42 protein-coding genes and 2 pseudogenes (1 of these 44 running past the window's edge) are annotated in these 57,671 nt (G+C 47.1%); 24 read left to right on the top strand and 20 right to left on the bottom strand.

All coding sequences use genetic code 11. The annotated features are described in order from the left end of the window. The first annotated feature begins 75 nt into the window (after positions 1-75). Positions 76-1,230, top strand: a pseudogene (locus F458_RS19665) (IS110 family RNA-guided transposase). Between the two features lie 380 nt (positions 1,231-1,610). On the opposite strand, the gene F458_RS19670 reads toward F458_RS19665, so the two are convergent. After that, a complete protein-coding gene (locus F458_RS19670; protein WP_018984129.1) occupies positions 1,611-2,291 on the bottom strand; it encodes a DUF4145 domain-containing protein in 681 nt (226 codons plus the stop codon). Further along, entirely contained in the window at positions 2,285-2,821 is a 537-nt protein-coding gene (locus F458_RS0114380) for a GNAT family N-acetyltransferase (RefSeq protein ID WP_018984130.1), read from the bottom strand. Before F458_RS0114380 ends, F458_RS19670 begins: the two co-directional genes overlap by 7 nt. Before the next feature lie 1,534 nt (positions 2,822-4,355). On the opposite strand from F458_RS0114380, the gene F458_RS0114395 reads away from it, so the two are divergent. The 4 genes from F458_RS0114395 (at position 4,356) to F458_RS20525 (ending at position 6,977) form a co-directional block, all read left to right on the top strand. Then, positions 4,356-4,568 (top strand): hypothetical protein, encoded by a 213-nt coding sequence (locus tag F458_RS0114395; protein WP_018984133.1) that lies wholly within the window; start codon positions 4,356-4,358, stop codon positions 4,566-4,568. A gap of 289 nt (positions 4,569-4,857) precedes the next feature. Then, entirely contained in the window at positions 4,858-5,091 is a 234-nt protein-coding gene (locus F458_RS19675; RefSeq protein ID WP_018984134.1) for a DUF4224 domain-containing protein, read from the top strand. Between the two features lies 1 nt (position 5,092). Beyond that, positions 5,093-6,118, top strand: coding sequence for a tyrosine-type recombinase/integrase (locus F458_RS0114405; protein WP_018984135.1), 1,026 nt, complete (start codon positions 5,093-5,095; stop codon positions 6,116-6,118). A 613-nt stretch (positions 6,119-6,731) separates the two neighbouring features. Continuing rightward, complete coding sequence (locus F458_RS20525) at positions 6,732-6,977, top strand: DUF2059 domain-containing protein (RefSeq protein ID WP_156824262.1); 246 nt, start codon at positions 6,732-6,734, stop codon at positions 6,975-6,977. Between the two features lie 156 nt (positions 6,978-7,133). On the opposite strand, the gene F458_RS0114415 is transcribed toward F458_RS20525, so the two are convergent. The 5 genes from F458_RS0114415 to F458_RS0114435 form a co-directional block, all read right to left on the bottom strand. Further along, positions 7,134-8,048 (bottom strand): sugar kinase, encoded by a 915-nt coding sequence (locus tag F458_RS0114415; protein WP_018984137.1) that lies wholly within the window; start codon positions 8,046-8,048, stop codon positions 7,134-7,136. Positions 8,049-8,093: 45 nt separating this feature from the next. Further along, a complete protein-coding gene (locus F458_RS0114420) occupies positions 8,094-9,554 on the bottom strand; it encodes a mannitol dehydrogenase family protein (protein WP_018984138.1) in 1,461 nt (486 codons plus the stop codon). Positions 9,555-9,556: 2 nt separating this feature from the next. Further along, positions 9,557-10,972, bottom strand: a complete 1,416-nt coding sequence (gene uxaC, locus F458_RS0114425; protein WP_018984139.1) for a glucuronate isomerase — start codon at positions 10,970-10,972, stop codon at positions 9,557-9,559. A gap of 104 nt (positions 10,973-11,076) precedes the next feature. After that, positions 11,077-12,093: a LacI family DNA-binding transcriptional regulator gene (locus F458_RS0114430; protein WP_018984140.1), complete on the bottom strand. Its 1,017-nt coding sequence runs from the start codon at positions 12,091-12,093 to the stop codon at positions 11,077-11,079. Between the two features lie 112 nt (positions 12,094-12,205). Next, positions 12,206-12,928, bottom strand: a complete 723-nt coding sequence (locus tag F458_RS0114435; RefSeq protein WP_211213203.1) for a GntR family transcriptional regulator — start codon at positions 12,926-12,928, stop codon at positions 12,206-12,208. A gap of 436 nt (positions 12,929-13,364) precedes the next feature. Here F458_RS0114435 and F458_RS0114440 point away from each other — a divergent pair, with 436 nt between their 5' ends. From F458_RS0114440 to manD, 6 genes are read left to right on the top strand one after another with little or no spacing between them, the layout of a single operon-like run. Next, on the top strand, positions 13,365-16,280 hold the full coding sequence (locus F458_RS0114440; RefSeq protein WP_026294692.1) for a TonB-dependent receptor: 2,916 nt from the start codon (positions 13,365-13,367) through the stop codon (positions 16,278-16,280). A gap of 56 nt (positions 16,281-16,336) precedes the next feature. Beyond that, positions 16,337-18,496: an alpha-glucuronidase family glycosyl hydrolase gene (locus F458_RS0114445; RefSeq protein ID WP_018984143.1), complete on the top strand. Its 2,160-nt coding sequence runs from the start codon at positions 16,337-16,339 to the stop codon at positions 18,494-18,496. A 12-nt stretch (positions 18,497-18,508) separates the two neighbouring features. Further along, positions 18,509-19,552: a C4-dicarboxylate TRAP transporter substrate-binding protein gene (locus F458_RS0114450; protein WP_018984144.1), complete on the top strand. Its 1,044-nt coding sequence runs from the start codon at positions 18,509-18,511 to the stop codon at positions 19,550-19,552. Beyond that, the gene (locus F458_RS0114455; protein WP_169334843.1) at positions 19,536-20,006 is read left to right on the top strand and encodes a TRAP transporter small permease; all 471 of its coding nucleotides are present in this window, start codon (positions 19,536-19,538) and stop codon (positions 20,004-20,006) included. Before F458_RS0114450 ends, F458_RS0114455 begins: the two co-directional genes overlap by 17 nt. Next, positions 20,003-21,280, top strand: a complete 1,278-nt coding sequence (locus F458_RS0114460; protein WP_018984146.1) for a TRAP transporter large permease — start codon at positions 20,003-20,005, stop codon at positions 21,278-21,280. The genes F458_RS0114455 and F458_RS0114460 overlap by 4 nt, the downstream gene beginning before the upstream one ends. A gap of 21 nt (positions 21,281-21,301) precedes the next feature. Beyond that, a complete protein-coding gene (gene manD / locus F458_RS0114465; protein ID WP_018984147.1) occupies positions 21,302-22,510 on the top strand; it encodes a D-mannonate dehydratase ManD in 1,209 nt (402 codons plus the stop codon). Between the two features lie 88 nt (positions 22,511-22,598). Here the strand turns inward: manD and F458_RS0114470 are convergent, their stop codons facing one another. Next, entirely contained in the window at positions 22,599-23,480 is an 882-nt protein-coding gene (locus tag F458_RS0114470; protein ID WP_018984148.1) for a vWA domain-containing protein, read from the bottom strand. A gap of 341 nt (positions 23,481-23,821) precedes the next feature. After that, entirely contained in the window at positions 23,822-23,992 is a 171-nt protein-coding gene (locus F458_RS0114475; protein WP_211213204.1) for a hypothetical protein, read from the bottom strand. Between the two features lie 908 nt (positions 23,993-24,900). On the opposite strand from F458_RS0114475, the gene F458_RS0114480 reads away from it, so the two are divergent. Continuing rightward, complete coding sequence (locus F458_RS0114480; protein ID WP_018984150.1) at positions 24,901-26,466, top strand: phosphoenolpyruvate carboxykinase; 1,566 nt, start codon at positions 24,901-24,903, stop codon at positions 26,464-26,466. 53 nt (positions 26,467-26,519) lie between these two features. Here F458_RS0114480 and pulA read toward each other — a convergent pair whose 3' ends face one another. Next, positions 26,520-30,908, bottom strand: coding sequence for a pullulanase-type alpha-1,6-glucosidase (gene pulA, locus F458_RS0114485; RefSeq protein WP_018984151.1), 4,389 nt, complete (start codon positions 30,906-30,908; stop codon positions 26,520-26,522). Positions 30,909-30,914: 6 nt separating this feature from the next. Further along, a complete protein-coding gene (locus F458_RS20215; RefSeq protein WP_018984152.1) occupies positions 30,915-31,595 on the bottom strand; it encodes a hypothetical protein in 681 nt (226 codons plus the stop codon). A 425-nt stretch (positions 31,596-32,020) separates the two neighbouring features. Here F458_RS20215 and F458_RS0114495 point away from each other — a divergent pair, with 425 nt between their 5' ends. After that, complete coding sequence (locus F458_RS0114495; protein ID WP_018984153.1) at positions 32,021-33,295, top strand: PQQ-dependent sugar dehydrogenase; 1,275 nt, start codon at positions 32,021-32,023, stop codon at positions 33,293-33,295. A gap of 112 nt (positions 33,296-33,407) precedes the next feature. Beyond that, complete coding sequence (locus F458_RS0114500) at positions 33,408-34,037, top strand: hypothetical protein (protein ID WP_018984154.1); 630 nt, start codon at positions 33,408-33,410, stop codon at positions 34,035-34,037. Here F458_RS0114500 and F458_RS0114505 read toward each other — a convergent pair. Continuing rightward, a complete protein-coding gene (locus F458_RS0114505; protein ID WP_018984155.1) occupies positions 33,999-34,313 on the bottom strand; it encodes a DMT family transporter in 315 nt (104 codons plus the stop codon). The genes F458_RS0114500 and F458_RS0114505 overlap by 39 nt on opposite strands. 220 nt (positions 34,314-34,533) lie before the next feature. Here F458_RS0114505 and F458_RS0114510 point away from each other — a divergent pair, with 220 nt between their 5' ends. Further along, a complete protein-coding gene (locus F458_RS0114510) occupies positions 34,534-35,529 on the top strand; it encodes an aldo/keto reductase (RefSeq protein WP_018984156.1) in 996 nt (331 codons plus the stop codon). Positions 35,530-35,601: 72 nt separating this feature from the next. Here F458_RS0114510 and F458_RS0114515 read toward each other — a convergent pair whose 3' ends face one another. The 3 genes from F458_RS0114515 to F458_RS0114525 form a co-directional block, all read right to left on the bottom strand. Further along, positions 35,602-36,003 (bottom strand): hypothetical protein, encoded by a 402-nt coding sequence (locus F458_RS0114515; RefSeq protein WP_018984157.1) that lies wholly within the window; start codon positions 36,001-36,003, stop codon positions 35,602-35,604. Between the two features lie 11 nt (positions 36,004-36,014). Continuing rightward, positions 36,015-37,136: a porin gene (locus F458_RS19690; protein ID WP_018984158.1), complete on the bottom strand. Its 1,122-nt coding sequence runs from the start codon at positions 37,134-37,136 to the stop codon at positions 36,015-36,017. Positions 37,137-37,346: 210 nt separating this feature from the next. Then, entirely contained in the window at positions 37,347-38,966 is a 1,620-nt protein-coding gene (locus tag F458_RS0114525) for a methyl-accepting chemotaxis protein (protein WP_018984159.1), read from the bottom strand. A 237-nt stretch (positions 38,967-39,203) separates the two neighbouring features. On the opposite strand from F458_RS0114525, the gene F458_RS0114530 reads away from it, so the two are divergent. Next, entirely contained in the window at positions 39,204-40,292 is a 1,089-nt protein-coding gene (locus F458_RS0114530; RefSeq protein WP_156824266.1) for a Gfo/Idh/MocA family protein, read from the top strand. 20 nt (positions 40,293-40,312) lie between these two features. On the opposite strand, the gene F458_RS0114535 is transcribed toward F458_RS0114530, so the two are convergent. Beyond that, positions 40,313-40,999 carry a haloacid dehalogenase type II gene (locus F458_RS0114535; RefSeq protein WP_018984161.1) on the bottom strand — a complete coding sequence of 229 codons (687 nt, stop codon included), beginning with the start codon at positions 40,997-40,999 and terminating at the stop codon, positions 40,313-40,315. A 192-nt stretch (positions 41,000-41,191) separates the two neighbouring features. On the opposite strand from F458_RS0114535, the gene F458_RS0114540 reads away from it, so the two are divergent. Beyond that, positions 41,192-43,465, top strand: coding sequence for a TonB-dependent receptor (locus tag F458_RS0114540; protein ID WP_018984162.1), 2,274 nt, complete (start codon positions 41,192-41,194; stop codon positions 43,463-43,465). Between the two features lie 125 nt (positions 43,466-43,590). Further along, entirely contained in the window at positions 43,591-44,640 is a 1,050-nt protein-coding gene (locus tag F458_RS19695) for an IS4 family transposase (RefSeq protein WP_018984163.1), read from the top strand. Positions 44,641-45,075: 435 nt separating this feature from the next. On the opposite strand, the gene F458_RS0114550 is transcribed toward F458_RS19695, so the two are convergent. After that, a complete protein-coding gene (locus F458_RS0114550) occupies positions 45,076-47,331 on the bottom strand; it encodes a TonB-dependent receptor (protein WP_018984165.1) in 2,256 nt (751 codons plus the stop codon). A 271-nt stretch (positions 47,332-47,602) separates the two neighbouring features. On the opposite strand from F458_RS0114550, the gene F458_RS0114555 reads away from it, so the two are divergent. The 4 genes from F458_RS0114555 to acnA all read left to right on the top strand — a co-directional run bounded on the left by F458_RS0114555 (position 47,603) and on the right by acnA (position 54,903). Next, the gene (locus F458_RS0114555; RefSeq protein WP_018984166.1) at positions 47,603-48,622 is read left to right on the top strand and encodes a LacI family DNA-binding transcriptional regulator; all 1,020 of its coding nucleotides are present in this window, start codon (positions 47,603-47,605) and stop codon (positions 48,620-48,622) included. 77 nt (positions 48,623-48,699) lie between these two features. After that, positions 48,700-49,947 (top strand): MFS transporter, encoded by a 1,248-nt coding sequence (locus tag F458_RS0114560; protein WP_018984167.1) that lies wholly within the window; start codon positions 48,700-48,702, stop codon positions 49,945-49,947. Further along, a complete protein-coding gene (treF, locus tag F458_RS0114565) occupies positions 49,944-51,458 on the top strand; it encodes an alpha,alpha-trehalase TreF (RefSeq protein WP_018984168.1) in 1,515 nt (504 codons plus the stop codon). Before F458_RS0114560 ends, treF begins: the two co-directional genes overlap by 4 nt. A 724-nt stretch (positions 51,459-52,182) precedes the next feature. After that, positions 52,183-54,903, top strand: coding sequence for an aconitate hydratase AcnA (gene acnA, locus F458_RS0114570; protein ID WP_018984169.1), 2,721 nt, complete (start codon positions 52,183-52,185; stop codon positions 54,901-54,903). A 51-nt stretch (positions 54,904-54,954) separates the two neighbouring features. Here acnA and F458_RS0114575 read toward each other — a convergent pair whose 3' ends face one another. The 3 genes and pseudogenes from F458_RS0114575 to F458_RS21180 all read right to left on the bottom strand — a co-directional run. Next, a complete protein-coding gene (locus F458_RS0114575; protein ID WP_018984170.1) occupies positions 54,955-55,278 on the bottom strand; it encodes a DUF3392 family protein in 324 nt (107 codons plus the stop codon). A 98-nt stretch (positions 55,279-55,376) separates the two neighbouring features. Then, positions 55,377-56,231, bottom strand: a complete 855-nt coding sequence (locus F458_RS0114580) for a sugar phosphate isomerase/epimerase family protein (RefSeq protein ID WP_018984171.1) — start codon at positions 56,229-56,231, stop codon at positions 55,377-55,379. After that, positions 56,228-56,462, bottom strand: a pseudogene (locus tag F458_RS21180) (substrate-binding domain-containing protein); the annotation flags it as partial. The pseudogene F458_RS21180 and the gene F458_RS0114580, both read right to left, overlap by 4 nt. A 165-nt stretch (positions 56,463-56,627) precedes the next feature. Here F458_RS21180 and F458_RS0114585 point away from each other — a divergent pair. Next, positions 56,628-57,518: a DMT family transporter gene (locus F458_RS0114585; RefSeq protein WP_018984172.1), complete on the top strand. Its 891-nt coding sequence runs from the start codon at positions 56,628-56,630 to the stop codon at positions 57,516-57,518. A gap of 133 nt (positions 57,519-57,651) precedes the next feature. Further along, positions 57,652-57,671, top strand: the 5' end (the start) of a protein-coding gene (gene rpsF / locus F458_RS0114590) for a 30S ribosomal protein S6 (RefSeq protein WP_018984173.1). It continues 382 nt past the right edge of the window; only the first 20 of its 402 coding nucleotides appear in the window; the start codon lies at positions 57,652-57,654; its stop codon lies off the right edge, out of view.

The following is a 57,671-nucleotide window of genomic DNA, read 5'->3' on the forward strand; positions in this document are numbered from 1 at the left end:
TCCGCATTTTCGTGGGTTAGCTGAAAGCCAGTGCCATAATTAGTTTGCTTAAGACTAAATCATTTGGAGGCTAGCATGAATAAACATAGCATGATTTTTATCGGCTTGGATACGCACAAGGAATTCCATGAAGTCGCGTATTGCGAAGAGCAACGCGGCGTAAGTCCTGTTCATTACGGACGCATCCCCTTTTAAAAAGTCAGCTAGAAAAAGTTGCTTCGTCAGTTTGAATCGAAATACCCAGGCGCCACCCTTCACTTTGTTTATGAAGCTGGCCCCTGTGGCTACTGGATTTATCGGCTCATTACCAGCCTAGGGCATTGTTGTTATGTGGTTGCTCCTTCTCTTATCCCTAAAAAGCCAGGTGAACGTGTAAAGACTGATCGCCGTGATGCGCTAAAGCTTGTGAGGTTATTAAAGTCTGAAGATCTCACTCCTGTCTATGTGCCTGAGCCGGAAGATGAAGCTGTTCGGGATTTGTCCCGTGCTCGCGAAGCGGCAATGAAGGATTTAAAAGAAGCTAAGTACCAGCTTAAGGCCCTGCTGCTTCGTAACAACACTCGTTACGAAGGTACTGCCAACTGGTCGAAGAAACATCTGCGTTGGCTCACTGAGCTGATATTGCCTCATCCTGCACAGCAAATTGTTTTACAGGAACAACTGCAAACCATTGAAGAACGTATTCGGCGATTAGAGCGGTTGGATAATGAGTTAACCCATCATGTTCATCACTGGCGTTACTACCCTGTGGTGAAAGCTATTCAGGCTATGCGTGGTGTCAGGTTGTTGGTGGCTGTCGGCGTTGTCGCGGGATTAGGTGACCTGCACCGCTTCGACCATCCCAGAAAGCTCATGGCCTACTTAGGTTTAGTGCCCATTGAACAATCATCCGGTGGTAAACGTCATTTAGGGGCTATTACCAAAGCTGGAAACGGCCAGGCAAGACGGTTGCTGGTTGAAGGCGCACACAGTTATCGTTATCCGGCGAACGTCTCAACTGAATTGCAATTGCGCCAGGAAGGCTTACCCAAAGATATCGTTGATATTGCCTGGAAAGCACAGCTTCGCCTGTGCAAACGCTACCAGCGGATGAGCAAGAAAGGAAAACACTACAATCTCATTATTACGGCGATTGCCAGAGAAATGGCAGCTTACATCTGGGCTATCGCAAAAGAAGTGGTACTCACGCCCATCAATCCAAAACTCAGATTGAGTAGAGTGCCCGCATGATAAACGAGTTTGAGCTAACGCATTCGGATCAGGCCGCGGAATGTGGCACAACCTACGAGGGCGTTATGATGGCAATCACTTAACCGTGATTGATCCACGAGCATAGACTGATGAGAATGGCTGAGCGGTCACCGGGACACGGCGGATTGATAAGGTCAGCTCTGCTTATTCATCGAATAAGTAACCTACGAATACCAGCATACGAACCGACGACATTACTGCCTCATCCGGTGCGTTAGCTCATTTAATTTGAGTGAAACAAAAGCTAATTATGGACTGAAATAATGTCATGGAGACGCTCGGTTTTAATTGACGAAGGGAGTAATACCAACGCTAAGCTTTGCGTCCCAGTGACCGAAGGGAACGACAACAGCGTATTGTTAGGCATGTTTTAAACACTCCTCTAGTTTTTCAATTAAAGCATTCGAACGCAATAGAATTAGCTCTGCTTCTTCAGAATTTATTTCACGTCCATGAGCTGCAGCGTTTCCCAATTTAACAATTTCGAGAAGGGCCTCTGACAAAGGGCGAGTAATAACCTCATCGTTAGCTAGGGTTTGCAGCCGTAGTGCGAGTGAGTGTTTAGTTTTTCCCATATCGGGTTGATATTTACGGATTGTTTTCTCGATTTCTACTCGCAAGGCTACAAAGGCAAGTGATGTATCGACTCCCTGATATTCGGCGGCACTTTCTTTTACAATTGCTCCAGAAGTAACTTTTTCTACTTTCTGCAAAGCATCTTTAAGTTCAAGTTTTAAGCCGCCGGGTAATTCTAGCGACTTCAAATACGGAAAGACCCAAGGTAACGCGGCAAGTACAACCAAAAGGACAGTGATTGAATCAATTGTTACGGCATCCACAAATTGGTGTGTAAATGCTAATGCTAGAAATACAAGAGAAACAAAAAAACCTAGAACTTTCAAAACTCCTCCTTTGGCACATAACCTTCCAAATATGGGGCGCGGACGCGCAGGCAATAATGGCGAAGCCGCCTGCGTGTATGCTTCCCAGCGAGCGATAGCGAGTGCCATAATTTGTTTGTTATATGCATTTTTTACCATAGCCCAGGATCATTTAAAGCCTCAACACATTGAGTGGGGCCAGCCATAGGATGAATTACTTGCCCATCAAGCGATTGCGCGAGCCAGCCAATTGGCTGACTTAAAGGGCAAGGCGCTTTTACAGTACTTTCATCGATTTGCTCGAAGCCAAGTTTGGAATAATAACTTGGGTCGCCGTAAGTGAAGGCTAAATTAACATTTAAAGACTTTAGATGTTCTAGGCCATATTTAATTAGCTTTTGGCCAATGCCTGTCCTTTGAATGTCTGTTGAAACGGCAACCGGTGATAAAATGAAAGCAACCTGCCCACTAGGCACTGCAAGGCGACTGAAAAATATGCACCCAACAACAATCTCGCTTTCTTCTGCAATGTACCCAATAAGATCTTGTGGCGCAGTAGTGGTAATTATTTTTGCTACAAAATCTGCAATTACTTGACCTTCTGCTTCTCCCTCGGATGCAGAGAACACTCTCTTGAAAAGATCGATTACCTCAGGAGATTTTGATTCATTAAATAGTGAAAACTTCATATTTCTTCAACCTTCGGCACTATCGCCAAGATGCACATAACAATTTAATAGTGCGCAAATTGCGCGTTTTTCTCCCGAGCGTGTGCTCGTTTTTATCCATAGTGCCATCATTACTAATTGACTGAAAGTTACAGGATACACAGGCTGTGCATATTTGTGGATAACTATGTTTAGGATAAGAACGCGCGATTAAGTCGTTTCCCCGAATATAGGGGAAAGGTCGCTACAACTGTATATATAGGCACGCACCTAACTTTTAACAATGAAAACACTTTGGTCAGCTATGGCACTACAGGTGAACCTATATCACTGAATGTGATGTTCGTCCCAATATTTGGGTTGTCTTTAATCATTGGATAATACATCCTGCACTAAGTAATGAGACATATAAGTATCACGGGGGACAATAACATGACACTTGAAGGTTTTATTATCGGAATGGTCTTTGCGGGGTTCGCATTAATAGCAATGTGGGCATTAGCAAATGTGGGTTTACCTAAAGCCCAGAATAAACACGTTCCATTTAAACATCGTAAATGAGCGGACAACTAAAAGGCAACATTGCTGCTGCCTTTCAGTATTGATGAATAGTTATTGGAAAACGATTCCAAAAATTTGAATTATGTTCACAGCCGGCTTCATTTGAAGCTGTTTACTAATCTCATACATCCTAATATACCAGAACAGATGCCTGCGGGATGTATATCGGGCTTTATTGATATAAGCACATGCCGCCACTATTACGCAATATCCCCTTTGTCCATCAAACAATAGCGAATTAGCAATCTCATTTTTTCGTTTCTGAAGCTTGTACATGTACAAGAAGCTACTATTTGCCGAAGGTACAAAAACGTCAACCGAAAACGTCAACAGAATATTGTCTTAGCCCTTTCAAATTGAGCCCTCTAGGTGTGCGCGAGAGCCTCACCTAGAGGGCGTAGGATATAGCGTTTCGCTCATAATAGTGTCATAAGGGTAAAAGCATATGCCTAATTTGCGAGGTTAGAGCGGAGAACAGAGAGATGGAGACCCGGGGCGTTACTGTATTGCAGGCACATTGTAGTGGCAGATTAAATTATTCCCACGTAAGCATGGTTTAACTGTATCTCCTCTGCTCATTTGCCGTAGGTTATAAAACTTATCGCTGTCAGTGTATCTTCAAACGTGACCACGCCCACTTAAGGTCTTGTACATGTACAAGACCTTAAGTGGGGAAACTTACTAAAATACCTATTAGGCTACTTAATTGTGATGAAGCGTAGAAAACATGTTTGACTGCGAACAACGGACGTTATGTTAAATAACTTTACTCGTCAAAAATTCGTCTTTTAGCTCCGGTAAATGGGGAGAAATGTACCTTCCACGGTAAATAAAAGCCCTATGTGTCAAAATAGAATCAGTTTGAAGTTCATAGGGACGAACAGTGCAACAGCCCGACTTACCATCACAACTTTTATAGCTTCGCTGTGACAAGCGAGTCAAGCTATCGTAGATGAGGTATAGATAGCGTTAACGAGCCATTTGAGTAAGAAGCATGCAATTAGATGTAACAATTTTTTTTGATGAAAAACTGGGTTTTCATGTTTGCTGTCTAAAAGCTGACTATAGCCAACATGACAATGTAATGGATGCAAATTGTATCGTGGGGTTGGGCGAATCACTAGCTGGCGCTCGGGAAGACTTTATCTTTAACTACCAGATCAGTATGGATGAGCTTAATTCCCTGGACGGCGATATAAAACATTAGTTTCCTCCCAGCTTTAACAAGTACAGCCTTACGGGCATTTCTTAACGTACCTTTCCCAAACCAGGATAAAGCCTGAAGCGCCTGATCAGGTGCGACTTACCTATTAGCATCGTTATTTCTTGTACATGTACAAGTTGCATCTAATGCCAGTCGAGGTGTTTGCATTTTCAGCACCCAACTTTATTTTTTTTGCTGCGCTCACTACCAAAAATCCCGCGTAATCTGACTATAGTTTTAAACCAGAGGGAAATTTTAGGAACACTCCCTCTCAGATCGTAGAGATGTCAGTATGAGTTTATTCCTTGGTCGTGATGAAATAGCAGAAATCACCGGAAGAAAACAGAAAGGAAAGCAAATAGAGCAACTGCGTAAAATGAGAATTCCATTTGAAGTGAATGCTTTGGGAAACCCAGTTGTATTGAAAGGGTATGTTGAAACGCTCTTCGGTGGTGTGGACAGAAAACTCCCCGTGAATTCTGCTCGTGCTGACTTTAACAAACGCTTAAATGCAGGAGAGCTTTAAAATGGGACGACCCAGAAAAGAAGTCAACAAGTCTTTACCAGTCGGAATGTACTACAACGAAAAGGGTAAGACATTTTATTTGAGAAGTGCGAATAGTGGTGATATCAACCTAGGAAAAGTCAAAGCTACGGCAATACAAAAATACTATCACGCCATAGATAGAGAATGTGAGGGATTTATAGTGGCTGATCTAATCGAACGGTATATGGAAGAAATATCACCAACATTATCAGTGTCGACGCATAAAACCAGTATTCCTAGAGCGAGAAAATTATTAGTTGCGTTTGGTGACTTCCCTTTAGAAGACTTAAAAACGAAGGATATTCAAAAATACTTGGACTATCGTAGAAAAACTCCCGTGGATGCAAATAGAACAGTAGCACTATTAAGTTCGATGTATACCGCAGCTGAGAGATGGGGATACATTGACAGAGTACCTTTCAAGAAAATTAAATTTCATAAAGAAGAGCCTCGCAAACGCATTGTAAAAATGTCCGAGATCGATATTTTTAAAGAATTTTGTCCTTCATGGATGTGCCTGTTTATTGATTTGAAATTCAGTACCGGACTACGGCAGAAAGACATTCGCGAGCTGACCACTGAAAATTGGAATCCATCTGTGGGGTTAATGGTTCAAGCATCAAAAAGTCAGCATAGAACGTGCTTTGATAAGTGTATCGAACTTGTATCATTGATAGAAGAGATCGAGAGGGCTGCTGCCACTAGGTGGAAGAAAGGTACGGCTACTCCTAAACCGCTATTTCCCAACAAAAAAGGGGGAGCTTATACACCTAGTGGATTTCAATCTATGTGGCAGAAAAGAATGCAAAAAGCATTGAAGTCAGGTAAATTAAAAGAAAGATTCAGAGAACATGACATTCGTGCCATGGCAGCGACTAATAGGCCTGATTTGGAAGATGCCAGGCGCTTGATGGGCCATAAAGAAGCAAGTACAACACTTCGAAATTATCGAAGAGGGTACGAGCACGTAATGCCTAATAGAAGCGTTGTATCAACGCTTCTATAAACATTAAATTTAAAAATAATTAAAATATTCGCAATTAATTGAAACAGCGATTTTTTCTAGGAAAATGTTTAGTAAAAAAGCTTAGGATAACAGTGCGTTAGCGGAATCGACTGAGTGATTGAAAATCCGCGTGTCCCTGGTTCGATTCCGGGTCGAGGCACCATTATTCCTAGCCTCGAACAGTGTTCGGGGCTTTTTTGATTCTATTCCCTGAGTTGGTGTATATATTCCATTTCTGCGCAGGCTGTCAGTAGTTACTCAGCACCAGGCTAATTCTCTCTTGCTAGCACTTCGTCATTTGAATAAAAACGCGTTTAATTATTAAGCTATCACCTTTTACAAAAAAGGGATGTTTGACATGCATATCAAAAAATTAGCGGTAGTTTTTTTTACTCATGTCCGCGCCTGCATTTGCAGATAATGCATCAAAGCACGACAAAATTGTTGAGCTGATAGAAATCATTAATCTGGATTCAGTAGTAGACGCGATGTATTCAAGCGCACAGATGATAAAGGATAATAGATCTGTTTCCTCTGATCTTAACCCTTCTGAACAAACCATTGTCGATAAATATGATACAAAACTGCTCGATTTGATTAAGCGGGAACTTAGTTGGAAAAAGATGCAGCCGGATATGGTCGATATTTATGCAAAATATTTTCAGAAGCAGAAATTGCCGATATGCTGGCATTCTACCAAACTGAAACAGGGCAGAAGATGATTCACAAGATGCCGGAGATTTCTCAGGAGTCTTTTGCCCTGACACAATCACTCATGCAGGACGTAATACCCAGGATCAAGGCTATTTCACGTCAGCGTAGCGAAGCACTTAATGCCGCTCGGCAGAGTGGAGAATAATAATTTACGCTTCCTGTGTTCTTTTGCCTTGCGCATAATACAGGCAGTTATATTAAGCACCATATGTGCAATGTCTGTGAGTCATGGCCGGGATTCCGGCCTTCTGTTGACGAGTCACAGCATAACTTATCACGTCAATACGCTTAGCTGACAGTGCTAATATTCCGGCATGCAGTGATTGAAAGTCTCTTGCGCAACGATAGCGCCTGGGTGCCTAATTACCACAGCAGCCACTTTGGCACCATACAACGCTGAGTCAAACGCACTGTGCTCCTTTGCTCGTGAGGCCAGATATCCGGCGTTAAATGCATCGCCTGCAGCGGTGGTGTCAACAACATTTTCAACAGGATTGATGGGAACAGACTGGCTTCCTGACGGTGTTAGTAGATAAACACCAGATGCGCCGTTTTTAATCACGCTTTCCCCAATATTAAAGGCGGATAAATGCTCTACCACCTGACTTACTGTTGTGTGTTGGTAGAGCTGGGCGTGGTCATCAACGCCAGATAATGCAATATCGCTGAGCGCGTAGGCGCGGTCGGCCCATTCGCGTGCGTCGGCTACGCTGTTCCAAAGTGCAGGACGGTAATTCAGATCAAAGGCAATTTTACAGCCCTGCCGACGTAAGTCGGCGATGACATCAAACAAGCTTTGGCGCTGCGCATCATCCAGAATCGCTATAGAGATTCCGCTAAAGTAAAAAAGGTCAGGGGCGGGGATGGGGGAACGCATTTCATTAAAGGTCTGGGTCGCCGCAGAATCTTTCCGCCAATAGGTGAAGCTGCGTTCACCTGCATCATCAGTATGCACCATATAAAGCCCGAGATGACGAACGGCTGCCCGTTGTACCAGGCTGGTGGAGAGCGACTCATTTTGCATATAGCGATAAAGTTGGTCGCTCTGAGCGTCGTCGCCTATCGCCGTTAAATAGTGTACGGTAGTGTCAGGTGAGCATCGCTTTAAATAGACAGCAGTATTAAATGTGTCGCCGGCAAAATTTTTAATCAGGTGGCCGGTGGGTTGCTCTACCAACTCAATCATGCACTCACCGAATATCACTATCTCTTTCATGATGTTTTCCTTGTAAGGTCGCTAACCTGTCAGGCCGTTTTTAAATCACAATGTTGCAAGACATTGCTCAGCATTATCACTATCTATCGTTGCCAGCTTATTGAGTTGAATGAGTACCGTTTCGCGAAATTCTGTATTGTCAGTTAACCCACCAAAGATGCGTTTTTCGTTCAAAATGCGCTTACCTACTTCTTCAATATCCTCTGGATTAGCGGTTACCACGCCTGCTAATAAATCTGCCATGGGATCAGTAATCTTTCTTTTTGCCTGCACTGCTCTAATAACAAAAAGTATCCACGCTGCTACGACGGCACAAAGCAGGCTGATGCTTCGATTTTCTTCAATATTGTCTTTGATAGTGCCAAGAATGCGCGGCGGCAATTTCTGTGAACCATCCCAGGCAATCTGCGACAGTAAATGGTGAATATGTTTATTCTCAAACCGCTTAAGAATGGCTTTCGCATAGTCTCCAGGAACCAGTGCCGCATCATGTTGTAACGTGGGCAAAATTTCCTGCTTGAGAAGACGGGTGATGAAATCGCTCATCGAATTGTGGGTGATGGCGTCAAACACGGTACGCATTTCACATAAACTACCCAGATAGGCAAGGGCTGAGTGCGTACCGTTCAATACCCGAAGTTTTGCGTTTTCGAAGATGTGCACATTGTCTGTAAAGACCACCCCGGCATTTTCCCAGGCAGGACGGGGGCCGCTAAAGTTATTTTCAATTACCCACTGAGAAAATGCTTCGCGCTGAACCGGCCATCTATCTTCTAACCCGGTTGCCTTTATGGTGGCTTTTTCAAGCGCTTCATCTGAAGCGGGTGTGATGCTATCCACCATCGTATTGGGAAAGCTGATGGTTTGCGCAATCCACTGGCTCACCGCCGGGTCATACCTGGCGGCAAACCGCTTTACTGCACGGTATAATTTGTCGCCATTTTCTGGCAGGTTGTCGCAACTGACTACTGTCAGTTCGTTATAGCCAGCTTTACGCCGTGTTGCCAATGCGGCCACAAGCAGGCCAATGGCTGATACTGGCGTGTCGGGGTGGGCAAGATCATGCTCAATATCCGCATGAGTAAGATCAAGCTCGCCCTGATTATTCAGACAATAGCCTTTTTCTGTAATGGTCAGGGTGATGATGGCGGTTTGCCGCGCCGTCATGCGGTCCATAACCCGCTGTCGATCGTCCTGCAAGACAAGTATTTCTTTAATAATGCCGACAATACTAACCTGAGGCTCGTCATCCAAAACCATTAAAGTATAAAGATTATCCTGCTCAGCTAACGCCTGTTTGAGTGTCGGGCTTCTCAGCGACACTGCGCTGATGCACCATTGTCCGCCATCGCGGGCAACCTGTTGTGTATACATTGCCTGGTGGGCCCGGTGAAATGCGCCCGGCCCTAAGTGAACAATGCCGATATCTGTACTTTGCCGGTCATAATCTGGCCTGGCTACATTTGCCGGTAATTTATGCAACGACTGATTAGTTAATCGGGTCATAGTTATCCCAGCTTATAAGCTTGCTTGGCAAGTTTGTAGGTGAGCTGACTGGCAAGTTCAAATGCTTCATTTTCACTGATTCTGTGTTCTGCAATCAGTTGCGCCAGAAAGCGACAGTCCATGCGACGGGCGACATCATGGCGTGCCGGTATAGAAAGAAACGCTCGGGTGTCGTCGTTAAATCCTGCGGTATTGAAAAAGCCCGCCGTTTCAGTCATCTGATGGCGAAAGCGTAGCATGCCTTCCGGGCTGTCGTGGAACCACCAGGCTGGACCAAGTTTCAGGCAGGGATAATGGCCGGCCAATGGCGCCAGCTCGCGCGAATAGGTGGTTTCATCAAGAGTAAAAAGAATAATGGTTAAGTCACGCTCATTGCCATATTTGTTCAACAATGGCTTAAGCGCATCCACAAAATTTACTGCAACCGGTATATCGTGCCCTTTATCGCTACCGAATTGCTTAAATAACTGTGTATTGTGGCTGCGGTGCGAACCCGGATGAATTTGCATTACCATGCCGTCTTCAACACTCATGCCTGCCATTTCGGTGAGCATTTGCGCCCGGAAAAGATCCTGATCGGCTGCTGTGGCATCCGGGCTCAGCACTTTGCTAAAGAGCGCTTCACATTCACTTAGGGTCAAATCTGCTGTGGCTGCAGTAGGATGGCCGTGGTCAGTTGCTGTTGCCCCGTGCGCTTTAAATACTTCACGCCGGCGTCTAAGCGCGTTCAGGTAACCTTCCCACGTCAATGTGTCTTCGCCGGTCATTTCACCCAGGGTGGCGATATTTTGGGCGAAGTCATTCCTTGATGCATCGACCACATCATCGGGGCGGAAGGTGGTGATAACACGCTTATTCCAGCCTGATTGCTTAAGCTTTTGATGGTGGGTTAAGGGATCTAACGCCCCTTCTGTTGTTGCAATAAGTTCAATATTAAAGCGGTCCATCAGCGCACGGGGCTTGAATGCCGGTGTAGCAAGCTCGGCCGTAATATGATCATAGTAATTCATCGCATTTTTGCTGCACAACATATCCGTCATGCCAAAAACTTCGTGAAAAACGGTATCCAGCCATAAGCGTGAGGGGGTGGCGGCGAACAGATAATAATGGTCTGCAAAAACCTGCCAGGCTTTGCGCGGATCCTGTTCTGTGGGACCGTCATCAGTACGGCTGATGCCAAGGGTGTCTAACCCCACCCCCTGACTATATAGCATCCTGAACACATAATGGTCCGGTGTAATGAAAAGCTCAGTTGCATTGGTAAAGTTTTCATCGTAGGCAAACCAGCGAGGATCGGTATGTCCGTGGGGGCTGATGATCGGCATATCTTTCACTGACTGATAGAGTGCCCGGGCAGTGTCGCGGGTGGTTTTATCAACAGGAAACAACCTGTCTTCGTGCAGTAGAATCGGATCCATAACGTCCTCTTTTTGCCTGATGTAATCAAAATGGCACGTAAATAATAAGTTTATGCCACCGGTGGCATAATAGAAGTAGTGTAATTGTTGATCAAGCGTATTCTTTATTTTTTGCTGGTGGATTCGCGGATAATCAGGCGAGGTATTACCGACTCGCTCTGCGTATTTTGGATGGGTAAACCTTCAATTTGGCCAATAAGTTTCTTCGCTGCGATGGAGGCCATTTGGGCAACAGGGCGACGTATTGTAGTCAGTGAGGGTATCATTCGGGAGGCCATCAGGTTGTCATCGAAACCAACCACCGACAATGCCTCGGGAATAGCAATATTTAAGTCGTGCGCCGCCTTTATCACACCTACCGCCATCTCATCGTTATTGGCAAATATAGTAGCTGGACGGGGAACTTTCTGTAGTAGTAAGCGGCCACATTCGATACCGCTTTCGTAGGTATTGTTTCCCTCAACAATCCAGTCCTTCGCGATATTGATATTTAAATCCCGTAAAGTCTGGCAAAACCCCTCGAGCCGTTCTATTGACGATGAGTAGGCGCCCGGCCCGCTAATCACGGCAATATCGCTATGGTTTTGCGCCGCCAGGTAACGGGCCAGTTCCTCTACCGCGGTTCTGTCATCTGATATTACTATTTTGTCCGGGTCGTCTAACTTTACTGACGTCATGCGAACATAATTGATACCACGCTGTCGAAAATTTTCTGCCAGCCCGGAGGATTCCGATACGGGGGGCAACACGATAACGCCATCCACACTGGATCGTTTTACAAAGTTAAGGCAATTATCTACAAAATTGTCTTGGTGATAATGACAGGGGTGAACAATGAGTTCGTATCCCTTTTCAGTGATAACGTCCAACACACCCTCTTGCACCTGGTCGATGTAAAAGGTGCCCGGGTTGTCATAAATAATACCCAGTAAATAGGAACGCCTGACCGCCAGGCCTCTGGCTTTTTTGTCCGGTGAGAATCCTTCCTGTTTGATAATGTGCTCGATCTTTTTCCTGGTGTCGCTATTTACATTGGCCGCACCATTGATCACCCGTGACACGGTTCGTTTTGAGACACCAGCCTGCTGCGCGATGTCATTGATCGTAGAGCGTTTTTTCATAGTTTGAGGAATGATACGTTTAATCTCATTTGACAGCAGAGTAGCGTGTCAGCATTCGACTGACAAAGAGTTTTGCTCTTTGACCAGTGCGTTGCCAGAAGCACGTAGATGGTTACTCAAGCTCTTCAAAAAATTCCGGGTGGCGCGCTTTCACAGAGTCTATCACTTGCAGTATCAGATGCAGGTGGCTGCTCATCGCGGCTCTGGCAAGCTCAGGATCTCTTGCCTTTAAAGCATCGACAATAGCCACATGTTGCTCCAGTACGCTTTGGTACTGGCCACCGGATTCTTTAAGACCCAAATTGCGGACTCTGTCCATGTGCGCTTTTTCATACTGAATAAGACTCGCGGCGCGCTGATACTGCGCAAAATCAGCAAAGGTCTGGTGAAAAGCGTCATCCAGTTGCTGAAACGAGAGTGCATCCATCTTGCTGGCCGCCAGGCGCTGCTTCTCAATAAGTTGCTCACATTCAAGAATCAGTTCATCCGTTGCCTTCTCAGCGCAGAGGGCCACTATTGCCACTTCCAGTGCTTCGCGAATGAACCGGGCTTCAATAATTTTTGAAATACTTAACTTTGAAACAAAGGTTCCCCGCTGCGGGCGAACTTCTACAAAACCTAATGCAGCCAGCTTTGCAATTGTCTCTCGCACCGGTGTCCGGCTGACTCCGTACTTTGCCGCCAGTTTATTCTCTGACATCGTCGAGCCAGGTTCGATGGCCATATTGACGATTTCATCACGCAGATGTTCGAAAAGCTGGTCAGAGGTTGACTGGTAATAAGATAATTGAATATCTGACATTGTCGTCGAGGTTTTCTTAGATTTTGATTTCACTATAGCACCGGTCTTACTGAAAATGAGTTACAGGTTCTCAAAAGAATGCCCTTACGATCGCACGTAAACACCCTCAAGTATCTTTTTTCTTCCAAATTATTAATCGTAATATCGAGTCCGAAAGGTTTAGCCTGCCCCCGTTGAGGGGGTACCTCCGACGGCAGTACTGCTGCAATGCGATAAAATATGAATAACGAAACAATCAGTATCAACGTGCCATCGCTCGTTTTGTTAATCAAAAGTTATACTGCCTTTATGATTTTTAATAATTGTTAAATTTTGGATCCTTTTCTCTGGTAGACCACCCATCTCGCCGCTATAGTGAGCTCAACTTGAAGTTGTATACAAGTATTCATGTGTCGGTTGTGCCTTCCGAAAGATAGATCAGAGTATCGGCACTGTCACCATCGTTCAACGCCAAATGTAAGAGGTAAGTATGAACACAAGCAAGACTTTCACGCTGAGCAAACGAGGGCTACTGATGTTGGCAGTGGCTTCCGCGGTTACGTCTGTTCAGGCTCAGGAGCAGCCAGAGGAAGAGCCACAACAGACACAGGAAGCTACTCAGGAAACTGAAGTTATTGAGGTGCGCGGCTACCGGGGAAGCTTATTCAACTCGACCGTGGCCAAACGCGACTCTCAGGGATTTGTAGATGAGGTCTTTTCAGATGAGCTGGGTAAGATGCCAAGCCAGAATCTGGCTGAGTCATTAAGCCGCATTCCCGGTGTAAAGATTAATCGGGATGTGACCGGTGAAGGCCAGCAAATTTCGGTACGGGGCCTGGGTCCAAGTTTTACTAAAATTGCGTTGAACGGCAATGCTATATCCATAGCCTCAGATGGTAGCCTAGGCTCGGGAAACAGAAATCGCGAAGTCGATTTGGATATCTTCCCGACCGAACTTTTCAGCAGTTTGTCGGTCTCAAAAACGGCGATGGCGCATCAGTTGGAAGGCGGAGTCTCAGGTTTTGTCAATATGCGGACCGCCCGTCCGTTTGATGCCGGTAATCAAACTTTTAAATATTCGTTAGAGGGCGCTTACGGCGATCTTAGGGGCGACATCAGCCCCCGTTACTCTGCAATTTACAAGAAAACAGTAAATGATAAGTTTGGGGTATTGGTGGGTGTAGCGGGTGCAAATACCAAATCCAGGGTCGATGGCTATGAAGCTGTCGCTTTATTTACTGACGGCTGTGTCGCACAGTGGAATGACCCTGAGCATACTGCATCTGGCTGCGTCGAGGGGAGCCAGGGACTGAATCACTTTTTCTGGAGCCCGGAAGCAACATCGGATTACGCTGCCGCCAATGAAGGTGTCAGTGTAGGTGACCCGGTAAATCCGGTGGCGACCTCCGGGCTGGCCGCTGACACACTGGATACGGCGCTACTGCCTTATCTTGGCCGTCCCATGTTTACCTACGGGGATCGCGACAGAGTTTCCGGTATCATTTCATTGCAATACCGACCAAATGATCGCATTGATGCAGTGCTTGATACGATGTATGCCAAGGCCTCTAAAGATTTCGTCAGAACAGAGGCAATGTGGTGGGGCAGACGTAACTACCTGCATCAGGGCGCTGCCATTATTCCGGAAAATGTCACGGTGGATGACAACGGTTATGTAACCGATGGTACATTCTACAATTCCCACATCTGGGTAGGTTCTCACGATTATGAGGAAGACCTGGACTTTTACAGCATCATGCCCAGCGTATCGTGGATTGCCACGGATACGCTTACAGTGGATGTTTCAGCCAGTTTGACAAAATCAGAATTCGACCGTGATGAGCCCTATGTTCTTTACATGTCGCCGGGCGGCACGATGCAATTTACAAATGGCGATGTGCCAAGCTTTAACTTCAGTGAAAACCCGGCTGACCCGACTATCGGGTATACCTGGCAGCAGGAATACGACCAAAATAAAGATGGGGTCATCAGTGAGGATGAGAAGTTTGGCGATATGTTCCGCATCCAGCGTAATCACCGTGAAACGGAAACCAAAGGGTTTCACCTGGACTTTGCCTATGGAGAGGCCCCTGAGTATAACGGCTTCAAATTCGGTATCGCATGGGATGAGAATACCTCCAATATGGATGCATTTGGCGGTACAGCCGAGTTTACCGAAAACAATGTGAGAAACTCCCCCGCCTATGGCAACTTTGCTGAATACCTGTCGCCATCACTGGTTGACGACCTGGGTACGGGCATCAGTGGCTATAACGGCTACACCGGTATTGCACAGGTCGACTGGGACCGGATTAAAGACGCGACCAATTACGACAGCTTTGAGGCCATCCCCTCTCAGGGCGATCAGTTTGGTGCGACTGTTGGTGATATCAGTGAGGAAGTGCTGGGCATTTATGTTGAAGCGAATACTGAAACTGAAGTGGCAGGTCGCCTGTTAAGGGTAAATACCGGTGTGCGCTGGGTTGATACTGAGCAAAGTGTCGCGACTTCTGAAAGCCAGACAAGCACGAGTTATAGTAAGTTGCTGCCGTCATTGAGCTTAGTCTACGACTTTATGGAAGATGTGAAAATACGAGCCAGTGCTTCACGTAGCTTAACCCGGGCGAACCCGTCCGACTTGTTCCCCAATGCTTCGTGGGGAGGTTCTGGTATAGAAACCGTTAACGCGGGAAATCCATACCTTTCTCCCTTCGAAGCAACCAATTTTGATATTGGCGGCGAGTGGTATTTCTCGGAGCTGGGCTATATCGGGCTTACGTTCTTTGAAAAAGAAGTCACCGGATTTACCCGGTCTGACAGTATCACCGTGGCCTTCGAGAACCTTGGCCAGTATGGCATTGATGTCAATGATATCGGCGATGATCGACAGCAGGCGCTGCTGGAATGTGGTGGGCCGTCGCAGTGTACAGCTACTGTTAACACGCGCAATAATATCGATGGCGCAACAACATTGAGTGGTTTTGAGGCAGTGTGGGTGCAACCGCTGGATATCATCGTTGAAGGTCTTGGTTTCAATATCAGTGGTACAACAATTCGTCAGGATGCCAGCGACGATGATGCCATCATTACCGGTATTTCAGATCTGAGTTACAACGGAACGCTGTTCTATGAAAACGAGTTCTTCCAGACCCGAGTCACGGTTAATCATCAGGATGGTTCTGCAAGTTATTACACACAGGGTAAAGAAGTATTTTCGTTTGACCGGACACAGATTGACTTGTCCGCCAGTTACAACCTGCCGGTTGATATGGATATGACGGTGACACTTGATGCTTACAACCTGACCAACGAGCCTGTGGGCAACTGGCATGAGTATGAAGGTATTGCCTTTAATGCATACTATCCCGGCGCGACTTATACACTGGGTCTTCGAGGCTCGTTTTAGTCCTATAACTCACGACCAGACCTGCTGACTAAGCAGGTCTCACCGAGAGGGTGATCATGAAATACATTGTAATGATTTGCGTTTTGCTGGTATCCGTAAGCAGTCTTGCTTCCTCAATTATTGAGGGGGAAGACGGCTACAGACTTTGGCTGAAGTATGACCCGATAACGTCGGCCAGTTTAAAAAAGAAATACACTCAGCAGGTGGGCCGCTTTCACGTGACTGGTGACACGGAGACCATGCAGGTTGTGCGCGATGAACTTAATTATGCACTTAACGGCATGCTCACAGATGCTACTGTGGTGAGCCAGAAACAAGCTGGTTTGCTGGTTGTCGCCGGTGACCAGGCGAGTAGTTTAGCTGCCAGTAACAGCCTGGATTTGAAGTCTGTTGGTGATGAAGGCTATGTGATACATCAGACAAATGACGGTGATGCTTCGCAGATACTGGTTCTGGCCAATACCGATGTCGGTGCGCTCTACGGTACGTACCGCTTGCTACGCCAGCTGCAGACTCATCAGCCGCTGGATGGTTTGTCAGTATCCTCATCGCCAGATATTGACTTGCGCGTGCTGAATCACTGGGACAATCTTGATCGCCACGTGGAACGCGGTTATGCAGGCCAGTCAATCTGGGACTGGCACAAATTACCGGATTATCGGTATCAACGTTATATCGATTATGCGCGGGCCAATGCCTCCATCGGTATTAATGGCACGGTGCTTAACAATGTCAACGCTGATCCACTTATTCTCACACCTCACTATCTGACCAAAGTTAAAGCGCTGGCAGACATGTTCCGCCCTTATGGCATTAAAGTTTACCTGTCAGTGAAATTCAGCTCCCCACAGCTTATCGGCGACCTGGATACATCTGATCCCCTCGACCCAGAAGTTCGGCAGTGGTGGAAAGACAAGGTTGCAGATGTTTATCAACAGATCCCTGACTTTGGTGGCTTTCTGGTAAAAGCAAACTCAGAAGGGCAGCCAGGGCCTGGCGATTTCGGGCGCACCCATGCTGAAGGCGCCAACATGCTGGCCAGTGCGCTGGCGCCTCACGGCGGAACCGTCATGTGGCGGGCATTTGTGTATGCCAACGAAAAGAACGAGGAACGTTCCAAACAGGCATATTCTGAATTTAAGCCATTGGATGGAAAGTTTAAGGACAACGTGCTGGTTCAGGTGAAAAATGGTCCCATCGATTTTCAGCCCAGAGAACCCTTTAGTCCGCTATTTGGGGCGATGCCCGACACCCCGTTGATGATGGAATTCCAAATCACAATGGAATACCTGGGGTTCAGCACGCATTTTGTCTATCTGGGGTCGATGTATGAAGAGGTCCTCCAGTCGGATACTTATGCTCGTGGGGAAGGCTCAACGGTGGCCAAAGTGATAGACGGCGATCTCTTTAACCATAATGTCACAGGCATGGCTGGCGTAGCTAATATTGGCACCGACCGCAACTGGACAGGACACATTATTCTACAGTCCAACTGGTATGTATTCGGTCGCATGGCCTGGGATCCGCAGGTTTCAGCCAAAACCGTGGCAGATGACTGGATTCGGATGACGTTAAGTAACGATGACAAGGTTGTGGCCAGCGTATCCGACATGATGATGAAGAGTCATGAAGTCACCGTGAATACGATGACGCCACTGGGGCTCCATCATATCATGGGCGCGGGTCATCATTATGGCCCGGCACCGTGGGTTGATTCACTGGGTCGTGCCGACTGGAACTCAGTGTATTATCACCGTGCAGCAAAAGACGGTATCGGTTTCGATCGCTCTGAATCAGGGGTAAATGCGGTAGAACAGTACTTTTCACCTTTGAAAGAACAATTGTCTGACCCTGCCACCACCCCGGAAAAATACCTACTGTGGTTCCATCATCTGCCGTGGGATTATGAAGTCAAATCATCAGGCCGTACCCTTTGGAATGAGCTAGTCCACCGATACTATCAGGGTGCCGCTGACGTAGAGGAAATGGCCGACACCTGGGATAGCCTGGAAGGCAAATTGGATCCGCTACAGTTTCATCAGGTCCAGATGGCAATGGATATTCACGAAAAAGAAGCAATTTGGTGGCGCAATGCCTGTGTGCTTTATTTCCAGCAGTTTTCCGGGCAACCCATTCCTGAAACGTTACCTAAACCTGAAAAATCGTTAGCGGATTATCAAAAAATGTCGTTTCCCCATGCACCGGGTCAGGGCTAATGTGGGTGCATTATGTTCCTGACTTTTATTTTTGCCCGTGCATTAAAAAGCAGCAAAAGCGTGTTGTGTAGGCGCACGCCGCTTTTCTGCATAATCCTGCTTGCGCAATTGCTGGTAACAACACCGGCCATTGCCGGGCAGACCCTGAATGTCATTACTTCCTTAAGTAGCAATGACCCCATGTACGAGGGGTTAGTTAAATTTAAGCAAGAAGTTGAAACCGCCTCTGACGGGCAGCTTGCCATTCGCATTTTTGTTGGCTCACAGTTAGGTAACGACAGCGATATGCTGGAACAGGCCATGCTGGGGGCGAATGTCGCGGTGCTTGCCGATGGCGGCCGTCTCGCGGTGTATCAGAATGAACTTGGCATACTTGGCGCACCTTATCTAATAGATAATTACGGGCAACTTAGTCAGTTTACCCAGTCTTCGCTTTTTGAATCATGGGCCGAAGCACTTGCGCAGCGTGAAGGCCTGCATATATTTTCGTTCAACTGGTGGCAGGGCGCCCGCCATCTGCTGACCCAAAAACCGGTTTCCGGTCCAGCAGATTTGCAAGGTATCAGAATGCGCACTATTGGTGCGCCCGTGTGGATTGAAACCATCGAGGCGATGGGCGCGACACCTACGCCGCTCGCCTGGGCTGAAGTTTACAGTGGGCTGCAGCAACGGGTTATCGATGCCGCTGAAGCACAGTACACAGGCATGTGGGGCGCGCGCTTATATGAGGTCATCACCCATGTCACCAAAACCGGGCATATTCAGCTTATCTCCGGCCTGGTAGGCAGCGAGCGTTGGTATCAGTCGCTGAGCCCGCAGTTGCAGAAAATTGTCACCCAGGCGGCAATTGCGTCTGGAGACTACGCCTCTGAAAAGGTGCGCAAGGCGGAGCGCACTATTGAACAGAAACTGAAAGCCCAGGGTGTTGTAATCACGACGCCCGACACCACGCCATTCAGACAGGCCACGCGTCAGGTATATGAAAACCTGGGCTATGCCTCGTTGTACACAAAAATACAAACCCTGTTGGGTGAGGCCGATGATGCAAACGATTAATCGCATTGAGCGGATGCTCTGTGTTTGGCTGTTGAGTGCGATCGTGGGCCTGGTTTTTATCGCAGCTATTATGCGAACCTTGGGTTATCCGATTATCTGGTCTGTGGATATGGCGCAGCTATTGTTTGCCTGGCTCACAATGCTTGCCGCTAACCAGACATTTCACCACGGCCAACATGCCAGTGTGGATATACTTACCCGGCGGCTCTCTGCTTCAGCCAAAGAAATTCTGTTCACCGGTTTCGATATTTTAATGGTGGGCGTGCTGATCGTTCTACTGTGGTTTGGTATTGAGCTGTTTATGGCTAACCCTCAGCGCACACTGGGAAGTACCACCATTGCTTATCGCTGGGTCACACTGTCAGTGCCGGTTGGTGCAGGGCTTATGATTATCACCCTTACACACCGTGTGCTGAGTCGTCATCATCGGGAAAAACAGGAGGCAGGGCTATGATCATGCTGGTACTTTTTCTCGGCTTTCTTTTGCTCGGTTTACCCCTTGCTTTTTGTCTGCTGATTGCCGGTATGAGCTATTTTATCAGCGCAGATAGTTTGCCGCTGACCGTTGCCGTGCAGCGGTTAGTGGCCAGTAGTCAGAGTTTTCCGCTTCTGGCGGTGCCGTTCTTTATTCTTGCCGGTCACATTATGAATCATTCTGGCATTACCCAGCGGTTAATAAAATTCTCTAATCTGTTGGTGGCGTGGATAGCCGGTGGGCTGGCTCATGTGACGATTATTCTTAGTGCGCTGATGGGCGGCGTGTCTGGTTCGGCCATTGCCGATGCTGCCATGCAGGCCCGGGTTCTGGGTACACCCATGCAGGATTCAGGTCTGGGCAAAGGATTCAGCGCCGCTATCATCACAGTAAGTGCGCTTATTACTGCTTGTATTCCGCCCAGCATCGGCTTAATTCTTTACGGCTTTGTGGGCAATGTCTCCATCGGCAAACTATTTATTGCCGGTATTGTGCCAGGCATTTTGCTGACGCTAACCCTGATGCTGACCGTTTTTTTTCAGGTGAAAAAGCATTATCCCGCGCAAGCTGAAGGCGAAACACGACCACAGCTGGGCAGTGTTTTTACCGCCATGAATGAGTGTAAATGGGCGCTGTTGTTCCCGGTTATTCTTATTGTCACTATTCGCTTCGGTATTTTTACCCCCTCTGAAGCGGGGGCGTTTGCAGTGGTTTACGCCATAGTGATTGGATTCTGGTGCTACCGGGAGCTATCCGTTCCACGTCTTTTAGAGTCGCTTAAACAGAGTGTGGATGATATTGGCATGATTATGCTCATCATTCTCAGTGCAGGTGTCGTTGGATATGTTGTTGCGTACCAGCAGCTGCCAGTGACCCTGGCTCAGGCGGTCGCCGATCTTACGCAACAGCCCATACTGGTTATGCTGTTGTGTCTTCTCTTTTTGCTGGTGGTTGGCATGTTGATGGAAGGCACGGTAATTGTTTTATTGTTAACCCCTATTCTTGTACCTGTTGTGCAGTCGGTGGGCATAGATCCCGTTCATTTCGGTGTGTTGATGATGATTATGGTGACCTTCGGGGGGACGACACCACCGGTGGGCATCGCAATGTATTCAGTGTGCAACATTATGCGCTGTCCCACAGACGAATATGTGAAAGCAGCCTGGCCATTTTTTGTGGCGGTATTAGGGTTAATCACCCTGATGGCTGTATTTCCTTCAATTGTTCTTTTTTTACCAGAGCTGGTTTATTAACGCCGGACGGGGAGATAAATAGTGAAAATTATCGGCGCAAAAGTGATTGTATGCTCTCCTGGGCGTAACTTTGTGACCTTGAAGATCATGACTGACGAAGGTGTGTATGGCGTGGGTGATGCCACCCTGAATGGCCGTGAAAAATCGGTGGTCAGTTATTTAGAAGACTATATGATTCCAGCGCTAATCGGCAAGGATCCGCAGCGTATTGAGGATATCTGGCAATACTTCTATCGCGGAGCCTACTGGCGTCGCGGGCCTGTAGGCATGACTGCTCTTGCAGCAGTAGACGTGGCGCTATGGGACATTAAAGGAAAGATTGCCGGGCAGCCTGTTTATCAATTGCTTGGCGGACGCAGCCGCGATCATATTATGACTTACACCCATGCCAACGGAAAGTGCAAGGCATCAACCCTTGAGGAGGTGGGAGAGGCTGTTGATGCGGGTTATAAAGCGGTGCGGATTCAGTCCGGTGTTCCGGGAATGGTAAGTACTTATGGAGTGGCAAAAGAAGGCCGCAAATACGAGCCGGCAGATGCAGACCTACCGTCTGAGAATGTCTGGTCGACAGAAAAGTATCTTAATTTTATGCCAGAATTATTTGATGCGGTTCGCAGCCAGTATGGCTACGATGTCCATCTGCTGCATGATGTACATCACAGGCTAACACCGATTGAGGCGGCAAGACTGGGTAAGAATCTGGAGCCATTTAGATTATTTTGGCTGGAAGATTGCGTGCCAGCTGAAAATCAGGAAAGCTTTAAGCTTATACGTCAGCACACCACCACGCCACTGGCAGTCGGTGAGGTATTTAACTCAATTCATGACTGCCGGGAGCTTATTCAGAATCAGTACATTGATTACATTCGCTCAACAATTGTGCATGCCGGGGGCATAACCCAGGTTCGTCGCATCGCGGACTTTGCTGCCTTGTATAACGTACGCACCGGCTTTCATGGTGCCACCGACTTATCGCCGGTTTGTCTGGGCGCTGCACTGCACTTCGACTACTGGGTACCCAATTTTGGTATTCAGGAACATATGCCCCACAGTGAGGAAATGGAGTCAGTATTTTCGTTTGATTACACCTTCGAAAAAGGTTTCTTTACCCCAGGTGAGACGCCAGGTCACGGGGTGGATATTGACGAGAAGCTCGCTGCTAAGTACCCGTACAAACGGGCCGCATTGCCGGTTAATCGATTAGAAGATGGTACGCTCTGGAACTGGTAAAGTAGGCTTATTACCGCTGTATAAAGCACGCAGCGGGTAAAATATAAAAATAAAGCGGTGCGCAAGCGCACCACTCAATCAAAATATTTTATTTTCTTGAAAACGATCTGGCGAAAAAGCCTGCTATAGCTAAAGAAAAGATAGCCAGTGTTCCAGGTTCATTCACTGATACCTGGTTTTCTTCTATTTGTTCTCTTGTAACATCGACAAACGTCGATGAGAAAACGCTCGCAAAAGCAGCACCACCATTTCTGAAGTCATCTACGCCCCAGGATGAGCCCCCTGTAGCTAAAGCTAAATTTACGTAGTCTGGAATGGTAGAGCCATTTCCATATGTCGCATGCGCATTTTCGCACACATCATAACTATCCGTGGTAATCACATAACCGTTTCCTGTAGCATCCATTCCTGATGCAGAACGACCATCACCACACTGGTAACTAGCACCCACTAGCACGTTAAGTGTAATATCGTAAGCATTCAATTTTTCCAGAACGTCTTGATATTCAGAGGTTGTGAAGAATGGGTCACGATCCTCATCAGTGATAAGCATGATATTCTTTGTCGCTGAGTTTCTGAAATCATAATTATCTATTGCAAACTCTAACGCTTCATATCCATCCTCGGTGCCGCCAGAGGTTACAAGATCTTTTGACGCTATATCAAACTCGCTCGCGCTACCCCATAACTCCCCACTTTCCATATACTGAGCGTGACCCATCTGACCGTTAGGGCCATAAGAATCACCATAGCCGACTAGTCCATAACGTGGATCGAAGATATCATTCCCGGCAGCTCGCAGTAGCTCATTATCTAACTGAGAAATCATGCCTCCAAGCCATGAATGCTCGTTTGACATAGACCCAGACTCATCAACAACTGTGATGATATCTGTAACTATAGGAGAAGCGAAAGAGCTGAAAGATAAAGAAGTAGCAATTGCCAAAGCGCTGATTTTAATTTTTTTCATTTAATAAAACCTGTGTATTTTTTAATTCCATTTTAAGAGGGAAGTTAATCCCGGCGGCTTTAAAGCAAAATGCAGGCCACACAATAACTCTTTGATAGTTATAGATTTTAAATTTAATGGTATTGTACCTGTAAAGTTACTTGACGGTAATTACCACTAGCTTTTATCTGCAATTATTAATTTATATTCTGAAATTAAAAAATGGAATACATACAAAAAATTTTGTTTTTTGTTCTGCATGCTTTTCGTACATTTTTTTGAATTGTAAGCTGGTGTTATTGAGTCAACTTTTTAATCGCATGAACCCGTGATTGGATTTCACATTTAACACTGTTCGAAACTTAGGAAACCGCATCATGCTCGTTAGGTGCATTTCTATCAATATCATTCATCTGCGCATTGGTATCGCCAACTAAGTCGGAGTTAGAGGTGTCCACATCCTCTATATCTTCTATGACATCGCTGGCTTTGGCTGCCAGAGTTCGAACCGTCGGTAACAACGCCAAATCCACGACCGGCCCCACCCACCCGGCTTCAACGGCAACATATAATGTCAGCAGATTTGTTTATTCGGTATGACTTAAAGCGATGCCCACAATATTGCAACTATCAGCTGCTTGTGCTGTTAACCTTTCGCTGCTTTCATGAGCTGTTGTCACTAGTTGAGAGATTGAATCTGAAATTTCCTGTGCAGCGGCTAATGAAGATATGGCTTCATCTGTATACTGTGAGGTGGTTACTGACTTATCTGTATTAAATTCCTGCCAAAATTTTTATATTGCTCAGAATTGATTAAAAAGGGCTTAAAGAATGCTCGGTGATGCTTTTCAATAACTTATGTTTAAAAGTGCATGGTTCGCGTCCAGCACTGTGCCATCAAGTTCAAACGCAATCATGCCCATGTGCCAGAAAATAGCCAGGAAGTTTTCAGTTCGTTCTTACAGCTTTTCGCGGGGGACTGTGCGGCTTTTCACTTTTTTCTTAAAAAAGCATCAGTATCTCTCTTGGTACTTAAATTAAGCTATACCAGCCACTAGCGATGCATGATGCTGCAGTGAGTCACCTATTACTCATCTGTTTTGGTGAGGGTTTAGATTCCGGGTTAATTAGCCAAAAAAGAATCAGTAAGCTATCCGCTCACTTTCCAGACAGATTATATTTATGTGAAATTAATTTTGAATTGTTACATATCTATTTCAGTTTAGAGTTGGCGATCATGACTTTTAATGCAGTTTCTTGCTTTGCTTTAAGGTTTGTTTTATTTGTCAGGATGTCAATCTGTTATCTTTCTATTTCCAGTTAAATTAGATAGATAGCTTTTTTAATCTGGTCGGTGTTGCTCTGTGTCCTAAACTATATATCCTCTGAAGTATAAATTTTATTTGTAAGTGAAGCTGAAGTTCAACATAAGGGATTACAAATGACAGTAGCTAACGCGCCCGCGCCAACGACAGAGATCCCACCCTTAACTGATTTAACATCGGCAGAGCTGGTGGAAATCGCGCTTAAGCGCGGTGAGGGCAGGCTGGCGGCAAATGGGGCACTGGTGGTAGAGACGGGTGCGCGAACTGGCCGTTCCCCGGCTGACCGTTTCATAGTAAAAGAGCCCTCTACACAAGACGACATTGACTGGGGAGCAGTTAATCGTCCTTTTGATGAAGGAAAGTTCAATGCATTATGGGGCCGTGTTGACAGCTATCTGTCAGAGCGCGAACACTTTCTCTCACATTTGCAAGTGGGCGCAGATGCCAACCACGCGCTGCCGCTGAAGGTACGCACAGAAACCGCCTGGCAACATATTTTTGCCCAAAATCTTTTTATTCGTCCGGACATCTGGAATCCGAATGACGAAGCAGTATGGAAGGTGATGAATGTACCGGGCTTTTCCTGTGAGCCTGAGCGGGATGGCACAAACAGTGATGGGGCGGTTATTATCAACTTTGCACAGAAAAAAGTCTTGCTGGTGGGAATGCGTTATGCCGGTGAAATGAAAAAGGCCATGTTTTCTGTGCAAAACTTTTTATTACCCGGACAGGAAGTTTTACCCATGCATTGCTCTGCCAATGTCGGTGAAGACGGCGATGTAGCGCTTTTCTTTGGATTGTCAGGAACGGGTAAAACCACCTTATCAGCCGACCCGCAAAGATTTCTTATCGGCGATGATGAGCACGGCTGGGCCCCCGGCAGTGTGTTTAACATTGAAGGCGGCTGCTATGCTAAATGCATCGATCTGTCACATCAAAACGAACCGGTAATCTGGGATGCAATTCGCTTCGGAACGATCCTGGAAAATGTTGTATTAAACGCTGCGCGCGAACCCGATTATACCGACACTTCGCTGACGCAGAACTCGCGAGCTGCCTATCCGTTGACCCATATTGAAAAACGGACAGCTGAAAATCGTGGCGGTGAGCCTCACTCTGTTGTGTTTTTAACCTGTGATGTCAGCGGTGTGTTGCCGCCGGTGGCAATTTTAAGCGAAGAGGCCGCGGCGTATCATTTTTTAAGCGGGTATACGGCGAAGGTCGGTTCTACAGAAATTGGCTCGGTTGCGGATGTGGAATCTACTTTTTCCACTTGTTTTGGTGCACCATTTTTTCCACGTCCAGCAGGCGTGTATGCGGAGTTACTGAAAAAGCGGGTGCGTGAATTTGGTGCGAATGTGTATCTGGTCAACACCGGATGGACAGGAGGACCTTATGGTACGGGCACACGGTTTGATATTCCAACCACCCGGGCGATCATCGATGCCATCGTAAACAAAAAGCTCGTCGGCGTGGAGACGGTTCATATTGACGGACTTAACCTGGATGTGCCAGTAAGCGTGCCAGGTATCGACGATACGCTACTGATCCCCAGAAATACCTGGCAAGACAAGCAGCAATACGATGAGTTCGCCGCTAGTCTTATTCGGGAGTTTAATAAGAACTTTGAAAAATATGCCGTGGATGAAAATATCGTATGGGCCGGACCCAGGCAAGAATAGAAAGAGCCCGCTGCAAGCGGGCTCTTTTTGGGGTTTGTTGGTCAAAGATATTGTTACTCTACGATGGGTTCCACCTTCATCTGCGCAGGCACCGCAGTAGCGTCAAACCAGTATCGATAGGTCTCAGCAACGTCAATATCAATGGCTGAATCACCGCCGTTTTCGTACATAGGGAACCAGTAACCAAGAGTATTTTGGTTACTGGCACCAAAGTTAATCGACCAGCTCTGCGTGGCCACTTTAAAATAGGTAGTGCCTGCAGTCTGTGCTACATCTGCAGTGTAGATTCCCATCCCCACATATTGCATTGGATGCGCTGTTCCCCAACTGTTCATTGTACCGCGCAGGTACAGGGTTTCAGCAATGGGAGGTACATCCTCAGCTATTGTAAGGATCGGGCTTGCCGGGTTGGAGGCGTCAAGACTAACAATATAAGCGCTGCTGACTGGCGCGATAAACGATAAGTCCTGACTATCACCGCTGTTGATGACATCCCACGGTGTATCTGTTTGCACAGTCTGTCCGGGGCCGTTAGCGCCGATATTAACGCTACTCCAGTTGGCATCAGCAATTTTGAAGGTATGGCTACCAGCGTCCAGTGCTACGGAGCCTTTATACATACCGTTGCCTTTGTATGATAATTCAAACGTCTCGGTGGCCGACCAATTGTTCATTGTACCTCGAACAAAAATCGGAACATTGTAGGGGCCGGTATCTTCCGGTGGTGTAATCGCATCAGATGTAATGGTGAGAATGGGAGCCTGCACATCCTGCGCCGTCAGCTCGAACTGGTATTCGGCAGTTTGGGGAATAGACAAAGTAAGATTGTTGCCCCCATTTTGCAGCGTCGCTTCACCTCCAACGGGCACGTTGAATCCACCACCGATATTGGCCTGCCCAAACGCCTCGTCGGCAATCTTAAATGTATAATCACCGGCCGCCAGCGTAGTTGTCAGTGAGTATGTCTTGTTGCCCTGATAGGTGAACGGATCGCTGGTGGCCCAACCGTTCATATCCCCACGCAAATAGATAGGCTGATCACCGTATGGTGGCAAGGCTGAAATGCCACTGCCCTGGCTACCTGACTGCGGTTTAACCAGTACAGCAGTAGTCAGCCGGGGGACGCTAACACCCTCAGTTGTAATGGTTATCTCTGTGAGCGCCGGATCGGATGCTGTCTGCTGGACTGGGTGCAGCATCAAATCACCAAAGCCGGTCACTGTCTGCGTGCTGTCAGTAGCATTAATCACTACCAGCACAGCGTCGTGCGCCGGGTCGATATCCGTGACACCGTGCCCATCATCGATACTCATTACAATCAGGCCCTGGGTCTGGGCTGTGCCGGTATTGTGAAAAGTAACCCGCCGGCGGATATCTTCCAGGGTCCGCAGTTTAAACAGCGGCGAGCTTTTACGCACGCGCAGAAAATCCTTGAACTGTTCGCTGGCGGCGTGCATCGCCTGAGCGTCAATGGCTGAATTTGGGTTTGCGCTAATACCACGTATTTCAGGCCAACGGTTCTGATTATCCTGAGCCAATGGCAAACCTGTATTCCAGGCGTTGTTAGTGGCGGTGAAATCTACCAGATTGAACCAGTCGCCGGCATCATAGGTGTTTCTATCCATTGACTTGGAACGAAGTAGTTCGCTGCCCATGTGCAAAAATGGAATGCCCTGACTCAACAGCGGAATCGACAGAGCAATACTTTGTACCCGCACTCGGTCGTCAAGAGGCATAGCGGAAGGAAGATTATATTGTAACTGGTCCCACAGCGTTTCATTGTCATGTTTGGAAACGTAATGAACGCTGTCAGCGGGATCTTCGGCATAGGCAGCACTTTGTCCGTTCCAGTCGTAATCTTCGCCTTTTACCATCTCGCCACCGGCGGTGACAAATTCATAGCCACTCAGGCTCCCTGCCATAGACAGGCGAATCAGGTCTTGCTGATTTGTACTGCCATTATTTTTGAATAACTCTGCGCTGCGAACAGCCTCCCGCAAGCGGTCATTAAATGTCCCTACCTCGGTACCGGCCATGCCATACTGCGAAGCCTGTGGGAACCGACGGTCATTTACCACTTCCCCAAAGTTCCAGCCTTCACCATAGAACAGGGTATCTGCATCTACCTCACGCACTGCTTCGCGGGCATCCAACACCGCCTGCTTAGGAATATGTCCCATCAAATCAAAGCGGAAGCCGTCGAAACCAAAATGCTTTGCAAAACTGACCAGTGAATCGTTCATCAGCTTCGCCATCATGCGGTGTTCAGTGGCAGTATTTTCACAGCAGGTGGAATTTTCTATGGCGCCGGTTACTTCATTCAAACGCTGATAATAGCCCGGTACAGCTTTATCAAGCACCGAGGTGTCATACAAACCCGATGAGGCCGTGTGGTTATAAACCACATCCAGAATTACCTGCAGACCCATATTATTAAGCGCCATCACCATCGCCCGCATTTCTTTGATACGTGCCTCACCGTCCGGGTCGGTGGCATAGCTGCCTTCTGGTGCAGCAAAGTGATGTGGGTCGTAACCCCAGTTAAAACCATCCAGCCTGCGCATACTGTCAATCAATGCCTGCGCATCAGTGCTGGCCGGATCGTAACCTTCCAGAACATCCCACAACACAGCTGAGTTTGACTCAACGCCACACACGGGGGCATCAGGTACAGTGGCACACAGCCTGCCCACAGTATCGGTTAAATCAACACGACTGCTTTCGTCTTCGTTGATGGAGGCAATATCATTGGCCGGTAAAAGATGAATGTGGGTCATTCCGGCTTCAGCCAGTGATGCAAGATGGTTTACAGGCGTAGAGTTTTCTTCTGTAAAGGCCATATATTTGCCCCGGTATTCCGGTGTTACCGATTCGTCCCTGATACTGAAGTCGCGGATGTGCGTTTCATAAATTACCGCTTCTTCCGGTGCCGGCAAAGCAGGGCGCATACGTGAATTCCAGCCTTGCGGCGCTAAGTCTGCGGCATAGGTATCATCCAGATTAACAAACTGGCTGAACTGACCGTTGGTGGACAAGCTTACCGAATAGGGATCACTCGTGTGAACCACTTCCATCGACTCAGTCAGGGGATGATAAACGTCAATTTCGTATTGATAGAAAAGTCGATCCAGCGCGGCTGCGTCACCCTGATACCGCCAGATTCCTGAGTTTTCATCATAATCCATCGCAAACTGTTCGACAGGCTGCTTGTTATCGTTGAAAACATTGAGTTTTACAGCCGTCGCGGTGGGCGCCCAGATAGCTGCAGTAATCTGACTATCTGTGTAGGTGATGCCGAGGTTGGCCTCATCAGCATCATTATTGCCACTGGTATAGAGATGATCCAGCAAGCGGGGTATCTGAACTCGAGTGATATCAACGATTTCTCCTTCGCTATCCCGTGCCACTGCCATCAATTGTTGTTTTACAAGCATCTTCGCCCGGGAAACGTCAGTATTCAGAGTGAACCCTGTGAAATTATCCATATGCGGTAGCTGCGCACGGATAGCGGCGTCAACATTTGCTAACTGCATCGGCAGATACTGGGTGCCGTTGAAATTACCATCATCCAGACTTAGTGACGCATCGGTTGAGTAATACAGCGAGTAAGACTCGGCTGCATCGCTGTCTACACGCCATAGCAAGGTATCAGTATCAATCCAGTGGGCGCGGGCCCCGTCGATAGACGCTGGACGGCTGGTGAGCGGCGAATACCAGATCTCGGGATAGCCATGAAAAGTAAAACCTTCCTGACCTTGCGATGGATCAAAACGGCTGTTGGCATTACCCAATGCCTTGTCATCGCCTTTGTGCACAATAAAGTTATAACAAGATGCGCCCGGCTCAATATTCAGAATGTAGTACGCCCCATAGTCAGGATGAATGCCATCGGCAGGATAAGGGTCGGTCCAGTTATTAAAATACGTGCTGGTGGCAGTAGGCGCTGCATAATTGCCACATCCTTCGCCATTCCACAGATGTAAGCCCCAGTTCTCATAATTTTCGTCATCACGCGAATAAAACACAGCGATCTGGTTAGCTGCCAAATCCAGGCCGGTTGCGGTGCTCGTTTCTGTTAACAGCCGTAGGTCAAAACTGACTCGCTCACGACTGATGTTCATTTTCACCGGTAGCGAGTGTGAATCCCCCGGCGCCAGGGCTATGCCTGCTATATCGATGAAGGGCGTGTTTTCATCCGCACCCGTAGCATTGATTATGGCGTGGTTAGTAGCATCAAACATCAGCCTGAGCGGCGTATTGAGGTCGCTGTCACCTGTATTGGTGATGGTCACCACGCTGACCAGTTGTTTATTGACTCTGTCGAACGTTGGGCGCGGCGTATAATCGACACCGACGTTTTCAAGCTGCGTCCACTGAGCCAGTCCCGAGGCGCTAAATAACAGCAATACTGCGGTTATTATTGATATGAGAGGTTTATTCATCAGGGCTTACTCCTGCGCAGCCGGTTTATTAGTGCGTCGGCGCAATGCGGCCAGCGTACACAGGCTTGCCAAAATGCCGGTAGCAGGCGCGGAGACTGCTACTGCTTGTGCGGTTAACTGAACATTGTCGATGTTGAGGACCGACATGAGTGGCTCATCAGTGGGCGAGAACGCATCGAACAACTGAAATTCCAGGGTCCAGTTACTCATGGTGTACAGAGAGCTATCCAGCACCGCAGTAAAGCTGTCACTACCATAGGAACTTACCGGATCGATAAGATACCCTGGCATACCCTGCGCGTTAAACGGCGCACCCGAACCATCAGAAAGGTATACGGAAAAGTAGTCGCCAGCTTGAGCATCGCCGTCCGTGCCACTAAATGTCCAGTCAAAGGATAACGTCAAATCATTTTCAGAGGCAGATAAATCCAGCCCTGTAAACAGAGTGTTAGCATAAAAAGCGGTGGAGGTGGTCATATCATCGACCATGATGTTAGCACTGCAGTTTCCTGCATCATTGGCTATGGTGAAATCTGCAGTATTGCCCGGAGCACCAAGGCCATCTGTATCCTGCTGCCAGCCGCTGAAATCACAGGTGGCAAAGTCGCCGTTAACAATGCTGGCTTCGGCGTTAGGTAAGTACACGAGTAACGAGGATAATGTGGCAAGTGCAAAAAGGTTTTTCATAAAGTTTCCTTCTTAATAGATACAGGGAGGCATCATAAAAGAGGAAGACCTCATCAGATGCGCATTGTTAACTGAATGTAATTGCCATGTATCCTAAATGAGGAAATTTTGTACGCCTAGCTAAAGACTAATGAATACGTATGTAATAAAAAATATACCTGTCGATAGAAGGGATTCAAATGAGGAAGGTCTGAATAAAAAATAACCTTTAGAGGTGGTGAAGGGGCATGTCGGGGATAAAAAAAGAACTGATGATTATGCCAGTTTCTCTGCCTGGCAATAGTTAATAGTTAATAAATAATACAATTTAAAAAACTGAGTGCTCAAATTCTGCGTAGGGAATGTTACAACTCGTGTTCCTTGGGTCCTGAACCGGCCCATATGTAGTAGATGCGACTTCTTATAAGACAATGAAGGAGCCACCGATGAGAAAGACACCACTGGCAATTTGCCTGGTTAGTTTATTCAGTTTTCCCGCCTATATGGCACAGGCACAAGTTGCTGTTGAACCTGAAAATGGTTATGCAATGGGGGACAAAGTTCCCCTTCCTGAACCATACGCTACCAAGTCTGCGGAACGCCGCACAAAAGTCATTCCATGGCCTGATAACCAGACACCCCAGGCACCTCAGGGCTTTACGGTAAAAGCGTTTGCTGATGACCTTGAGCACCCTCGCTGGTTGTACCTTTTACCCAATGGTGATGTACTGGTCGCGGAGTCCAATGACGCCGAAAAAGGCAGTGCTGATCGCATAACGTTACTCAGAGATACCGACAACGATGGGGTGGCTGATGAGCGCCATGTATTTCTGGAGCAGGGGTTGAATCAGCCCTTTGGAATGACATTGGTGGATGGTCAGTTTTATGTGGCCAACACCGACAATATCACTCGCTATGATTACACTGAAGGTGCTGATGCCATCAAAGGAAAGGGCGAAGTGATTCATTCACTGCCCTCCGGCGGCTATAACCACCACTGGACCAGGAATATCGAAGTCAACGATACAGAGGATAAGCTACTACTGACTATTGGCTCATCCAGTAACGTCGGTGAACATGGTATGGATAAGGAGGAGCGTCGTGCCAAAATATTCACTGTTGATTTAGACGGTGGCAATGAAGAAGTATACGCCTGGGGTTTGCGTAACCCTAACGGGTTGGATTATAACCCGGTAACCGGCGAACTGTGGGCGGCAGTAAATGAAAGAGACAAGCTGGGCGACAACCTGGTTCCTGACTATGTTACCAGTGTGAAAAAAGGCGGTTTTTACGGCTGGCCCTATAAATATTTTGGTGAACATGTCGATCCGCGGTGGAAAGATAAAATGCCTGAGGATCTTCCGGAACAAACTCTCGTGCCGGATATTGCGCTGGGTAATCACTCGGCCACGATGGATTTAGAATTTTATCAGGCTGAAGCATTTCCTGAGCGCTATCACAATGGATTGTTTGCTGCGCAGCACGGTTCGTGGAATCGGGCAAAATATAATGGCTACCGCGTCGTATTTATGCCATTTGAAAATGGTGAGCCCACCGGCGAAATCGAGGAGTTTTTGGGTGGCTTTATTAAAAGTATGGATACCGATGAAGCGTATGGCCGACCCACAGCGGTGAGAGTTACAGATAATGGCATGCTGCTGGTGGCAGATGATGATGGCAACGCTATCTGGTCTGTGCAGGCTGACCAAAAGTCTAATTAGTATCAGGTTAAGGGCGGCATATACTTGAAGGTGTAGAAATTGAAGAATCAACAGGCGGTGACATTTGCCGCCTGTCTGATTGTGTTCTTCGCATTCAAAAAGGGAGTAAGTTATGCCGTCACAATTTCCTTATACTGCGTACTTTGATCGAAGATTTAACTGTGAGGCAGTCAAATTACTGCCCGGAGAACACCTTGCTACCGCCCAGCACAAAGTAATTATCGCGACACTGGGCTCAAGTGTTTCTGCATGCCTGTTTGATCCCATTGCCGGTGTTGGCGGGTTAACCCACTTTTTATTGCCTTCTGATTCTCATGGCTTTTGGTGTCAATCATCTGTACATGCTTATGCAATACAGACTCTTGATACGTTGTTAGGCGGTGTGAAACAACTGGGAGGCCAACATATCCGGTTAAAGGTAAAATTGTTTGGTGACGCAAATCTTTTGCAAATGTCCGGTAAAATATCTTCATCTTGGGAAACCGTTACTGCGAATTTTGTCACCAATTATTTTCAAAGTCAGAACATCGCTATTATTAATGGCGATCTTGGCCAAACCTATGCCAGAAAGATCTATTTTTTTCCTAAAACCGGCGATGTGCTGATGAAAAAAATTACCCGCCTCAACAACGATACAATTTTTGCAAGAGAAAGCGAATATCGTTACCAACTCAGTTTACAACTCAGGTCCAGCCAGCCGACTTCAGGCGATTTTAAGCAACACAACGCCACTAACGATTAACAAAACGCCGGAAACTCTGAGTAAGGTTGCCGGGTCCTGATAGAATAATACCCCCACCAAAAATGTACCGGCTGCACCAATTCCGGTCCATACAGCATAAGCGGTACCGATTGGGATTTGCTTTTGCGCAAGATACAAAAAGAAACCACTGGCAACAATAAAGACCACCGCCATAGCAACACCGACGAGGCGGGTGCCTGGTGTCTGTGCCATTTTTAAACCTACCGGCCAGCCTATTTCAAGCAGGCCTGCTACAATTAAATAAATCCAGCTCATCGCTACACCTCCACCAAAAAGATTGAAAAAGACGTCTCACTATACGCCAATACACAATGCGAGATACACGCGTATCATTACCGCGCAACAGCGCTTGTTTTTAACAAAGTTGTGATTTTTGAGGACAACTGTCCTAATGGAATCGATACCTGCTTTCCCAATCTTATTCGACAAATCCGGCGTACAAGTTCTGAATCCTACCAGTAATAAGGACAAATTAATGTCAGATGCCGAACTTTCAATGCGTCAGTTGGGAAAATCCAACATAGAAATTAGTCGAATCGGGCTGGGCTGCTGGCAGCTCGGCGGTGATTTCGGGGCAATAAGTGAAGAAGCTGCGCACAATATTTTAATGCGCGCGGTCGATGAAGGTATTCGATTTTTCGATACTGCAGATGTTTATGGCGCGGGGCAAAGTGAACGCTTTTTAGGGCAATACATCAGCCAGCGAAGCGATGTGGTTATAGCGACAAAATATGGCAGGGGCGAAGGAACCTACCCTGATAATTACAGTTTCAACAATATGCGCGATGCCGTAATGCGCTCTCAGGATAGGCTTCAGCGCGATACCATCGACCTGTTGCAGTTACATTGTGTGCCATTTTCTGTGCTCAAGGCGCGGCATATTTTTGACTGGCTGGAAGAGCTCAAAGTAGAAAACCAGATTAGCGCATATGGCGCCAGTGTCGAAACTGTCGAAGAGGCACAGTTCTGTCTTGATCACAGTGAGGTTACTTCGCTGCAAATCATCTTCAATATGTTAAGACAAGATGCCGTTTCTAAGTTATTTGACCAGGCGCTGGAAAGTAACACGGGCATTATTGCAAGGCTCCCACTGGCCAGTGGCCTGCTATCTGGCAAACTTTCTGCCTCATCGTCTTTTGAAGCCGACGATCATCGTAACTTCAATAAAGACGGTGATGCATTTAATGTTGGTGAAACATTTAACGGATTGACCCTGGAAAAGGGTGTCGAGCTAGTTGATAGCCTTGAAGCGCAGTTTAAACCTTCAAACATTACAATGGCACAGTTTGCCCTGCGGTGGTGTTTGGATCATAAGGCGGTAACCAGTGTCATTGCTGGCGCGAGTAAACCCGAGCAGGTTACACAGAATGTCCAGGCTGAACATACTGAAGCTTTATCGGAGCAGTTACACAAAGAACTGGCTGAATTTTACAAAACGCAAGTGAGAAGCCATATCCGGGGCGATATCTGAGGCTGCTGACATTTATCATTGCACCAAAAAAAAGGAGCCGTAACGGGCTCCTTTTAGCGGGATAAACAGATTTTACATCTTAAACAGTACTTTGACATCACCGGTTACGGCTGATGCATCCACCACGCCGATAGTGTTGCTATCCGACGAAACCTTGCTGATAACATCGCCTGCGCCGATGGTTTCTGGCGGCCGACCACCGCCAGTAAATGCCAGCTTCGCCCAGTAAGCTTTAAACTGGCTGGGTGAGCGAGATAATACTTTTTCGATAAACTCGTCAGACGCGGAACCGCTTGCCATGATTGGTTTCATAGATTTATCTTTGCCTAGAAAAATCTGGCTGACTTCTTCCTGACCCATGGCAGCGCTGTTACCGCTGTTGACAATAACTGCAATTTCCGCCTGAGCCGGCACAGCCAGCATCAAAGTAGTCAGAACAAAAGTATGTTTTTTAATTGTGTTGATTATTTTCATTTTACTGACCCTTAAAAAACCGTAACCAAAGCAACCTGGAATAAACCTGCATCGCTGCCATCGGCCTGCTCAGACTGCGTGTATTCAGCTTTAAATGCGGCAGAGTCATGGAAATCCCAGCGTGCGCCGATAGTGTAGAAAGGCGAGTTACGTCTGCGAAATTCTGTGGCATCTTCAGTTACTGCGAGCAAACCATCCAACTGTGGGCTAAGACCACGTGGTACACCCGACAGGTCCACCGATGTAGATTTATTGCGACCATAGGTAATATGCGGCATAACAGTACCAAAGCGCTTGCCTAACGACACCATCCAGGGGTCGAGCTCACCAACTATCGTTCCCTCAAGATCGCTTGGAATATACTCGGCAACGAACAACCAGTTTTGGTCATCGTATATTACGCCCATTTCCAGACCCGTTGCATCATCATTATTAATTCGCAGATCTTCACCCACGTATGCAAACGGAGTTTGCGCCCAAGCCTCAGCCAACGGATCAACACCAATATCCGCAGAAAATTCAAATTCAACGTAGGTAGTGCGGAATGTCCACCAACCATAATTTATACTGGCTACGGCACTGAAAATATCATCCACATCAAACTCGACCCCATCGGCGCGGGTTGTATTTTCCTGGCCATAATAGAAGCGAACGTTGACCTGAGCATCGCCTACCGAAAAATCATGAATAGAGCCAATACCGTCGAGGCTATCAAAGACTGATTGATAGACTTCCATAGGCGGTGCGATCCAGTGATAAGCGTAAGAAACATCCAGGTAATCTGAATAAAGATAAATAGGGATACGCTGGCGGCCAACCTGCACCCGCCAATTGTCCTGTACCTGATAGGACAGATACGCCCAGGTAAATTCGGGATCCCAGTCATCTTCGCCTTTTGCACGGATCTGAGCGGTAGCACTCAGGCCGTCGCCAAGATCAGAGTAAGCCTGCAACGCAAAGAATGATCCTGTTTTAAATTCAGGACTGGTATCCGTATAGTTGCGAACCTCTGTATCGCTGTCAGTCAGCATTCCGGCAGACAGCGTTCCGAAGCCGCTAAATTCAATATCTGCATGCGCGCCAAAAGAAAAAGCCAGGCCTAGAGAAAGGCAGGATAAAGATTTAAATTTCATTGAAAAATCCAGGGTAATTAGGGACAGGAATAGAGTAGATGAACCAGCGGTATAATATATAAACCAAAGGTAGAGTTAGGATACATATAGCTATAATTAAGTATGCTCTAATATACGTGCTTAATATAAATTTTTGGCGGCAAAAGTATAAAAAAACCCCGCGTTATGAGCGGGGTTTTATCTGACTGATTGTATAGTTTTTTTGGTGTCTTAAACCCGGAACTGTCTGGCGATAGACTCAAGCTTGGTTGCCAAATCGGCCAGCTGATGACTGGCAGATGCAAGCTCCTGAGAGTCCTTACTGGTTTCTTCAGTACGCTGAAATATTGCATCTACGCTGTTCACGATGTTGCGAGACGTCGCTTGCTGAGAGTCTGTTGAAGCTGCAATTTGCGCGTTCATCTGGCTTATCTGATCAATAGTTTGCGTGATTGTGTCCAGACTATGGCCAGCAAGGTTCGCGGTATCGACGCTTTCCCTGGCCTTTTCATTGCCTTTATTCATGACTGTTACAGCCGATTGCGCGGCGCTTTGCAAACGTTCTATTGTGTTCTGAATTTCTTCTGTTGACTGCTGAGTCCGTGATGCCAGGGTGCGAACTTCATCGGCCACCACAGCGAACCCCCGGCCCTGTTCACCGGCACGGGCTGCCTCAATAGCAGCATTGAGTGCCAGCAAATTGGTTTGTTCCGCGATACCTTTAATGACATCCAGTACCACACCAACCTGATTAGAATCATTCTCCAGTTTTTGGATAACATCGGCCGTCTCTGCCACGTTTTCAGCCAGGCTCTGGATACTACTGACCGTATTGCCTACAACCCGCTTGCCTTCGTTGGCAGCATCTGCAGCTTCGTTAGCAGCCGTTGAGGCTTCTGCTGCATTATGAGCTACCTGATAGACCGACTGGCTCATCTGTTCTACTGCAGATTTCGCTTCTGTAGCGGATTCCTGCTGATTCTTGATGGTACGATTGGTATCTGTGGTCAGCGTGTTTAAGTTCTGGGCCAGCGAGGACAGGGGAAGGGTGGTATCCACAATGTCTTTGACCAGGTTTTGCAGGCGCTCCATAAACCGGTTGAAGTAAGTGACCAATTCGCCCACTTCATCTTTGGAGTTAGACTCGATACGTACCGTCAAATCACCATTTTCTTCAGCGATATTTCGTAAAGAACTCACTACCCGGTTCAGGTTACCGCGAATTTCAGAAACAATCGGCCAGGCAGTAGCAAACAAGATAATTGTAGTGAGCAAGCCCATGATAATGCCTAGTAGCAGCAGAAACTGCTGCGCATCATTGTAATCCTCAAAAGCTTTATCAAAGGCTTCAGCACGGCGTTGTTTAAAATTGTTTAAATGGGAAGTAACTTCTTCATAACGCTGGTTCATTGTTTCCAGCTGTGTGCTAAGCGTGGAAAAATCAGCCGTGTCGTTAAGCATTGATGTAGTAATCTGATTAGCCAACACATAGTAGGCATCAAACTCAGCCAGAATATCGTTAACTTCCGCAGAAAGTTCAGGGTCGATACTTTCTATCTGAGCCAGCCGTTGTTCTGTTTTTTCAGCTGACTGCCTGGCCAGTGTCAGCGCGTCAGTATCACCGGTAGTCACAGCACCGGCAAGTGTATCTCTGACTTTTTCCATAGACACCAGCGCTTCAGAGCTTAACTGTAAAGCTGGAAAATCTACATTTTTTGCTGCTTCAAGCTGTTGGGCGTTCTGGCTTGAAATATAGCTGTTGATGACGACAAAAATGAGAAAGCTGGCAGCGCCAATGATGGGAATTAGAAAAATCTTTTTTGCCACTGATAAATTCAGAAGAAACTTCATTGTTACATCCTTTACATCTAATAGTACGTCGATGCACGTACCATTGGACTAGTTGTCATAGCCAGGGTATGAGCAAATACAAATAACTCTTGATGAGTATCTTAGCTACTTTATCGTCACAAAAGGAATGGAACTTTAGATTAATTTAATAAGAGGTGTTTTAGATCAAAGCGCTGATCAATGCTGCATAAGATGCGTAAAAAAATGTTGCATCTGTTTTCCTCAAGGGTATCAATGATGGCATCATTTAACCGCCGACAGTTTATTAAATTAACCTCCAGTGGTCTGTTGCTTGCTGCAGCACCAGCCTGGTCTTTACCTGCATCACAAAAGAAGCTTGGCGTAGCACTGCTTGGGCTGGGTAACTACAGCACAAATTTACTTGCTCCTGCGCTGCAGGACACACAATTTTGTGAATTGCGCGGCATCATTACAGGTAGTCCGGAAAAAGTACCCGAATGGCAGCGAAAATATAAGATCAAAGATGCCAATGTGTACAGTTATGATGATATGGACACTATTACTGACAACGATGATATTGATATTATCTATGTTGTAACGCCGACCGGCACCCATAAGTCATTTTCCGTTCAGGCAGCCAATGCAGGCAAACATGTATGGTGTGAGAAACCTATGGCGATGGATGAAAAGGAGTGTCAGGCGATCATTGATGCGTGTGAAAAAAATGGGGTAAAGCTTGCGATTGGCTATCGCATGCAACATGAACCCAATACGCGCACGTTCGGTGATTATCGCGACAGTCGCCCCTATGGCCCTATAACCGGACTAAGCAGTTTCGCCGGCTATGCTGGTAGTGGTCGGCCAGCCGACAACTGGCGCATGCAAAAGGACATGGGCGGTGGCGCGTTGTATGACATGGGTGTTTATGCAATAAACGGTGCACGTTATATGACAGGTAAAGAGCCGGTCTCTGTTACCGGTCGTCATGAAAAATCTCATCCAAAAGTTTTTACTGAAGTCGATGAAACCACGTATTTTACGATGGATTTTGGTAATGGTGTTACAGCTGACTGCGGAACAAGTGTGGTGAAGGGATTCAATCATCTTAAAACCCAGTGTGAAAATGGCTGGTATGAACTCAAGCCGATGCAGCAATATACCGGCGTCACCGGCTTTACCAGCGATGGCAAGAAACTATCTCCTATCAGTAAAATGCAACAAGCATTGCAAATGGATAATGACGCACAAGCCATCCTGGGCACCGGCCCGGCCCTGGTTACTGGTGCCGAGGGACTGGCCGATATCAGACTGGTAAACGCAATCTTTCGTGCGGCAGATACCGGCAACCCGGTTCGCTTGGGTTAAGCGCAAGAGAGATAAAGGTTTTAGGCTTGTAATTTATCTGCCAGCATAGTGATATCGGTTACCTGTAAATCATGGGAAAGCCCTAGCGGGTAGGGCATCTTGCCAGGACGGTCAATAAAGGCCGTTCGCATACCTGCTGCCTTAGCACCGCTGACATCCCAACCGTGAGCGGCTACCATCATACTGTTGTGAGTGTCCGTCTGCATCGTGTCCACGGCCCATTGATAAGTCTCTGGGTGCGGTTTATAGCGCTTAAGTGTCGAGACACTCAAAATGGTATCAAACAACCTGGCAATACCCGCCTGATGAAGCTGTTTATGAAGTCCTGCCTCAGCGGAATTGGAGAATGCGACCAGGGTGAAGTTCGCGTTTTTAAGGCGGGTAAGGCCGTCTGCCACATCATCATATGCCGGCAGGTTAGTCATGGGGCCGGTAATAATAGACTTGGCTTCTTCCATTGAATAGCCCTTACCCATGCTGTGCGCAACCATAACCAGTGAGGCTGCGCCAATATCTGCAAAATCGTGATACTGACCGGTGGCGCTGTCTACCAGTGAGTGATGTAACAACTGAGAGAACCAGGCTGGTACCAGATTGTCATTACCATTTAGCGCATCAGCAATAGCAGATTTGATCCCAGACATATCGAGCAATGTTTCGTTAACATCAAAAAAAAGCGTGGTTGGTGGGGTAGATAACGTTGTCATGCTAACTCCTGTAGCCGTGGGTTTATAAGATGAACGCCTATCTTTTTAAGATAGGCTTCATATTTTTGCCAAAATAACTTCATGAATATGCATTTTCATGTATACTCACCGCCCGATCTGCGTACCGAGCGCATATCTGTATATTCCCTATACAAATCTATCAATAAAGCACTCACCCAGACGGAGAATAGCATGTCAATTCATTCGCTTACGCTGCGAACCTTTCATCCTGCGCGTTTATCTGCTGTTACCCTTGCTATCGCGGCCGCTATGGTGCCCTGTGTGGCTACTGCGCAAACCGCAGAACAGGCCACTGGCGACGATGTCGAAAAAATCATGGTCACTGCCCGTAAGCGTACAGAAAGCATTTACGAAACGCCTACAGCCGTATCTTCCATTGGCGAAGGGATAATTGACGATACTAATGTCACCAACCTTGATGATGTTGGCAAGTATGTGCCAAATCTTAATATCAGCCGCTATGGTGCCGGTAACAGCGGACATGCTGCGGTATTTATTCGTGGCATCGGTCTGCAGGATCATATTATTACCACCGATCCTGGGGTGGGCGTATATCTCGATGGCGTTTATCTGGGCCGGCAGATGGGCGCGAATATGTCATTGCCCAATATTCAGCGGGTTGAAGTATTGCGTGGTCCGCAGGGAACACTCTATGGCCGAAACACTTTGGGTGGTGCGGTGAACATTATTACCAAGGCACCTGGCTCACAGGATTTGGCGACTGTAGCGGCAAAGGTGGGTACCCGCGGCCGACTCGCTACCGACCTGTATGTGAACAAAGATATCAATGATGATTTCAGTGTGTCGGGTACTGCCTCGTTCAAACAACGTGATGGTGTCGGTACAGCGGTAAATTTAGAAGATCCAGAGCGTGAAATTGGTGAAGAAAACGAATACAGCGGCCGAATCGCCGCAAAATATGTAGTCAGCAGTGATTTTTCAGTGACGGTGTCTGCAGATTTTGTAGAAAACGAAGCTGGTCAGTCTCCGTATACCATTGAGTTCATCCCGGGCGGGCCTGAACAATTTTCCATTGACGATGGCGAGTTCTATCTGCTTGAGCCTTCACTGATTCCAAACGATCCTGACGATTTAGGGACAACGGTTGCTGGTATCGAATCGACGGCCTATTCGGGCTGGGGGGCGGCATTGACCGCCGAATGGACGGCAACTGATAATCTTGACGTTAAGTTTCTGGCCAGTAAGCGTGCGTCAGATTATGAGGGGGGCCTGGACGATGACGCCTCGCCGTTGAATCTATCGGAGTTTCCTGAAACTGGCGATGCAGATCAGACATCTTTAGAATTGCAACTAAATGGTACATTCGACAATTTTGATTTTGTCTCCGGTTTGTACTATTTCACCGAAGAAGGCACTACGGCGTCAGGTCCCTGGACCTTTAGCCCCTTCAATGTTCCAAACGGCCGTCTGAATGATGGTACCCCAGTTACCGAGGTGTGTAGTTTTTGTGGTGATTATGGCTTTTTCGATATAAACCAGGAAACCACAGCTTATGCTGCCTACGGAAATATCTCTTACAGTTTGACTGATAAGCTCAATGTTGGCGGTGGTCTGCGCTATTCTCGTGATGAAAAGGATGCTGATGCACTATTTCCTTCATTTGGTGAGCGAGCGTTTCGCAGTGTCGATTTCAGTGAAGTAACCTGGGATGTGAACGCTGGTTATAATCTGACCGACGACCTGAATATGTATCTGGCGGTACAAAAAGGGTATCAGACAGGGGGCTTTCCGCCGCGTCCATTTGGTGGCCCGGCACAGTTTGTTTCATTCGATGAAACCACGGCTATCAACTACGAAGTAGGGTTTAAAGGCGCAATCGGCGATCGTGTCACCTTTATGTCGGCGTTCTTTTTAACTGATTACACCGACTTGGCTCTGCCATTTTCTGACCCCCAGGCCGGTGGCGGATTTGTCACAATTGTAGAAAATGCCGGAGAGTCGCGCTCACAGGGTGTCGAGCTGGAGCTTACTGTGGATGTCACGGATAATTTCGTCGTACGTTCTTCTGTTGGGTTCCTTGATGCGGAGATTACCAGTCTCGATGAAGGCGTAGTGGGTATTGGGGAAGGCGACGCGCCGGCATTATCACCCAAGTGGACATTAATGATTGCGCCCACCTATTTCCACGAACTCAATGATGGCGCGTTAGTATCTGCCAGCGTTGATTTTTCATTTCGGGATGAGATGCAGGGGCAATCGGTTTTCAACCCTTACGAAACCATTGATGCCCGAGAGTTGGTAGGCTTCAACGTAAGCTATGAACCAGCTGCGGGTGACTGGTCGCTGAGCTTGTATGGCAAAAATGTCTTTAACGAAATTTATGACCAGGGTCGACTTGCACAGAATGGTTATGTGGGTATCGTGCGCAGCAATGACCGCAGCGAATTTGGCTTACGCTTTACAAAAAGTTTTGACTTATACTAGATAAATAAACGTTGAAAAAAGCCTGTATTAGGCGTAATGCCGATCAGTTAAGAATTTAATGATCGGTTGACCGGACTTTTGAAGGGTTAAAAATCCGATATCAGTTCCTGATATCGGATTTTTTTATGCCTCTTCACAGCCTTCTTGATGACACCTTTACTGCTGCTGACGAACTTAACTCTGTCGACAAGTGTAAGTCGTTTTTAGACCCTGAGATATTGGAACAGGCGTTTGAATATTCAGGTATTGCAACGGTGCGGCGCAGACGACTGCCCCTTGAAGCCGTGATGTGGTCTGTCATTGGTATGAGCTTGTTCCGCAACGAGCCAGTATGGAACATTGCTAGCAAACTGGATATTTCATTACCCGGTAAAAATAAGCTGGTTGCACCCAGTGCATTGGTGCAGGCGCGTCAGCGACTTGGAGATGAAGCGGTAGGTCGTGTCTTTCATATGTTGGCGCAACGCACTTTTCAGCAAGAGGCCTTCGAGCAGTGGTGTGGACTGAACTTACTGGCTGTGGATGGGGTTATGTTTCGAGCTCAGGACACACAGGAGAACCTGGCCGAGTTTGGGTGCGAGCGTAATAACCACGGCGATGCTGCCTACCCCCTGATTAGGATGTGCAGCCTGATGGAAACTTCCAGCCACATGCTACTTGCCAGTGAGTTCGACAGCCGCAGCGTGGGAGAAATGACGCTTGCCCAGAGGCTGTTATCATCAGTGCCGGATAACTCGCTTACCTTGTTTGATAAAGGATACTATTCATTAGGCCTGCTGCATCAGTGGCGGCAAAAAGGCGAGCAGACACACTGGATGCTGCCTGCACGTAAAGATTTACAATACACCATCAAACACCAGCTCGACGAGAATGATGCCGTGGTTGTTTTAAAAAGCACGCCTCAAGCCAGAAAAAAGTTCGATGACCTCCCTGAAGTGATAGAAGCCCGCCTGACCCGTTACCAGTTGGATGGGAAAGCCTACCGGGTATTAAGCTCTACGACAGACACGCTGCGTTATCCTTACGATGAGGTGGTTGACGTGTACACCCAGCGCTGGGAGATTGAAGTGGGCTTCAGGGAGATGAAGCAGGGCTTACATCAAGCCAGGCTCACACTGCGCAGCAAGAAACCTGAAATGGTCAGGCAGGAGTTGTGGGGCCTATTGCTGGCATAAAATCTCGTGCGCATGGCTATGTTGGATGCAGTGAAGTCTACTCCGGACGTTGCCCCTTCAAGATTAAGCTTTAGTCTGTGCATGAGACAGGTCGTGACCTTCTTCATCTCTACCACAATACGGAGTCCCAGTAAGCTACCAGAGCATTACAAATACCTGTTAGAAACGCTACGAATGCTGGAATTACCCAACAAGAAACCGAAAAGAAGCTACCCTCGAGTAGTGAAGGGAAAGCCTCAGAAATATCGTAAAAAGAAAAATGCCAGTCAGCTTAACTGATTGGCACTACGTATTATGCGGGCTTTTCATGCAGATTGCGCTGTTAGCGAAGCTGATTTGTGGATAGGTTATTGTCTTGTAATATTCGATGAAATGCAGGAAAGCAGTCGAAAAAAAAGAGAGCCAACTAACTCTCTTTACTTGGGAGATAATCGCTTAGAACCACTGATAAGACAGACTAAGTCGCACGGATCGCGGCATTATATAGCGGCCGTTCGGCGCCTCGGGATTACGGGGGTCGCCCTCGGTAATGCCTAATTCATCGGTAAGATTATCTACTGACAATTGTACCTGGAGGTTGTCGGTGGGATTTACCATAACACCAACATCGACCTTCTCGTATCCCTCAAGAACCACTGTATTTTCATTATTTCCGAAGCGATCATCTACAGCTGACAACGTCGCGTATATCGAACCGTAAACATTATCGCTCAGGTCGAAGCCGTAGCTTGGCGTCACCCGAACTTGCCAACCAGGCTGACGTTGGGCTTCATTACCCTCATTCGTCGCGCTGGCAGTAATTTCAGTTTCCTGGAAGGTGGCGTTTAAATCCACAGAAAAGCCAGAATGGTGGTAGTAGCTACCATCCAGTTCTATACCGTAAGCTTCATTAGTCAAAATTTCTGCGGGGGCACCAGGGCGGCGAACAAATGTATCCCCTTCGACTTCATTAACAAAGGCGGTAGCGAAAAACTGAACACTGTCGTTCATGAATTTGTAACCAAGCTCGGCTTGCGTGACTTTCTGGATCAGATCGTTTCCACCGGTATATGCTCCCCAGTTGTCACGAAAATCATCGAAGTAGGGCATTTTATAACCACGGTTTGTGCGAAGGAACACACCACTTGTATCGTCTAACGCATAATTGGCACCAAGCGTCCAAGACATTTTGGTTTCATCATACTCTAGCGCTTTGGTAATTGTGCCATCCAAGCCTTCATCTACTGAATAATTGACTTCGTGATTTTCTCGACGCAAGCCTAAATCAATGCTCAAATCTGTGGTTGCGTACCATTTACTGGTTGCATAGAATGCAAAGGTACTGGCATCCCCTACTGAGTTAATATCGTAGTTGAAACCGCAGCCTTCAGCGTTATTGTTACATTCAATACCATCGAGCAACTCGCCGCCTGGTTCCAGCACATGGTAGGCCGTATTACCAATACTCCACCAGTCCTCTGACTTTGTAGAGGCACTATAAATACCAAATGAGACATCAATATCTTCCCAACTTTTGGAAATCGCTAAGTCGTTGGTAAATGCTTCAATATCTTTTAGAACAACCCAGCGACCTATTTGTTGAATAGGCGTATCGCCTGAATAAGTTGTTCCCGTCACCGTTCCAACTGCTGATTCTCCATTGTCTGCAACCGCTGAAACTGTCACCGCAGGACCATTAGGTACAAGACCAAAGGTGTTTGCTTTTCCTTTTGTCAGGTTAAAGCGGTCGATGAGGAACCAGTCATTGGATAAATCTATTTTAAGACTTCCGCCACTCACATGGCCATCCCATCCTCGCCCATCACCAAAATCAAAAGTCTCGGTCGTATTGTCCGAGCCGTATGTAATAGTAGCTTGTCTATTCAGAGGACCTATTTGTGTATAATTTGCATCTATACCATCTACATCAAGGGGCGTGGGCAGATACCATGTACCACGATCGTCCGTTTGACGGGTATATAAATTCAGCTCTCCTTTATCAAATACTTTCGTTAGATTAACCGTGAACTGATTCCCCTGTTCTGAATTAAAGCCGGCGTCTCTGATCCCTTCAGAGCTCTTGATATAGCCACCCATCATATAATAAAAGTCATCAGCAAGTGATCCGCTTGCAACGACATCAACACGATTCAGGCCATAATCAGAGACGGTATATTTTGCCATAGCTTCCGAGGACTCACCGCCCCGTTTCAATCTAAAGTTAGTTGTTAAACCTGGCTGTCCGTTGCTTACCACAGGGTTAGGTCCGCCGCGCAGGCCTTCAACCATTTCAATGGTTTCATCGATACGGAAAAGCTGTGAGTTTTCTAAAAAAGATAATGTTGGAGCTGGATATATTGGTGAACCCTCAAGCGCGATGGTAAGAAAGGGGGCATCACCCCCACCGGGAAAACCACGAACAAAAACGTTAGCACCAGATTCACCACCGGAACTTTCAACCCAGACGCCCGGAATAGCTTTGAAAAGGTCGGCTGTTGATTTGGGAGCAAGCCGTTCAATGTCGCTGGCATCTATATTGGTAACCGCGAAGCTAGCATCGATTTTACGGATCCCCGCACCTCCGGGAGTGCCGCTAACTACGATGACTTCGGTGTTTTCTTTAGTTGCCTGCGCTTGCGCCAGTGCAACCGGACTAGATAGTGCTATGGAGACCGCACTAGCGAGTAAACCTGTTGAGAACCGCTTATCCATTGAGTGCTCCTGAATATTTAGCATGAGTTTGTTAATTAGGTGGCGACCTTTGTTAATAGCTTGTCAAGATTCGCCGCGTTTTGTAACAAACTAGATCTTTTTGCAAACGATTGCAACGGATAAATGCAATCGTTTGCAAAAAGAGTGATAAGTTGATGGTTCTATTTAAGACGCGCCGCCGTTACTGGACTTGAATGCAAGATGCGCTTACGGTAGGTACCAATTAATTTAAATTGATATTACTATCATCACTTCTGGACTCTGCAGCGCTTTGAAAAAAGAATCAAAACTTACGCTTACCGGACTGGCACGTATCGCGGGCGTGTCAGCTTCGACCGCCTCAAGAGCATTAAAAGACAGCCCGCTTATAAAGCAGGAAACCCGTGATAAGGTTCAGGCTCTCGCCCGCGAACATAATTTTAGTGTGAATGCCGCTGCGAGCCGCCTGCGCACTCAAAAGACGCACGTAATCGCGGTTATACTTAATCTCATGGATGACACAGAACAGAGTATAACGGATCCCTTTTTGCTAAAGATTGTGGGTGAGTTGAACAAGGCTCTGAATGCTCGAGGCTATGAGCTTCTGCTTTCGAATTCATTCATGGCCCGTGACGATTGGACAAATTATTTCATCAATAGTCAGCGCGCCGATGGTTTGATAGTGGTGGGTCAGGGTAAAACGAGTGTGAAAATTGACCGCGCTGCGGCAGCGAGCGTGCCACTAGTGGTCTGGGGGGATCCCTCAAGCGGTACACTTTACCCGATAGTGGGGGGGAATAATCGTCAGGGAGGGTTTCTGGCTACACAGCATCTGATAGAGAAGGGCTGTCAAAGGATAATGTTTTTAGGCGACCCTGACCATGCAGAAATGCGTGAACGCCATACGGGATACGTGGAAGCTCACAAGGTCGCCGATTTACCTTGCGATGAAGCCTTAACCCTCGGCATCGATATTACTTCAACCGCAGCTTATAATAGTATCAATACCTGGATCCGGCAACATGGCCTGAATTTCGACGGCATCGTGTGCAGCAGCGATATGCTGGCGCTAGGCGCGTTAAAAGCACTTAAAGAGCGTTATATAAATATTCCCGCTGACGTCAGCATTGTCGGCTATGATGACATCCCCCTGGCTGAATTGATGCACCCTTCAATCACCACTATCAGGCAGGATACTGCCCAAGCCGCTCAGCTTATGGTAGCAAAATTGATAGACCAGCTTAACGGTAAGCCTGCGACATCAGATTACATAGATATCTCACTGGTGATCAGGCGATCATCACGTCTATAATACATAAATGCAAACGATTGCATTTTAACTTGCTGCGAGCTAGACTCCCACCACTACAGTTAACAAGGTGTTTACACATGCCTCGGTTGTTAATCATTACCGCCATCGCAGCGAGTTATTTTATTTTTGCTATTTTGCTAAACAGCGTAGGGACGGTAATCCTTCAATCCATAAACAGCTTCGGGGTGTCAAAACCCGATGCCAGTACTTTGGAGGGATTCAAGGATCTTTCTATCGCGGCGGTTTCGTTCCTGGTGGCCTCCTTCATTCCTCGTGTCGGATACAAAATAGCGCTGTTAGCAGGCCTAATGATGGTAGTGCTTGGCTGCATCTTGACACCCGCAATCTCTCAATTCTGGGTATTTAAATTATTGTTTGCCGTGGTAGGTACGGCGTTTGCGTTGGTGAAAGTAGCGGTCTACGCGATCATTGGCCAGTTGTCGAGCGATACCCGTCAGCATTCATCGCTGATGAACACGGTAGAAGGTATATTTATGCTGGGAGTACTGTCCGGCTACTGGATTTTCAGCGCTTTCATTGATCCCGAGAACAGCGCAGATCCAAGCTGGCTGAATGTTTATTATTTGCTAGCCGCTATGTCTGCAGTGGTAATGCTAATAGTCGCCTGGGCGCCTATTAGCCCTCCGCAGAAAAATACCGATGGAGAAACGCCGTTACAGTCTTTTATGGCCATGATCAGACTGGCATATCAACCCCTTGTCTTAATTTTTATTTTTTCAATTTTTCTGTATGTACTAATAGAGCAAGGCATTGGCAGTTGGCTGCCAACATTTAATCGTGAAGTGCTTGGGTTACCGGTAGATATCAGTATTCAAATTACCAGCTTATTCGCAGTGTCATTGGCAGTTGGTCGGCTCACGGCAGGTGCCATATTACAAAAGGTAAATTGGTATCCTTTTATTAACGTATGTCTGGTGGGTATGGCGTTGCTCATGACGCTAAGTCTGCCTCTGGCCGAGCGAATTACAGAGGGCAGTGTGCAAGACCTTGCAGACGCTCCAATAGCAGCTTATTTAGTGCCTCTAATCGGACTGATGATGGCGCCCATTTATCCGGTTATTAACTCAGTAATGTTAAGTGCCTTACCGAAGGTTCAACAAGCTCCGATGACCGGTCTTATCGTCGTATTTTCAGCTTTGGGGGGCACCACGGGGTCCATAATTACCGGTTTAATTTTTGATTCAATGGGCGGTCAGAAGGCCTTTGCTTTATCACTTGTACCCATTACAGGGCTATTAGTCACACTGTACCTGTTTAAGCGATTTTCCAGGTCGTCTGTAAGGGCGCAGGAGGTGAGAGCATGAATCATAACCAGGTGGCAGGCTGGCAACATACATTGGCCTTTTTTGAGAGTGAATTATTTCATGATGTGCAGATGGCGGGCTTATTTTCGGATAGCAAAACGTTCGCCGATGCGATACCTGTTGAAAGTTGGCAAGCAGCACTTGAGGCTTATCCTAAACTGCGGGAGCAACCAACGTTTTGCTTGCGCAAGTTCGTACATGAGCATTTCAATCTGCCCCCGCCAGTGTCGCTTACTAGCAGGCAAAAGTTTAATCGCACCGGAGAATACATCGAACACATGTGGAAGGTTTTAGGCCAGCGACCTGACATTGCTGATAATTCAAGTCTGATTCCACTGCCTCACCCATACATCGTTCCTGGCGGGAGGTTCAGAGAAATTTATTATTGGGATAGTTATTTCACAGCTTTGGGGCTCATGCATGACGGCCACCGGGGCATCGTCGTTTCGATGCTGAAAAACTTTCTTGCGATACAGGAACAAGTAGGCAGTATCCCCAATGGGAACCGGTCCTATTATCTGGGACGAAGTCAACCCCCAATATTGGCGTTAATGTTTGAATTACTTGAGCCGGAGTCGCTAAGTGAAGAACTCGCGAAGCGCTGTCTTGCAGGAATTGAGCGCGAATATGAATTTTGGATGGTGGGAGCAAAAACGCTCGGTGAGGGGGAATCATACCGCCGGGTTGTAGCAATGCCCGATGGGAGCATACTCAACAGGTATTACGACGAAAATACCACGCCACGTCCGGAATCCTATAAAGAAGACATTGAAGCGGCCCAACAGGTGACCGATAAAAAACAGTTTTTTCGTGATTTGCGAGCTGCGTGTGAATCCGGTTGGGATTTTAGCTCGCGCTGGCTGGCAGATCCTCAGATGCTGACTACCGTGCGCACTACACAGATAGTCCCTATTGACTTAAACGCCTTGCTTTACCATGTCGAACTTACTTTGGCTAAATATACCACTGATACAGGTAATAAAGCAGCGATGTATCGTCAGGCCGCGGAAAAGCGTCAGCAAGCTATAAATCACTACCTGTGGAGTAAGTCTGATGGTTTTTATTACGACTGGTGTCTGGCCGATAATGCGCGAACCCGCATCGCGTCGTTGGCGGCTACTGTACCGATGTTTACTGGTATGGCCTCAAAAGCTCAGTCTAATGCCGTGGCTTCTACCTTATCAAGCTTTATCGCCCCTGGCGGTCTGGTAACGACCTTAAATAAAACGCAGCAGCAGTGGGATGCACCGAATGGCTGGGCACCGCTTCAATGGTTTGCGATTAAAGGGCTACTTAACTATCAATATACCAACCAGGCAAGAGATATCGCGCAACGATGGGTAAACTGTGTTGATGCATATTTTTCACATCACCATTCTATTTTGGAAAAATATAATGTTGAGGATACTGGCGTGCCCGCTGGTGGCGGTGAATATGAAGTTCAGTTAGGCTTCGGATGGACCAATGGTGTTTATGTAAAATGTCAGCAACTGCTACACGAGTTAAATTAGACAGGTGTATCCCTATTACTACCACATCCTCCTATAAATGCCTTGCGCAATCACTTTTTTGCGCAGATTTTTATCGCTGTTGCCTGAAAATAAGTGACTGATAAAAATTTAATAGCGACACGGTAGAGTTATAAAATGAGAAGAGCAGCGAAGCTGTGGATAACAGCACTTTAAAAAGGCCTGATAGATAGATCGTATTAACAACAGACTGATGCTTTTCTGGCTGAGTGTTGGAGCATGTTAGTTTACTGTTAAAAAAAGCTATAGACGAGACGAGCGCTCGTTTTCTACTGGTGAGTCATCAGATGCCAGAACAATTTATCATCTTAGCGCCAAGCAATTTATACGGTTGATGACGGCTTATTCTAAAGTTCACTGAAACCCTAATAATTATACATCTGCAGTTGGTCCCCGAGCCTGAAACAAGCCGACAATTTCACCAATCTTACCCGCTGAATCTATTAACAGGATTTTTTGAGAGCATGGTTTCCGGATCTGCGGAATAGCGTCACTCAACCTTGCTGCAGAAAAACAAAGAGAACAAGTCGGCCTCTTGCTGCTACAGCGCAACCACCCTCTAGCCTTTCAATTCTTAAGTTTCCCTTTAAGGATGAACTTTTTGCAGGCTTTTTTTCGTATCAAGGCAGTACAATCAACCGTAAATTGTCTGTGTCGGGCTGGTAATGCCCTGTCAAGCAGGCAGCAACTATAGGATGGTGAACGCGTGAAATATCAGTCATTTGCACAGGTTAACGTCAATGATAAGACGTATAAGTCGATAAGCTTTGACAAAATCAGCGAGCAGTATGATTTATCCCGCCTGCCTTTTTGTATCAAAATTTTACTGGAAAATTTAATCCGCCACGAGCAGGAAGATTTTGTAAGCAGCGAAGATATCGAAAAAATTGCGAAATGGGACACCCAGGATGAGGGGCAGCAGGAGATATCGTTTGTGCCTGCCCGGGTTATTCTCCAGGACTTTACCGGCGTGCCAGCCATTGTTGATTTGGCCGCGATGCGTGATGCTGTAAACAGTCTGGGCGGCGACGCGCAGGCGATTAACCCGCTTAACCCCGTTGAATTGGTTATCGACCACTCGGTCATGGTGGACTATTTTGGTGAGGAAGACTCCTACGAGAAAAATACTGATGTAGAAATTGAACGTAACAAAGAACGTTATCAGTTTCTCAAGTGGGGACAAAGCTCCTTCGATAATTTCAAAGTGGTGCCTCCCGGGCGTGGAATTGTGCACCAGGTAAACCTCGAGTATCTGGCGCGTTGTGCGTTTACTAAGGAGCAAGATGGGGAAACTATGGTTTACCCTGATACGCTGGTAGGCACAGACTCGCACACCACGATGATCAACGGTCTTGGTATCCTTGGCTGGGGTGTCGGTGGCATAGAAGCAGAAGCTGCTATGTTAGGACAGCCGGTTACGATGCTGGCACCGCGTGTTGTAGGTTTCCGTCTTTCCGGCAAACTGCCGCCAGGTATAACCGCAACGGACATGGTACTGACTATCACGGAGCAATTGCGTAACCATGGTGTAGTTGGCAAATTCGTAGAATTTTATGGGCCGGGACTAAAATATCTGACTACTGCCGATCGGGCCACTATTTCCAATATGGCGCCGGAATATGGCGCTACATGTGGCATTTTCCCCATCGACAAAGTCGCCCTTGAATATCTGGCTCTTACCGGCCGTGATCAACAGCAAATTGATCTGGTTGAACAGTACGCGAAGAGCGCGTCGCTGTGGCACGATGATACAATGAAAGACGCTGAGTATCATGAAACATTAGAGCTTAATCTTGAAGACGTAGTACCTTCTCTGGCTGGCCCTAAACGGCCACAGGATCGTATTCCACTGGATAAAGCGGCCAGCGCATTTACAGAGTGGCATGCTCAGCAAATAGACGTAGAAGTCGTCGATGAAGAAGATGCTAAATTTGTCGCTGAAGGCGGGGATATGTCTGAAGTGGACGAGGGACATGAATCTTACGTCGATTTTAAGGGCAGCAAATTTAATCTGCAAGATGGCGCGATCGTTATTGCTGCGATTACCAGCTGCACCAATACCTCCAATCCTTCAGTACTCATCGGTGCTGGTCTGGTGGCCAAAAAAGCGGTTGAGCTTGGCTTGGTCAGTAAACCATGGGTAAAAACATCCTTAGCACCTGGTTCACAGGTAGTGACACAATATCTGGAAGATGCCGGATTGATGGACCCGTTACGTAAACTGGGCTTCAATCTGGTTGGCTATGGTTGTACGACCTGTATTGGTAACTCTGGTCCGTTGCCCGATGAAATCCACCGAGCAGTAAGCGATGCAAAACTTACCGTTACCTCGGTGCTATCTGGTAACCGTAACTTTGAAGGCCGTATTCACCCTGATGTGGCGGCTAACTACCTGGCGTCACCTCCGCTGGTAGTCGCATATGCGTTGGCCGGCAATATGAAAGTGGATATTACCAAAGAGCCAATCGGGAAAAGCAAAGATGGCAAGCCGGTATATCTGAAAGACATTTGGCCGGACAATGAAGAAATTCAGTCAATGGTCAAAGAATTTGTCTCTGGCGAGCTGTTCAAGCAAAAGTATGCAGATGTATTTAAGGGTAACGATATCTGGAATAACCTGGATGTATCGTCTACCTCTGTCTACGACTGGCCTGAGTCGACCTACATCAAACAGCCTCCTTTCTTCGAAAACATGGAGAAAGAGCCAGAAGCATTGAGTGCAATTCGCGATGCGCGTTGTCTGGTCAAAGTGGGCGATTCTATCACCACTGACCATATCTCGCCAGCAGGGGCAATTGCGGCTGATAGTCCGGCAGGCAAGTATCTGCAGGAAAATGGTGTAGAGCCTAAAGACTTTAACTCATATGGATCACGCCGGGGTAATCACGAAGTAATGATGCGCGGTACATTTGCCAATGTAAGGTTGAAAAATCAGCTTGCACCTGGCACCACGGGAAGTGCAACAACACATTATCCAAGTGGTGAAGAAACATCCATCTTTGATGCCGCAATGAAATACCGTGATGAGAAAGTTCCTGCGATTGTTGTGGGTGGCAAAGAGTATGGAACAGGTTCAAGCCGTGACTGGGCGGCAAAAGGTCCTGCCTTACTGGGTGTGAAAGCGGTTATAGCAGAGAGTTATGAACGAATTCACCGGTCTAATCTGATTGGTATGGGCATCCTGCCTTTGCAGTTTAAAGAGGGTGAGAGCGCCAGCTCAATCGGCATCAGTGGTGATGAAACGTTCTCTATCTCTGAGGTGTCTCGGGACACCAAGGAAGTTCAGGTCACAATGATGAGCGATTCTGGAGAAGTAACAGAGTTTATGGCTGATGTGCGTATTGACACTGCCAATGAATTTACCTACTTCGAACATGGCGGCATTTTGCACTATGTAATTCGGGATTATCTTAAAAAAGATAAATAGCCGGATCTTTAACTAAAAAAAAGCTCCTTCGGGAGCTTTTTTTATATCTGCTTAAATATATCGCCTGCGCTCTGCAAAAATACCAATGGCAATAAATGCGCTAAGGAATACCAGACCCTGTAAATAGCCCGGGAAAAACTTAATCAGGTGCAGGACCAATGGCGCACCATATAATGTCATGGCGCCATAACCAAAAGCACACAGAACCACAAACAGACTCACCCTGATGATAAAATGACAAGGGCTGAGTATATGCTTGACGTAGCCGTTTATCAGATCGCCAAATACCACAAGTAGTGTGGCAACCAGCATCAGGCTCATTTCGGAAAAGTAGGGCGATAGCGCCCGGGTCAGTGTAGCCAGTAATTCCACCATAGCGCGTACTCCATAATTCGTGCAGGCAGTAAAAATACTGGCTCAGTGTACTGGCATCTGAGCGGTTAGTCAGCAAAAAACGAGGCTGATAGTCCGCGTTAGCGACGGAGGATCTTTTCTAACGCCTGATAGCCCTGAGTAATGGTGGCAAGTTTATCCTGTGTTTGGTCGCGTTCTACAAACTGATGTTCTACACCAGCCTGTTGAGCATGATCAAAAATTTCTGCAAAGTCGATGATGCCGGTTCCTACGTCAGCGAAGTTGCCTTGCTTATCCATGTCTTTTACATGAAAGAGTTTAAAACGACCGGGATGTTGCTTAAACAGAGTTAGCGGGTCATGCCGCGCCTTCACAACCCAGTATAGGTCCAGCTCAAAACTGACATTGTTGGCATCAGTATTATTGAGCAGCACATCGAAAGGAATCTCACCATCGGTTTTGTTAAATTCAAAGTCGTGATTGTGGTAGGCCAGAGTAATATTTTCTTTCCTGCAGGCTTCTCCCCAACGCTGCATATTTTCCGCGAGCTGTTTATATACATCAATAGATGGGCCGCGCTGCTCGGGTGTCAGATAGGGGATGACAACATACTTATGCCCCAACTGTTTGGCAGTATCGATAACCTGATTAACACTTTTTTGAAAGTCGGTCAGTGGCATATGCGCAGAAGGGGCACTTATACCTTCTTCTTTTAGCAGTGTGCTTATCGTTTTTGCTGAATGGCCAAAATAACCAGCAAACTCGACCTCTTTATAACCCACGCCGGCCACCAACTTTAATGTGCCAGGTACGCTAACCGTCATCCACTCACGTAATGTGTAGAGCTGTAATCCTGCCTGAGCCTTTGTCGCAGCGGCGAAGCTGAGTGATAGTGGCATTGCGGTCAAGGCAGCAGCTGCAGAGCTTAGCTTTAAAAAGCGTCGGCGCGTGAGGGCGGAAATCTGGTTACTCATAAGTTTCTCCTGAATATCGAGGTCTCATAGGGGGCCGGGCCGGTACTACTTCGTATAACAAGCTCATAGGGCATAATAACGCGAGGTGCTTTTTTTTATTTTGCCATTAAGAACATCTACCAATAGTGACACCGCAGTACGGCCGAATTCTTCGGCGGGTTGTGCAATGGTCGTAAGCGGAGGGTCCGTAAAGGCCGAAAAAGCTATGTCATCAAAACCAGCCTCAGTGATAATGGCGCAATAGAAGGTAAGCCTGTTAGCTAATTGTCAGTAAATACCTCATCCGGCGACTGTGGTATGAACCTTCGCGGGTTTTTTGTATCCGCGGGAAAGTTTGCTTCTTGGTCGTTGTTCTATCTGGTAGGCTAGCGGCTTTTTGCCGGAGAGTCTTAAGGTATGGTAGGTGAAATTGCAGCGCTAACCGTTGCATTGTGCTGGGCGATTGCAGCAAGAATGTTCAGGGTACTGGGCGCATCATTTTCGCCGCTGTCGCTGAACCTCTGGAAGGGCGTTGTTGCAATTGTGCTGTTGGTAACAGTAACTCAACTATTTCTACCGCCGGTTACGTTACCTGTCAGCGCGTACGCATGGCTGCTATTTAGCGGTATTGTTGGTATCGGTATTGGCGATACCTGTTTCTTTCAGGCTCTTAATAGAATTGGTGATACCCAGTCGGTGCTCATCACAGAAACCCTGGCGCCCATCTTCACCGCTTTACTGGCAATGGCGTGGATAGCTGAATGGCTGACATGGCAACAGTGGTTGGGAATTGCGCTGGTGTTGATAAGTGTAGATATGGTGGTCAAGGTAAAGCGTCGTGCGGAGCTTCATTTGTTTGCGCCATCGGGCTACCTGTTCGCGGCTGCAGCAGCACTTTGTCAGGCGGTGGGTGCGGTGATCAGCCGTGACATACTGACCAGCTACACCATAGATGCGTTTAATGCCAGCCTGGTGCGCCTTGTGGGTGGCCTGGCTATTATTGTGGTCTTGATGGTGGTATTGCGTAAATCATGGCTGCCCAAAAGTGACAAACCACTGCAAATGTGGAAAACCTTTGCCATGGCCACCATTCTGGGCACAGCGGCAGCGCTGTACTTACAAATGGTGGCATTTGCCAATGCTAAGGCTGGTGTGGTGCAAACGCTCATTGCGACGTCGGCCGTAATGTCACTGGCAGTGGCCTGGGTGCTGGGTGAGCGGGCCAATAGAGGTACTGTGTTCTGGTCGTTTGCCGCTTTGGCTGGCGTCGCGGTGCTGGTAGCCGCCGGTCATTTCGCTGCCCATTAAACTATCAGGGCTGATTAGTGCTTGTGCAGGGTGTTCAGAATCTGTATACTGCGCGCCCTTACAGCTAAACCAACTAGTTCCTTGCCTCCAACAGCTGGCTGTACTGACGAGGCTACAACCGTAAGGAGCAATAATGCGTCATTACGAAATCGT

The sequence above is a fragment of the Salinimonas chungwhensis DSM 16280 genome (assembly GCF_000378185.1).
GTDB lineage: Bacteria > Pseudomonadota > Gammaproteobacteria > Enterobacterales > Alteromonadaceae > Alteromonas > Alteromonas chungwhensis.

What these genes read in the sequence shown, in the direction of transcription:
- F458_RS19670 (WP_018984129.1), bottom strand. Translation starts at nt 2,291, where the DNA reads ATGGTAAAAAATGCATATAACAAACAAATTATGGCACTCGCTATCGCT.
- F458_RS0114380 (WP_018984130.1), bottom strand. Translation starts at nt 2,821, where the DNA reads ATGAAGTTTTCACTATTTAATGAATCAAAATCTCCTGAGGTAATCGAT.
- F458_RS0114395 (WP_018984133.1), top strand. Translation starts at nt 4,356, where the DNA reads ATGCAATTAGATGTAACAATTTTTTTTGATGAAAAACTGGGTTTTCAT.
- F458_RS19675 (WP_018984134.1), top strand. Translation starts at nt 4,858, where the DNA reads ATGAGTTTATTCCTTGGTCGTGATGAAATAGCAGAAATCACCGGAAGA.
- F458_RS0114405 (WP_018984135.1), top strand. Translation starts at nt 5,093, where the DNA reads ATGGGACGACCCAGAAAAGAAGTCAACAAGTCTTTACCAGTCGGAATG.
- F458_RS0114415 (WP_018984137.1), bottom strand. Translation starts at nt 8,048, where the DNA reads ATGAAAGAGATAGTGATATTCGGTGAGTGCATGATTGAGTTGGTAGAG.
- F458_RS0114420 (WP_018984138.1), bottom strand. Translation starts at nt 9,554, where the DNA reads ATGACCCGATTAACTAATCAGTCGTTGCATAAATTACCGGCAAATGTA.
- uxaC (WP_018984139.1), bottom strand. Translation starts at nt 10,972, where the DNA reads ATGGATCCGATTCTACTGCACGAAGACAGGTTGTTTCCTGTTGATAAA.
- F458_RS0114430 (WP_018984140.1), bottom strand. Translation starts at nt 12,093, where the DNA reads ATGAAAAAACGCTCTACGATCAATGACATCGCGCAGCAGGCTGGTGTC.
- F458_RS0114440 (WP_026294692.1), top strand. Translation starts at nt 13,365, where the DNA reads ATGAACACAAGCAAGACTTTCACGCTGAGCAAACGAGGGCTACTGATG.
- F458_RS0114445 (WP_018984143.1), top strand. Translation starts at nt 16,337, where the DNA reads ATGAAATACATTGTAATGATTTGCGTTTTGCTGGTATCCGTAAGCAGT.
- F458_RS0114450 (WP_018984144.1), top strand. Translation starts at nt 18,509, where the DNA reads ATGTTCCTGACTTTTATTTTTGCCCGTGCATTAAAAAGCAGCAAAAGC.
- F458_RS0114455 (WP_169334843.1), top strand. Translation starts at nt 19,536, where the DNA reads ATGATGCAAACGATTAATCGCATTGAGCGGATGCTCTGTGTTTGGCTG.
- F458_RS0114460 (WP_018984146.1), top strand. Translation starts at nt 20,003, where the DNA reads ATGATCATGCTGGTACTTTTTCTCGGCTTTCTTTTGCTCGGTTTACCC.
- F458_RS0114470 (WP_018984148.1), bottom strand. Translation starts at nt 23,480, where the DNA reads ATGAAAAAAATTAAAATCAGCGCTTTGGCAATTGCTACTTCTTTATCT.
- F458_RS0114480 (WP_018984150.1), top strand. Translation starts at nt 24,901, where the DNA reads ATGACAGTAGCTAACGCGCCCGCGCCAACGACAGAGATCCCACCCTTA.
- pulA (WP_018984151.1), bottom strand. Translation starts at nt 30,908, where the DNA reads ATGAATAAACCTCTCATATCAATAATAACCGCAGTATTGCTGTTATTT.
- F458_RS20215 (WP_018984152.1), bottom strand. Translation starts at nt 31,595, where the DNA reads ATGAAAAACCTTTTTGCACTTGCCACATTATCCTCGTTACTCGTGTAC.
- F458_RS0114495 (WP_018984153.1), top strand. Translation starts at nt 32,021, where the DNA reads ATGAGAAAGACACCACTGGCAATTTGCCTGGTTAGTTTATTCAGTTTT.
- F458_RS0114500 (WP_018984154.1), top strand. Translation starts at nt 33,408, where the DNA reads ATGCCGTCACAATTTCCTTATACTGCGTACTTTGATCGAAGATTTAAC.
- F458_RS0114505 (WP_018984155.1), bottom strand. Translation starts at nt 34,313, where the DNA reads ATGAGCTGGATTTATTTAATTGTAGCAGGCCTGCTTGAAATAGGCTGG.
- F458_RS0114510 (WP_018984156.1), top strand. Translation starts at nt 34,534, where the DNA reads ATGTCAGATGCCGAACTTTCAATGCGTCAGTTGGGAAAATCCAACATA.
- F458_RS0114515 (WP_018984157.1), bottom strand. Translation starts at nt 36,003, where the DNA reads ATGAAAATAATCAACACAATTAAAAAACATACTTTTGTTCTGACTACT.
- F458_RS19690 (WP_018984158.1), bottom strand. Translation starts at nt 37,136, where the DNA reads ATGAAATTTAAATCTTTATCCTGCCTTTCTCTAGGCCTGGCTTTTTCT.
- F458_RS0114525 (WP_018984159.1), bottom strand. Translation starts at nt 38,966, where the DNA reads ATGAAGTTTCTTCTGAATTTATCAGTGGCAAAAAAGATTTTTCTAATT.
- F458_RS0114530 (WP_156824266.1), top strand. Translation starts at nt 39,204, where the DNA reads ATGGCATCATTTAACCGCCGACAGTTTATTAAATTAACCTCCAGTGGT.
- F458_RS0114535 (WP_018984161.1), bottom strand. Translation starts at nt 40,999, where the DNA reads ATGACAACGTTATCTACCCCACCAACCACGCTTTTTTTTGATGTTAAC.
- F458_RS0114540 (WP_018984162.1), top strand. Translation starts at nt 41,192, where the DNA reads ATGTCAATTCATTCGCTTACGCTGCGAACCTTTCATCCTGCGCGTTTA.
- F458_RS19695 (WP_018984163.1), top strand. Translation starts at nt 43,591, where the DNA reads ATGCCTCTTCACAGCCTTCTTGATGACACCTTTACTGCTGCTGACGAA.
- F458_RS0114550 (WP_018984165.1), bottom strand. Translation starts at nt 47,331, where the DNA reads ATGGATAAGCGGTTCTCAACAGGTTTACTCGCTAGTGCGGTCTCCATA.
- F458_RS0114560 (WP_018984167.1), top strand. Translation starts at nt 48,700, where the DNA reads ATGCCTCGGTTGTTAATCATTACCGCCATCGCAGCGAGTTATTTTATT.
- treF (WP_018984168.1), top strand. Translation starts at nt 49,944, where the DNA reads ATGAATCATAACCAGGTGGCAGGCTGGCAACATACATTGGCCTTTTTT.
- F458_RS0114575 (WP_018984170.1), bottom strand. Translation starts at nt 55,278, where the DNA reads ATGGTGGAATTACTGGCTACACTGACCCGGGCGCTATCGCCCTACTTT.
- F458_RS0114580 (WP_018984171.1), bottom strand. Translation starts at nt 56,231, where the DNA reads ATGAGTAACCAGATTTCCGCCCTCACGCGCCGACGCTTTTTAAAGCTA.
- F458_RS0114585 (WP_018984172.1), top strand. Translation starts at nt 56,628, where the DNA reads ATGGTAGGTGAAATTGCAGCGCTAACCGTTGCATTGTGCTGGGCGATT.